This window comes from Marinococcus sp. LNSP9103-4 (genome assembly GCF_056034345.1).
The window spans coordinates 1-57,671 of record NZ_JBQLIA010000015.1 but is presented as its reverse complement, the minus strand read 5'-3'; the positions used below and the strand labels follow the sequence as shown (position 1 = coordinate 57,671).

The 57,671-nt window shown below is 46.0% G+C and carries 55 protein-coding genes (1 of these 55 running past the window's edge); 21 read left to right on the top strand and 34 right to left on the bottom strand.

Annotated elements, in window-relative coordinates; all coding sequences use genetic code 11:
• From ACTRXG_RS11115 to ACTRXG_RS11095, 5 genes are all read right to left on the bottom strand, one after another.
• Positions 1–163: the 5' end (the start) of a glycoside hydrolase family 32 protein gene (locus ACTRXG_RS11115; protein ID WP_474284983.1), read on the bottom strand. It extends 1,358 nt beyond the left edge of the window; the window shows 163 of its 1,521 coding nt (coding positions 1–163); it begins with the start codon at positions 161–163; its stop codon lies off the left edge, out of view.
• Positions 160–1,839 carry a glycoside hydrolase family 13 protein gene (locus ACTRXG_RS11110; protein ID WP_474284982.1) on the bottom strand — a complete coding sequence of 560 codons (1,680 nt, stop codon included), beginning with the start codon at positions 1,837–1,839 and terminating at the stop codon, positions 160–162. Before ACTRXG_RS11110 ends, ACTRXG_RS11115 begins: the two co-directional genes overlap by 4 nt.
• Positions 1,840–1,884: 45 nt before the next feature.
• Entirely contained in the window at positions 1,885–2,706 is an 822-nt protein-coding gene (locus ACTRXG_RS11105; RefSeq protein ID WP_474262586.1) for a carbohydrate ABC transporter permease, read from the bottom strand.
• Positions 2,707–2,711: 5 nt separating this feature from the next.
• Positions 2,712–3,572, bottom strand: a complete 861-nt coding sequence (locus ACTRXG_RS11100) for a carbohydrate ABC transporter permease (protein ID WP_474262488.1) — start codon at positions 3,570–3,572, stop codon at positions 2,712–2,714.
• 71 nt (positions 3,573–3,643) lie between these two features.
• A complete protein-coding gene (locus ACTRXG_RS11095; protein ID WP_474284981.1) occupies positions 3,644–4,918 on the bottom strand; it encodes an ABC transporter substrate-binding protein in 1,275 nt (424 codons plus the stop codon).
• A gap of 267 nt (positions 4,919–5,185) precedes the next feature.
• Here ACTRXG_RS11095 and ACTRXG_RS11090 point away from each other — a divergent pair, with 267 nt between their 5' ends.
• From ACTRXG_RS11090 to ACTRXG_RS11075, 4 genes are all read left to right on the top strand, one after another.
• A complete protein-coding gene (locus ACTRXG_RS11090) occupies positions 5,186–6,178 on the top strand; it encodes a LacI family DNA-binding transcriptional regulator (RefSeq protein ID WP_474284980.1) in 993 nt (330 codons plus the stop codon).
• Positions 6,179–6,341: 163 nt separating this feature from the next.
• Positions 6,342–7,382, top strand: coding sequence for a FecCD family ABC transporter permease (locus tag ACTRXG_RS11085; RefSeq protein ID WP_474284979.1), 1,041 nt, complete (start codon positions 6,342–6,344; stop codon positions 7,380–7,382).
• A complete protein-coding gene (locus tag ACTRXG_RS11080) occupies positions 7,383–8,417 on the top strand; it encodes a FecCD family ABC transporter permease (RefSeq protein ID WP_474262492.1) in 1,035 nt (344 codons plus the stop codon). It abuts the gene before it with no gap.
• Between the two features lie 29 nt (positions 8,418–8,446).
• Positions 8,447–9,256, top strand: coding sequence for an ABC transporter ATP-binding protein (locus ACTRXG_RS11075; protein WP_474284977.1), 810 nt, complete (start codon positions 8,447–8,449; stop codon positions 9,254–9,256).
• Between the two features lie 37 nt (positions 9,257–9,293).
• Here the strand turns inward: ACTRXG_RS11075 and ACTRXG_RS11070 are convergent, their stop codons facing one another.
• The 4 genes from ACTRXG_RS11070 to ACTRXG_RS11055 all read right to left on the bottom strand — a co-directional run bounded on the left by ACTRXG_RS11070 (position 9,294) and on the right by ACTRXG_RS11055 (position 11,532).
• Positions 9,294–9,767 (bottom strand): GNAT family N-acetyltransferase, encoded by a 474-nt coding sequence (locus ACTRXG_RS11070; RefSeq protein WP_474262494.1) that lies wholly within the window; start codon positions 9,765–9,767, stop codon positions 9,294–9,296.
• Complete coding sequence (locus ACTRXG_RS11065; protein ID WP_474284976.1) at positions 9,764–10,612, bottom strand: phosphotransferase family protein; 849 nt, start codon at positions 10,610–10,612, stop codon at positions 9,764–9,766. The genes ACTRXG_RS11070 and ACTRXG_RS11065 overlap by 4 nt, the downstream gene beginning before the upstream one ends.
• Before the next feature lie 124 nt (positions 10,613–10,736).
• On the bottom strand, positions 10,737–11,045 hold the full coding sequence (locus ACTRXG_RS11060) for a hypothetical protein (RefSeq protein ID WP_322526122.1): 309 nt from the start codon (positions 11,043–11,045) through the stop codon (positions 10,737–10,739).
• A 175-nt stretch (positions 11,046–11,220) separates the two neighbouring features.
• Positions 11,221–11,532 carry a hypothetical protein gene (locus ACTRXG_RS11055; RefSeq protein ID WP_474284975.1) on the bottom strand — a complete coding sequence of 104 codons (312 nt, stop codon included), beginning with the start codon at positions 11,530–11,532 and terminating at the stop codon, positions 11,221–11,223.
• Between the two features lie 213 nt (positions 11,533–11,745).
• Here ACTRXG_RS11055 and ACTRXG_RS11050 point away from each other — a divergent pair, with 213 nt between their 5' ends.
• Complete coding sequence (locus ACTRXG_RS11050; RefSeq protein WP_474284974.1) at positions 11,746–12,750, top strand: acyltransferase family protein; 1,005 nt, start codon at positions 11,746–11,748, stop codon at positions 12,748–12,750.
• Positions 12,751–12,853: 103 nt separating this feature from the next.
• Positions 12,854–13,840 carry an alpha/beta hydrolase fold domain-containing protein gene (locus ACTRXG_RS11045; RefSeq protein ID WP_474284973.1) on the top strand — a complete coding sequence of 329 codons (987 nt, stop codon included), beginning with the start codon at positions 12,854–12,856 and terminating at the stop codon, positions 13,838–13,840.
• 72 nt (positions 13,841–13,912) lie between these two features.
• Here the strand turns inward: ACTRXG_RS11045 and ACTRXG_RS11040 are convergent, their stop codons facing one another.
• Together ACTRXG_RS11040 and ACTRXG_RS11035 are read right to left on the bottom strand one after the other, a co-directional pair.
• Complete coding sequence (locus ACTRXG_RS11040) at positions 13,913–14,614, bottom strand: SDR family NAD(P)-dependent oxidoreductase (protein ID WP_474284972.1); 702 nt, start codon at positions 14,612–14,614, stop codon at positions 13,913–13,915.
• Positions 14,615–14,738: 124 nt separating this feature from the next.
• Positions 14,739–15,038 carry a hypothetical protein gene (locus ACTRXG_RS11035; RefSeq protein WP_474284971.1) on the bottom strand — a complete coding sequence of 100 codons (300 nt, stop codon included), beginning with the start codon at positions 15,036–15,038 and terminating at the stop codon, positions 14,739–14,741.
• A 545-nt stretch (positions 15,039–15,583) separates the two neighbouring features.
• On the opposite strand from ACTRXG_RS11035, the gene ACTRXG_RS11030 reads away from it, so the two are divergent.
• Positions 15,584–15,883 carry a hypothetical protein gene (locus ACTRXG_RS11030; RefSeq protein WP_474284970.1) on the top strand — a complete coding sequence of 100 codons (300 nt, stop codon included), beginning with the start codon at positions 15,584–15,586 and terminating at the stop codon, positions 15,881–15,883.
• A 66-nt stretch (positions 15,884–15,949) separates the two neighbouring features.
• Here ACTRXG_RS11030 and ACTRXG_RS11025 read toward each other — a convergent pair whose 3' ends face one another.
• The 11 genes from ACTRXG_RS11025 to ACTRXG_RS10975 form a co-directional block, all read right to left on the bottom strand.
• Complete coding sequence (locus ACTRXG_RS11025; RefSeq protein WP_474284969.1) at positions 15,950–18,829, bottom strand: DEAD/DEAH box helicase; 2,880 nt, start codon at positions 18,827–18,829, stop codon at positions 15,950–15,952.
• Positions 18,830–18,858: 29 nt separating this feature from the next.
• Entirely contained in the window at positions 18,859–19,245 is a 387-nt protein-coding gene (locus ACTRXG_RS11020) for a (deoxy)nucleoside triphosphate pyrophosphohydrolase (protein WP_474284968.1), read from the bottom strand.
• A 125-nt stretch (positions 19,246–19,370) separates the two neighbouring features.
• Positions 19,371–20,357, bottom strand: a complete 987-nt coding sequence (locus tag ACTRXG_RS11015) for a ring-cleaving dioxygenase (RefSeq protein WP_474284967.1) — start codon at positions 20,355–20,357, stop codon at positions 19,371–19,373.
• 71 nt (positions 20,358–20,428) lie between these two features.
• Positions 20,429–21,046: an NAD(P)H:quinone oxidoreductase gene (wrbA, locus tag ACTRXG_RS11010; protein WP_474262504.1), complete on the bottom strand. Its 618-nt coding sequence runs from the start codon at positions 21,044–21,046 to the stop codon at positions 20,429–20,431.
• Between the two features lie 132 nt (positions 21,047–21,178).
• Positions 21,179–21,787, bottom strand: coding sequence for an alpha/beta hydrolase (locus tag ACTRXG_RS11005; protein ID WP_474262505.1), 609 nt, complete (start codon positions 21,785–21,787; stop codon positions 21,179–21,181).
• A gap of 12 nt (positions 21,788–21,799) precedes the next feature.
• Positions 21,800–22,723 (bottom strand): ring-cleaving dioxygenase, encoded by a 924-nt coding sequence (locus ACTRXG_RS11000; RefSeq protein ID WP_474284966.1) that lies wholly within the window; start codon positions 22,721–22,723, stop codon positions 21,800–21,802.
• A gap of 68 nt (positions 22,724–22,791) precedes the next feature.
• A complete protein-coding gene (locus ACTRXG_RS10995; RefSeq protein WP_474284965.1) occupies positions 22,792–23,244 on the bottom strand; it encodes a MarR family winged helix-turn-helix transcriptional regulator in 453 nt (150 codons plus the stop codon).
• 193 nt (positions 23,245–23,437) lie between these two features.
• A complete protein-coding gene (locus ACTRXG_RS10990) occupies positions 23,438–23,689 on the bottom strand; it encodes a hypothetical protein (RefSeq protein ID WP_462865091.1) in 252 nt (83 codons plus the stop codon).
• Positions 23,690–23,757: 68 nt separating this feature from the next.
• Positions 23,758–24,963, bottom strand: a complete 1,206-nt coding sequence (locus tag ACTRXG_RS10985) for a LysM peptidoglycan-binding domain-containing protein (RefSeq protein ID WP_474281816.1) — start codon at positions 24,961–24,963, stop codon at positions 23,758–23,760.
• A 228-nt stretch (positions 24,964–25,191) separates the two neighbouring features.
• Entirely contained in the window at positions 25,192–26,205 is a 1,014-nt protein-coding gene (gene galE, locus ACTRXG_RS10980; protein ID WP_474284964.1) for a UDP-glucose 4-epimerase GalE, read from the bottom strand.
• A gap of 110 nt (positions 26,206–26,315) precedes the next feature.
• Positions 26,316–27,002 carry a glycoside hydrolase family 191 protein gene (locus ACTRXG_RS10975; RefSeq protein WP_474284963.1) on the bottom strand — a complete coding sequence of 229 codons (687 nt, stop codon included), beginning with the start codon at positions 27,000–27,002 and terminating at the stop codon, positions 26,316–26,318.
• Positions 27,003–27,384: 382 nt separating this feature from the next.
• Here ACTRXG_RS10975 and ACTRXG_RS10970 point away from each other — a divergent pair, with 382 nt between their 5' ends.
• From ACTRXG_RS10970 to pelG, 5 genes are read left to right on the top strand one after another with little or no spacing between them, the layout of a single operon-like run.
• Positions 27,385–28,620 carry a hypothetical protein gene (locus ACTRXG_RS10970; RefSeq protein ID WP_474284962.1) on the top strand — a complete coding sequence of 412 codons (1,236 nt, stop codon included), beginning with the start codon at positions 27,385–27,387 and terminating at the stop codon, positions 28,618–28,620.
• Complete coding sequence (locus ACTRXG_RS10965; RefSeq protein WP_474284961.1) at positions 28,610–29,545, top strand: tetratricopeptide repeat protein; 936 nt, start codon at positions 28,610–28,612, stop codon at positions 29,543–29,545. The genes ACTRXG_RS10970 and ACTRXG_RS10965 overlap by 11 nt, the downstream gene beginning before the upstream one ends.
• The gene (locus tag ACTRXG_RS10960) at positions 29,542–31,380 is read left to right on the top strand and encodes a DUF2194 domain-containing protein (RefSeq protein WP_474284960.1); all 1,839 of its coding nucleotides are present in this window, start codon (positions 29,542–29,544) and stop codon (positions 31,378–31,380) included. Before ACTRXG_RS10965 ends, ACTRXG_RS10960 begins: the two co-directional genes overlap by 4 nt.
• Entirely contained in the window at positions 31,377–32,798 is a 1,422-nt protein-coding gene (gene pelF / locus ACTRXG_RS10955) for a GT4 family glycosyltransferase PelF (RefSeq protein WP_474284959.1), read from the top strand. Before ACTRXG_RS10960 ends, pelF begins: the two co-directional genes overlap by 4 nt.
• A complete protein-coding gene (pelG, locus tag ACTRXG_RS10950) occupies positions 32,779–34,251 on the top strand; it encodes an exopolysaccharide Pel transporter PelG (RefSeq protein WP_474278863.1) in 1,473 nt (490 codons plus the stop codon). The genes pelF and pelG overlap by 20 nt, the downstream gene beginning before the upstream one ends.
• 47 nt (positions 34,252–34,298) lie before the next feature.
• On the opposite strand, the gene ACTRXG_RS10945 is transcribed toward pelG, so the two are convergent.
• From ACTRXG_RS10945 to ACTRXG_RS10920, 6 genes are all read right to left on the bottom strand, one after another.
• Positions 34,299–35,714, bottom strand: a complete 1,416-nt coding sequence (locus ACTRXG_RS10945) for a right-handed parallel beta-helix repeat-containing protein (RefSeq protein ID WP_474284958.1) — start codon at positions 35,712–35,714, stop codon at positions 34,299–34,301.
• Positions 35,715–35,805: 91 nt separating this feature from the next.
• Complete coding sequence (locus ACTRXG_RS10940; protein WP_474284957.1) at positions 35,806–36,234, bottom strand: hypothetical protein; 429 nt, start codon at positions 36,232–36,234, stop codon at positions 35,806–35,808.
• 24 nt (positions 36,235–36,258) lie between these two features.
• Positions 36,259–36,741: a DUF4188 domain-containing protein gene (locus ACTRXG_RS10935; protein ID WP_474284956.1), complete on the bottom strand. Its 483-nt coding sequence runs from the start codon at positions 36,739–36,741 to the stop codon at positions 36,259–36,261.
• Positions 36,731–36,898: a hypothetical protein gene (locus ACTRXG_RS10930; protein ID WP_474284955.1), complete on the bottom strand. Its 168-nt coding sequence runs from the start codon at positions 36,896–36,898 to the stop codon at positions 36,731–36,733. Before ACTRXG_RS10930 ends, ACTRXG_RS10935 begins: the two co-directional genes overlap by 11 nt.
• Positions 36,879–37,925, bottom strand: a complete 1,047-nt coding sequence (locus ACTRXG_RS10925) for a GGDEF domain-containing protein (RefSeq protein ID WP_474284954.1) — start codon at positions 37,923–37,925, stop codon at positions 36,879–36,881. Before ACTRXG_RS10925 ends, ACTRXG_RS10930 begins: the two co-directional genes overlap by 20 nt.
• A gap of 217 nt (positions 37,926–38,142) precedes the next feature.
• Positions 38,143–39,222 carry a citrate synthase gene (locus tag ACTRXG_RS10920; RefSeq protein WP_474284953.1) on the bottom strand — a complete coding sequence of 360 codons (1,080 nt, stop codon included), beginning with the start codon at positions 39,220–39,222 and terminating at the stop codon, positions 38,143–38,145.
• A gap of 114 nt (positions 39,223–39,336) precedes the next feature.
• On the opposite strand from ACTRXG_RS10920, the gene ACTRXG_RS10915 reads away from it, so the two are divergent.
• A complete protein-coding gene (locus tag ACTRXG_RS10915) occupies positions 39,337–40,200 on the top strand; it encodes a LysR family transcriptional regulator (protein WP_474284952.1) in 864 nt (287 codons plus the stop codon).
• Between the two features lie 42 nt (positions 40,201–40,242).
• Here ACTRXG_RS10915 and ACTRXG_RS10910 read toward each other — a convergent pair whose 3' ends face one another.
• Positions 40,243–41,568 carry a DUF2252 domain-containing protein gene (locus ACTRXG_RS10910; RefSeq protein ID WP_474284951.1) on the bottom strand — a complete coding sequence of 442 codons (1,326 nt, stop codon included), beginning with the start codon at positions 41,566–41,568 and terminating at the stop codon, positions 40,243–40,245.
• 153 nt (positions 41,569–41,721) lie between these two features.
• Between ACTRXG_RS10910 and ACTRXG_RS10905 the strand changes: the two genes are divergently transcribed.
• Positions 41,722–42,825 (top strand): AbrB family transcriptional regulator, encoded by a 1,104-nt coding sequence (locus ACTRXG_RS10905; protein WP_474284950.1) that lies wholly within the window; start codon positions 41,722–41,724, stop codon positions 42,823–42,825.
• 46 nt (positions 42,826–42,871) lie between these two features.
• Here ACTRXG_RS10905 and ACTRXG_RS10900 read toward each other — a convergent pair whose 3' ends face one another.
• On the bottom strand, positions 42,872–44,818 hold the full coding sequence (locus ACTRXG_RS10900; protein WP_474284949.1) for a DNA/RNA helicase domain-containing protein: 1,947 nt from the start codon (positions 44,816–44,818) through the stop codon (positions 42,872–42,874).
• 136 nt (positions 44,819–44,954) lie between these two features.
• Here ACTRXG_RS10900 and ACTRXG_RS10895 point away from each other — a divergent pair, with 136 nt between their 5' ends.
• Positions 44,955–46,682: a plasmid pRiA4b ORF-3 family protein gene (locus tag ACTRXG_RS10895; protein WP_474284948.1), complete on the top strand. Its 1,728-nt coding sequence runs from the start codon at positions 44,955–44,957 to the stop codon at positions 46,680–46,682.
• A 28-nt stretch (positions 46,683–46,710) separates the two neighbouring features.
• On the opposite strand, the gene ACTRXG_RS10890 is transcribed toward ACTRXG_RS10895, so the two are convergent.
• Positions 46,711–47,307, bottom strand: a complete 597-nt coding sequence (locus ACTRXG_RS10890; protein WP_474284947.1) for a TetR/AcrR family transcriptional regulator — start codon at positions 47,305–47,307, stop codon at positions 46,711–46,713.
• A gap of 203 nt (positions 47,308–47,510) precedes the next feature.
• Between ACTRXG_RS10890 and ACTRXG_RS10885 the strand changes: the two genes are divergently transcribed.
• Positions 47,511–48,272: an SDR family oxidoreductase gene (locus ACTRXG_RS10885; RefSeq protein ID WP_474284946.1), complete on the top strand. Its 762-nt coding sequence runs from the start codon at positions 47,511–47,513 to the stop codon at positions 48,270–48,272.
• Between the two features lie 66 nt (positions 48,273–48,338).
• Here the strand turns inward: ACTRXG_RS10885 and ACTRXG_RS10880 are convergent, their stop codons facing one another.
• The gene (locus tag ACTRXG_RS10880; RefSeq protein WP_474284945.1) at positions 48,339–49,211 is read right to left on the bottom strand and encodes a YihY/virulence factor BrkB family protein; all 873 of its coding nucleotides are present in this window, start codon (positions 49,209–49,211) and stop codon (positions 48,339–48,341) included.
• A 752-nt stretch (positions 49,212–49,963) separates the two neighbouring features.
• Here ACTRXG_RS10880 and ACTRXG_RS10875 point away from each other — a divergent pair.
• From ACTRXG_RS10875 to ACTRXG_RS10865, 3 genes are all read left to right on the top strand, one after another.
• Positions 49,964–50,662, top strand: a complete 699-nt coding sequence (locus tag ACTRXG_RS10875) for a Na-translocating system protein MpsC family protein (protein WP_474284944.1) — start codon at positions 49,964–49,966, stop codon at positions 50,660–50,662.
• Positions 50,663–50,955: 293 nt separating this feature from the next.
• Complete coding sequence (locus ACTRXG_RS10870; protein ID WP_474284943.1) at positions 50,956–52,023, top strand: ATP-grasp domain-containing protein; 1,068 nt, start codon at positions 50,956–50,958, stop codon at positions 52,021–52,023.
• A gap of 52 nt (positions 52,024–52,075) precedes the next feature.
• Complete coding sequence (locus ACTRXG_RS10865) at positions 52,076–53,173, top strand: M20 family metallopeptidase (RefSeq protein WP_474284942.1); 1,098 nt, start codon at positions 52,076–52,078, stop codon at positions 53,171–53,173.
• 34 nt (positions 53,174–53,207) lie between these two features.
• Here the strand turns inward: ACTRXG_RS10865 and ACTRXG_RS10860 are convergent, their stop codons facing one another.
• Both ACTRXG_RS10860 and ACTRXG_RS10855 read right to left on the bottom strand, forming a co-directional pair.
• Positions 53,208–54,290 carry an alpha/beta hydrolase gene (locus ACTRXG_RS10860; RefSeq protein ID WP_474284941.1) on the bottom strand — a complete coding sequence of 361 codons (1,083 nt, stop codon included), beginning with the start codon at positions 54,288–54,290 and terminating at the stop codon, positions 53,208–53,210.
• Between the two features lie 230 nt (positions 54,291–54,520).
• Positions 54,521–55,102, bottom strand: a complete 582-nt coding sequence (locus tag ACTRXG_RS10855) for a hypothetical protein (protein WP_474284939.1) — start codon at positions 55,100–55,102, stop codon at positions 54,521–54,523.
• Positions 55,103–55,569: 467 nt separating this feature from the next.
• On the opposite strand from ACTRXG_RS10855, the gene ACTRXG_RS10850 reads away from it, so the two are divergent.
• Together ACTRXG_RS10850 and ACTRXG_RS10845 are read left to right on the top strand one after the other, a co-directional pair.
• On the top strand, positions 55,570–56,046 hold the full coding sequence (locus ACTRXG_RS10850; RefSeq protein WP_474284938.1) for a universal stress protein: 477 nt from the start codon (positions 55,570–55,572) through the stop codon (positions 56,044–56,046).
• 39 nt (positions 56,047–56,085) lie between these two features.
• Positions 56,086–57,543, top strand: a complete 1,458-nt coding sequence (locus tag ACTRXG_RS10845; protein WP_474284937.1) for a DUF2254 domain-containing protein — start codon at positions 56,086–56,088, stop codon at positions 57,541–57,543.
• The last annotated feature ends 128 nt before the right edge of the window (positions 57,544–57,671 follow it).

Below are 57,671 nucleotides of genomic sequence, written 5' to 3'. Positions count from 1 at the left end.
ACAAATGATATTCACCCTTAAACATACTGAAGCCGTTAGGATCGTTCATCCAAGATACAGGCGCCGTAATATGAAAGGCGGGACGCCAGTACTTCTTTTTGTTTTTCTTTTGTATGGATGCAATGCCTTTCACTGCTTCGTTTATTTGCTGCTGATGATTCATGTACCGGCACCCCCTAAAGCGTAAACGACAGCTTCAAACGGCCGCAGGGTGGTTTCCTTTATCCCCTCTGCCCGGGCATCTCCGTAATTATTTAATATCAGGTCCGGAGCCTGGACTGCAAATTCCCCGGGGAGCTCACAGCTTGTTTTAGTATCGTAAAGATTCACCATAATAAGCATTCTAGTACCCTCAAGAGTTCTTATATACGCCATAACCTGCGGGTGGTCCGGAAGCGCAAGGTCAAATGAGCCGTATACAAGCGTTTTCCATTTCTGACGCAGCCGTATTAATGTTTGATAGTAAGTAAATACAGACGGAGATCTCTTTTTTTCCTGTTCGACGTTAATCGTAGAATAATTCGGATTAACCTTCAGCCAGGGCGTGCCTGTCGTAAAGCCGGCGGACGGACTGCTGTCCCACTGCATCGGAGTGCGGGAGTTGTCACGGCCGGTCTTCCAGATCGTTTTCATAATATTTTCGTGCGGCGTTCCTGCCTGACGTTCCTTATGGTAAAGGTTCCGAATGGCAATATCATTATAATCTTCAATGGACGGGAATTCGACGTTGGTCATACCGATCTCCTGCCCCTGATAAATAAACGGGGTTCCCTGCATGAAAAAGTACATCGTTGCAAGCCCCGTGGCCGTTTCATACCAATAGTTATCTGCGTCCCCCCATGTAGATACTGAACGCGGCAGGTCATGATTCTCTAAAAACAAAGCGTTCCAGCCGATACCGTCCAGCCCCTTCTGCCACTTAGCAAAAATTTCTTTCAACGCAAAAATGTCCGGCCGGCTGTCGCCTCCTTTTCCCCATAAATCAACGTGGTCAAATTGAAAGATCATATTAAATTTGCCGTTTGTCTCCCCAACCCATGCGTCCGCTTCTTCAATTGTTACTCCGTTGGCTTCTCCGACGGTCATAATATCGTAATGGTCGAACGTTTCTTTCTTCAGCTCCTCAAGGTATGCCTGAATGCCTGGCTGGTTTAAATGACCGTCGAATGAAGGCGGATAGTCTTCATTATTCGGATTTGGTACGTCCGGAAGGCCGGGTTTCTTTTTAATATGGGAAATAGCATCTATGCGGAATCCATCAATTCCTTTATCGAGCCACCAGTTGACCATATCGTACAGATCACGGCGGACATCCGGATTTTCCCAGTTCAGGTCCGGCTGCTTACGGGAGAAGATGTGCAGAAAATACTCTTTGGTACCCTCGTCCCATTCCCAGGCCGACCCTTCAAAAATGGACCCCCAATTATTTGGCTCCGCGCCATTTTCCGGCTGCCGCCAGATGTAGTAGTTCCGGTATTCACTCTCTTTGGAAGAACGAGACTCCACAAACCATGGATGCTCATCGGACGTATGGTTAATGACCAGATCCATGATCAGGCGCATTCCCCGCTGATGCACTTCCCCGAGCAGCCTGTCAAAATCCTCCATCGTCCCAAACTCCGGCATAATCGCCTGATAATCACTAATGTCGTATCCATTGTCGTCATTAGGCGAGGCATATACCGGACATACCCATATCACCCCGATACCAAGCTCCTGCAGATAGTCGAGCTTCGAAATAATTCCAGCGATATCGCCAATTCCGTCCCCGTCTAAATCCATAAAGCTTCTCGGGTAAATTTGGTAGACGACCGTTTCCTTCCACCATGTCTGCTCCATTGTTTATACGCCCCTCTGTAAATAAAATGGTAGTATTGCGGCTTTTTATTTCACCGCGCCTTCCGAAACTCCTTCGATAATTTGTTTTTGAGCTATAAAGTAGAAAATAATAACTGGAACCACTGCAAGCACAAGACCGGCGAGTGCCAAATGCCACTGAGTCGTATACTGGCCGAAGAAATAGAACATTTTCAGCGGAATTGTTGCATTGTCCTGGCCGAGCACCAGTGACGGCAGCAAATAATCGTTCCAGATCCAGATAACATTTAAAATGGCAACAGTTACTGTGATCGGTTTTAACAGCGGAAAGATAACAAACCAAAACATTTGAAAACGATTGGCTCCGTCAATAATTGCTGCTTCATCCATCGATTTTGGAATGCTTTTGAGCGCCCCATGGTATAAAAATATAGCCAGACTCGAACCAAAACCAAGATACATAAAAATCAGGCCGGCTCCGTTCAGCAGGTTCACCTGACCGAAGATCGATGTAAGAGGAATCATTACGGACTGAAACGGAATAAGCATAGCGGCCACGAATACAAACAGCAGCGTCGTGCTGAGCCTGCTCGGATTCCGGGCGAGCGCATAGGCTGCCATCGAGGAAAATATAACAATCACGGCGATGCTCACACCGGTAATCATAACAGAATTAAATAAGGATTTTAGAAACTCGAGCTCCTGAAAGGCCGTAATGAAATTCTGCCATACAAAGGTGCCAGGCAGAGCCATAACGCTTTCAAAAATTCCGTCCGGTGTTTTAAAAGCGTTGGTAAGCATCAGATAAAAAGGAATTAACCATAGCACTCCAAGGACTATTCCCACAATTTCAAGCGGCACCAGTCTGCGTTTTTCGGCTTTGGTCATACTCATTACATTTCAACCTCCCGGCGTTTGTTGTAGTAAACCTGGGCGAGTGCAATCGCCGTTACGATAATAAAGAAAATCACAGCTTTACCCTGGGCATAAGCCATATCGTTTTCGACGAATGCCGTCCGCACGATGTCCATGGCAAGCATCTGGGTGGAGTCGAACGGTCCGCCATTTGTCAGTGACAGATTCTGGTCATAAAGCTTAAAACCAGTCGAAAGCGTTAAAAACATGCTGACCGTAAAGGCTGGGGCGAGCAGCGGAAACAATATACTTTTGAAGCGTTCAAAAGCCCCTGCCCCGTCGATTTTTGATGCTTCAATCAAATCACCGGGAATGCTCTGCAGATAAGCAATATAGATAACCATGATATATCCGGACATCTGCCAGGCGGTAAGAATCACAAGCCCCCAGAATCCGGTGGCGGTCGTAGAAAGCCACCCCTGCATCGCTTCAATATTCAAAGCCGTTCCTATTTCACTGAACACGTTAACGAAAATGAACTGCCAGATGAACCCAAGAATCAGTCCGCCGATCAAGTTCGGCATAAAGAAAACAGTTCTAAGCAGATTGCTGCTTTTTAAGCTTCTGGTCACGAGCAAAGCAAGACCGAGACCAAAAATATTCAGCAATATGACTGTCGCGACGGCAAATAAAAGTGTGAACCAAAAGGCGTTGCGGAACTCACCGTCCTGAAAAAGGCTGATGTAGTTTTCCAGTCCGACGAAGCTGCTGATGGACACCCCATTCCAATTGGTAAATGACAAACCGAATCCGTATAAAAACGGGAGAACAACCACTGCTCCGAGGGCAATGAGTACTGGGGCCAAAAATAACCAATATGCTAAACTGCGATCATTCATCGTACTCCTCCTGACGTTGCTCATAATGTATCTTTTATATACTCTTTATGAAATTACCGGTTTTTATTGCTCTATTCTGTCGAACGTTCTTCTTTCCATTCTTCCTTCGAAGCTTCTATCGCTTCATCCCACGTATAGTCCCCGCTCAAATAGCGCTGCATTTGAGAGCCGAGAAAACCATCCCATGCATTCGGGTAGCTCAGCTTAATCCAGTTCAGTGTTTCTTCGTTCTGAATGCTTTCGTTTACCTGCTGGGATAAGGGATCGGAAATTTGCGATGTATCGTAATCTTCATAGGCCGGTACAAAGTTAAAGTCATTTAAGACAGCATCTTTGCCGGTTTCAGAATTGTTCATCCAGTCCAGAAACGCCTCTGCTTCCTGGATGCTTTGATCATCGTTATCCTTGTTTACTGCCCAATAGTTCGGGACGCCGACCGGTATTTCTCCTTCATGCCCTTCCACCGGAATCGGCATCATGCCTATATCTTCGTTCGCAAACTCTTCATCTGCCTGAGCAAGCGACGGATACACCCAGTTCCCCTGCTGGATAATCGCGGTATCGCCCTGGGCAAAATATTCCTCCACCTGCTGGGCATAGGTCATGCTGAGAACCGGAGTAATCGAATATTCCGCCTGTAAATCAAACATCCGCTGATACTCATCTTCGCGTTCGAAATCTACTGTTTCTGCCTCATATGCTTCTGTACCGCTTTCATTAAATTCAGGCGACAGATAAGCGTTGCCAAGATCGCCGCCAATGACCCAGGATTCTTTTCCTGGAAAAGCGAATACTCCGTCAATACCAAGCTCTTCTTTTTGGCTGTCCATTGTCTGTACCGCTGCTTCTAAATCTTCATATGTCTGAATGTCATCAGCATTAACTCCGGCCTCTTCAAAAATACGTTTATTATAAATCAGTCCATAGCCTTCGTAGTTGAACGGCAGTCCGTACACTTCGTTTCCTTCACTCACCTGCTCCAGAGTGCCATCAAGAGCTGTTTCGGCTGACTCGGTGTCCGATAAATCCTTCACATACTGATCAAACTGCTGCAGTTCCTTTGGGCCTCCAACACTAAATACATCCGGGGCATCTCCCGAAGAAAAACGCGATTTCAGCGTGCCCAGATAGTCTGACCCTCCGCCTACGCTCGTAATTTGAATATTCACATCCGGATTTTCTTCTTCGTATTCCCTGGCCAGTTCTTCAAAGGCATCGTTAATTTCTACTTTTCCCGTCATGATTTCTACTTCTGTACGGTCATCATCTGCTCCAAACGATTCAAACGAGCAGCCGCTAAGTCCTAAAGCTGAAAAAGCGATTAAACAGAGGGCAGGTTTTTTCACGGTGCACACTCCCTTAGGCGTTCTTTTTTTGTAAGTGCTTTCAAGTTGCATTATACGTATTTAAAATTATATGTCAAACGTTTTCATAAAAATAAGTCATATCATTCTTTCTCCCTGTTCTTATCTTCAATAAAACCTTTACAAATAAGTATTTTTAATAGATTATTTAATTATAAATTATAAGTTAACGTTTTCATAAAAGACGCCCTTGTGAAATAAGTTATAATAGAATTAGAAGAATGTTTGTTTGAGGGAGAGAAGGTGCCTATGTCCAGCATCAAAGATGTCGCAAAATTATCCGGAGTTTCCGTGACCACTGTTTCAAGAGTTATGAACAACCGCGGCTATATTGGAAAAGAAACAAGAAACCGGGTGGAAAAAGCTATGAAGGAGCTTGATTACCAGCCGAACCAGATCGCCCGGTCGCTGCAGCGCAGCCGTTCGGGGTTAATCGGCGTGATTGTGCCGGACCTGGCACATCCATTCTTTTCTGAACTGATTAATGAAATTGAAGCTTACGCAATTGGCCGGCATTACAAAATCATCGTCTGTAATTCTCTGCACGATGCCGAAAAGGAAGCCAATTATATAAATATGCTCCGCCAGAATCGGGCGGACGGTATTATTGTATGCAGTCATACATTGTCTACCGAAAAATATGAACATGAAGAAATGCCGGTCATCTCCTTTGACCGCGTGATTTCCCCTTCTATTCCCTATGTCGCCAGTGATAACTATCAGGGCGGAGAGATTGCCACCAGACACCTCATTGAGAGCGGGTGCAAAAAAATCCTTCATATTTCGGGACCGCTCGAATACGATCTGCTTGCCAACCGGCGCAAGGACGCCTTTGAAATAACAGCTATGAAAGCAGGCGTCGCTTATAGGAGTATCGAAGGTGCCTATATTGAAGCGACCTTTGAAGATAATTATAAATTTATTGAAGAACAGATCAGTACTGTTCTTAAAAATTATGACGGCATCTTCTGCAGTAACGATCTGCTCGCTTACGCGTTATATGTTTATGCCTCAAGACATCATATCCATGTACCTGATGAACTGAAAATTATCGGCTATGACAATCACAGCTTCACCCGTATGCTGCAGACACCCAGGCTGACTACCATTCAGCAGCCACTCGATAAATTGGGAGAATCGCTTGCATTTTCCTTAATCAATAATATTGAACCGCAGGATGACCGAAAGCATAATCAAAACATCGTCCTCGACGTTCAGTTGATTAAAGGTGACACAACCTGAAAAATAATAAAACAACTTCCCTCTTGGAAAAGGCGGAAGTTGTTTTATTTGCTCTGCTTATACAGGAAAACATGGACAGAAAGAAATTCAGCTGATATGATAAATATTGATTGATAATGATTATCACTACTGAATGACTTTTTAATGTTGAAAGAGGATAAAAATGCGTCAACAAACGGAACCCTCCACCTATAAAGACGATATTACTTCACGTCCTGTAACAGCTGTACTAATGTTTATTGCCGGCCTTCCTATACTTGGATTTATTTTTTTGCTTTCGATTTCTGTCGGCGCTGCAGACGTGGAAATTGGTACTGTTTGGAACGCATTGTTTCACTATGACGCTTCCCTGAATGATCACGTCGTGATCCGCGAGCTTCGTCTTCCAAGGGCTATCGCAGATATTATTGTCGGTGCCTGCTTCGCCGTAGCCGGAGCCATTATGCAGGGAATGACAAGAAATCCACTGGCCGAATCCGGGATTCTCGGCATCAACGCAGGTTCAATTTTTATGGTGGCAGTCTGTTTTGCATTTCTGCCGGGTCTTTCTTATAACCTGTTGATTGTTTTTTCTTTTTTAGGCGCGGCGATCAGCATGGGACTGATTTTTGGCATTGCTTCGCTTTCACGCATCGGCCTGACGCCTCTTCGCATGGTACTTGCCGGGGCGGCGATTAACGCCCTGTTCACTGCGTTAAGTGAAGGCATTGCCATTCACTTTGATCTCAGCCAGGATATTGCTTTCTGGTATGCCGGCGGACTGTCCGGCGTCCGGTGGGAACAGCTGCTGCCAGCCCTCCCGTGGATGGGGGGAGCGCTTTTGTTTGCGGTAGTTCTGTCGCGCTCCGTCACTATTTTAAGCCTTGGGGACGATATTGCTTCAGGTCTTGGGCAGCGTGTCGGCCTGATCAAATTACTCTGCACACTTGCCGTTTTGTTTCTCGCCGGCATTGCCGTGTCTATTGCGGGTCCTATTGGATTTGTCGGCCTCGTTATTCCTCACGTTGTCCGGTTTTTCGTAGGAGTCGACTACCGGGCTATCATTCCGTGCTCAATCGTCGTGGGCGGGATTTTTATGTCGCTCGCCGATATCGGTGCCCGGATTATTAATCCGCCGTACGAAACCCCTCTCGGCTCTTTATTCGCGCTTATCGGTGTGCCGTTCTTTTTATACATTGCGCGCCGCGAGAGGAGGGAGCTCTAAATGCATTCTATATTTTCCGGCGAATGGGAACGAAAGCGCCGCCGACGGCGCATTTTCGTATTCAGCTTCCTCGCCATTCTAATATTTATCGTACTGCTGTTCAGCATGAATTCCGGTGTTACCCCGCTGGGACCGTTTGAAGTGTTAAAGACGCTCTTCGGGTTTGGCGACAGCAACCAGAACCTCGTCCTATTTCAGTTCCGTCTTCCCCGGATCGTTATCGCGCTTCTTGTCGGAGCGGCTCTTGCCGTTTCAGGATGCGTACTGCAGGGAATCTCCCGTAACAGTCTGGCCGATCCGGGTATTCTCGGCATTACTACTGGAGCCGGTTTGTTTGTAGTTTTATATATTTCGTTTTTCAGCTCGATTGACGCCGCTTCACCGTATCTACTTCCGGTATTCGCGCTTTTTGGCGGCCTGCTGGCTGCGGCATTAATTTATATTCTTGCCTACGACCGGCAGCTCGGCCTCGTACCGATGAGAATGATACTGACTGGCATCGCAGTAGCTGCCGGGCTGAATGCACTGATGACCGTTCTCATGCTGCGTCTGCAGCCGGAGCAGTTTGACTTTGTCGCTATATGGCTGGCTGGAAGAATTTACGGGTCCACCTGGCCTTATGTATATTCGTTTCTTCCCTGGTTTATTATATTATCGATTTTCATTTACTACCGGTGGCGCGCGCTCGATACTCTCACATTCGGCGAACAGATGGCAAAAGGGCTCGGCCTCCGAGTGGAAAAAGAGCGTCTTTTACTTACCTTCGCGTCAGTGGCGCTTGCGGCATCGGCTGTTTCTGTCAGCGGCGGCATTGGCTTTGTCGGACTGATCGCTCCTCATATAGCACGGAGGCTGATCGGCCCCAATCATGCGCTGGCTCTCCCTGCCTCGGCGCTTCTCGGAGGTCTTCTGCTTTTGTTTGCGGACACACTCGGCCGCACTATCATTCAACCTTCGGAAATTCATGCAGGGATTGTCGTTGCCGTTATTGGCGCTCCTTATTTCCTATACCTGCTTGCCAGAAGCAATGTCTAACTTTATCACCCTGAAAGGATGTTTATGCGATGATCGAAACAGATCAACTCCATATTGGTTATGATCAGCAGACAATCGTAAACGATTTAAATATTGAGATTCCTTCTGGTAAAATTACCGCGCTCGTCGGCGCAAATGGTTCCGGAAAGTCTACCATTCTAAAGGCCCTTTCCAGGCTGATGAAGCCCTCGAAGGGTGTCGTTTACTTAAACGGCAGCTCCATTCACAGCCAAAAAACAAAAGAACTCGCCAAACAGATGGCCATTCTTCCCCAAAACCCTGAAGCGCCGCAGGGCTTAACGGTTACGGAGCTTGTAACGTACGGTCGGGCCCCCCATCAGCGCGGTTTTGGTTCCTTAAAAGCCCATGATAAAGAAATGATCGGCTGGGCAATTGAAATCACCGGCATGCGCGAATTCGCCCACCGCCCAATTGATCATTTATCCGGCGGGCAGCGCCAACGGGCGTGGATTGCCATGGCTCTGGCCCAGGAAACCCACACCCTGTTCCTGGATGAGCCTACCACCTTTCTCGATATGGCCCATCAGATGGAAGTGCTGAACATTCTTGAAAAGCTAAATGTCCAGGAGCACCGGACGATCGTGATGGTCGTGCATGATTTGAATCATGCCAGCCGCTACGCTCACCATATTGTAGCCATCAAACACGGTAATGTTGTAAAGACCGGTACACCTCACGAGGTGATGGAAGCAGGAATTATCGAAAAAGTGTTTGGTATTAAAAGCGATATTATTAAAGACCCCCGTTCCGGAATGCCGCTCTGTCTTCCTTATAATTTATGCGAGGAACAGGGAGCTTCCCCGATATTTGGGTCCTAAAAAGAGAGCCGGCATAATGATGCCTGGCTCTCTTCTGCTATAACCATTTTCTTAGATGCCACTCGTCACGGATAGTTATCCCGTTCACACCGACAAGCGGGATGGAAGGCTTATCCTCCCGCGCTCTTCTGGCGGCATCAACATGTACACTCGCCAGCTGAAAGCCCCGGCGCCGGTAAAAACGAAGCGCGTATTCATTCTCATTTGTAATAACGACCCGCAGGTCTTTCACTCCCGCTTTTTTTAAATACTCTTCTGTATACATAAGCAGGCGGCTCGCATGTCCCTGTTTCTCAATTATACTGTCCAAAGACACAATTAAACCGATGCTGCCTTCGTATGTATAAGTAATCGCTGCGGCAAGTACGCCCTCCTCCTGGACACAGAATCCTTCAAGCTCCGGCAGTACATACGTTTGATTATTAACATGCATTTCATTTGTTTCCCAGCAGGTGGCAAAAAAATCCTTTTTCTTCTGCCAGTCAATTTCTTTCATTGGTTGAATGTTCACAGCGTTTCCCCCTTTTCCCAATTGCTGGTCAATGTCCATTCCAGCCGTTTGATCCATCGGCGCTGAATAGCTTCCGGAGAACGTTTTACCCGGCCAAGCGCCCGGTAAATCACAGCAAGACTATAGGCTTTAATGTTTTCATCTGTAATCTTCATTGTACGAATATTTACGTACGTCTCTAAAAATGCACGACGGAGTTCGCTGTACCTTTCAGGGGCGTGGAATGCTGCGTTCCATAATGCCCAGCTGATGTCTATCATCGGATCGTTCCATCCGGCCCACTCCCAATCGATCAGGACTGCTCTATGGCTTTCGTTCAGAATCATATTGTGCGGCCCCGCATCTCCGTGAACGAACGTAATTTCCCCAGGTGTCCGTGCCTCCCAGGCTTCTACAGCCTGCTGATGCATGCCCCGTGGAGGCAGCGTATCTATACCCAGCTGCAAAGGCTCCGCATTCCGGTCATACTCCCGAACCTTCCCAGAACGGCTGTGTACCTCAGAAGCAAGCACGGCAGCAAGCTTTTTATAGGCTTCAAGCCAGAGGGAAGAGTGAGGCGGCAGTTTAGAGATATTTTCTCCGCGGTGATAGCTTTGCATAAATGAAAAATAGCCCTCTGATTCCAGACAGCCCGCTGGATCCGGGAGAAAGGATCCGCCCTGCAGCTGTTCGAGCACTTCATACTCCCTACGCAGATAACTGCCGCGCCCTTTCTCAATTTTCAATACACGCTGTCTCGACGTCTGGGTAACCAAAAAGGTGTGGTGGCTGAACCCTCCCGTCAAACGTTCGCTCGCGAACGGGCCAATGATTTTTTCCCATTCCTTTTTTATATCTATCAGCATGTGTCATCTTCCATTCTGTCATTCTCTGTGTTCTGCTTTTTTCTTTCCCGTTCAGGCCCTTCCAGAACCATTTTTTACCCAAGGAGCAAAAAAAGACCCGGGACATTTCCCGGGCACCGGCTGTTTAACTTCCTACAAGCTTTAATGCTTCTTCGCCCTTAATACTGACGCTTACCTTCCCGTCGCTTTTTAATACCCTGGTAATGTTCGCTTTGCCGATCCGTGCACTGTTTCGTTCTGTATAAAAAATCATGCTGCGTACATCACAGTTCTCATACATTTCTTCAAACAGCTCGATGTGATGAGGGTTTTCAAGCTCTACATACCACACTTCTGCCGGCTCGTAATCATATACAGTTAAAAGTCCTTTATCGAACGTCAATGGTGTTTGTGCGTGTTCAAACTTCAGTCTCGTTAAGCGATACTCCTTCATCGGTAACGCCCCCCTTAATGAGTTCCAAAGACTTCTACTCCGGGTCTGTGTTTTATTGTTTTCCCTATTTTCACACATTTTAAAAGTGATTTAAAGCGCTTACATTCTTTTCTATCTTTCAGCTGTGTGAAGGGCAGCCGGTATAAGCGCTCATTCAGTCCCACAGGTATTTTTATTACTGTTTGCTTCCCAGGAGCCTCAGTTCTCCACTTCCTTTAAAGCTCACACTCACTCCCGGGCTGCTTTCTGTTACTCTGGTGACTTTAGCGAAGCCGATTCTTGCGCTGTGGCCATCAGTAAAAAAAACCACTTCCTCTTCTGTATCTTTTTTCTTCCATTCATGTAATAATTCCAACTCTGAAGGCTGTTCAATCTCGGCATACCATATACTGGCTTCATCGTCATAAATAGTCAGCGATCCCCGTGAAATATTGATCGTTTTCGCTGAATGTTCGAGCTTTATTTTTGTGAGACGGAATTCCTGCATGAGGTTAGACCCCTTTCTGCGGTTATTTGCGGTATTGCTTCAGTTCGTCGTATACAATGGCAGTATACAGGGTATGTGAGATAGTATATTGTTTTTGATATCAGCTCCTTTTACTTTTTTACATACATTTGCGATAGTTCTCGCTTTTTCTCCGTGATATGCTGTATCTTTCAGCATTTCTGACACTAAAATTAACAGTTGACGCAGGTGATAATGATGAATCAGCACTTTGAATGGGTGAATATTGCCAAAGGTCTCGGCATAATTCTCGTTGTCCTCGGGCACGCTCCTATTGATGATATTCTACGCCAGTATATTTTCGCCTTTCATATGCCTTTGTTCTTTCTTTTATCCGGGGTTACATTTAAAGGCGGTTATACTGATCTTCGGCCGGTCGATTTCGCCAGGAAAAAAGGCCGCTCACTGCTTATACCTTATTTTACCTTCTCCATCATTACATATACATTCTGGTTTTTTCTCGAGCGTCCTCTTCTGGGTAAAGATGACGTTGACGCTATTATTCCCGCTCTTGGTATCTTTTACTCTGCCGGAGACAACTACCTGCTCACCTACAATCCGGCTATATGGTTTTTGACCTGCCTGTTTGTCGTCGAGGTTGGCTTTTACCTGCTGCTCAAATACGTGCCGTGGAACATTGTCCGCGTTTTCAGCATTGTTGCTGTCGCTGCGGCAGGATATTTTTCCACGCGCTGGTTTGACTCCATGCTCCCATGGAGCATTCAAGTAGCTACTGTGGCTGTATTATTTTTTGGACTCGGTTATTTATTAAAGGCCCACACAAAAATATTCGAACACTCCTTCGGCTGGGTGGCGGCGGCCGTAACACTGAGTTTGATTTATCCGCTCATTCAATTTACGAACCGGATCGACATGCGCTCCGGGGAATACGAGTCTATTCCTATCTTCATTTCCACTTCTCTGCTCGGCATTGCGGGTATTTTATTTTTAAGCTTCCGTCTGGCAGGAAAAAGCCGCATCCTCAGTTATTTGGGACAGAACTCACTGATCATTTTTGCTTTACATTTTATGATTTTCGCCATCATTCGTATCACGCTTCAATACGGCTTCGGTATTGAAGGCAATCCTATGCCTATTACTTCTTTATGGGGAATTATGTTTACTGTAGTTACGCTTATCATCAGTGTGCCTTTCGTATATTTAATTAAAAACAAAGCGCCATTTCTTATCGGCAAATAACACCCCGGCCTCCTTCTGGACCGAAAACTGTAAACAATCAAATACCTGTGTTAAGATAATACGTATTGGCTCTTACGAAGCAATTTTTAAGGAAGGTCGATGCATGAAAAGACAAACACCAAAGAAAAAATTACATTACTGGATTTTAAGCCTTTTGGGTCTTTTCGCTGCAGGATTTTCTGCGTTTATCCTTTACACAAGCTGGCACGAGGACCGCTCGGTAATGTCCGTAGTGACAAACCTTGCTGACGGCTCAACCGGCAAAGACGGGCCTTATCCGGACAGGCCGGAGTACCAGCTTCCCGAAGAAACTGAGGCCCGTTACGATTACGAAAAAATGACATTAAACGGCATGGACAACTATGTACTCGATAACGAACAGCCCGCAGAAAAGAAAATCATTTATCTGCACGGGGGCGGCTATGTCAGTCAGCCGAACCCCCGTCATTTTCAGTGGCTTGCAGGAGTGCAGGATCAGACCGATAGCACGGTAATGCTTCCTGTTTATCCAAAAGCCCCGCAGCATCAACATGAAGAGACCTTCGAAAAGCTGGTGCCTCTCTATATGCAGACACTTGAAAACACAGAAGCTGAAAATATTATCATTATGGGGGACTCCGCCGGCGGAGGACTGGCTCTCGCCTTTGCCCAAGAGCTAAACCGCCAGGGCATCGAACAGCCGGGAGATATTATTATGCTTTCTCCGTGGCTTGACGTCAGCATGACAAATCCCGGCATCCAGGATTTAACTTCGGCAGATCCTTTTCTTGATCTGGAATGGCTGCTGAACGCCGGAGCTTCCTATGCCGGAGACGCCGATTTGAGAAATCCGATGGTAAGTCCGATTTATGGAGATATGACCGGACTTGGAGATATGACTTTAATTGTTGGCACTCATGAATTGTTTCTTGCGGATGCCCGGAAGTTTTCTGAGATTACTGACGAGAAAAACATTCCCATCAACTACTATGAGTATCCGGAAATGCCTCATGTGTTTCAGCTCCAGGACACCGACGAAGGCCGCCGGGCCACACAGCAGATAGTTAACATCATTAACGACGATGCAGAGGATACCTCCACCACAGATTAAGGTGGAGGTATTTTTGTGGTTAATGAGAGAATTTTTTCAATAAAAAAACGCACTCCGGGAGGTGCGCCTGCTTTAAAAATCCAGTTCGTCCTTATCACGGAAAAACTTTCCGTTTGGTCCATCTTCGTCAAGCTGGGCAAGCCACAAAATACCTTCCATTGCTTCAGCCGGCTTTCGCTTAGCTTTTTCTCCGCCCAAATCAGTCTGTACCCATCCCGGGCTGACCGAATTCACTTTTACATCTTTTTTCCGCACCGCTCCGGCGAACAGCCGTGTCAGAGCATTTAATCCGTATTTAGAGGATTTATACGCGCCGCCCATCGGGGCATCCATAGTGCCGGAAACTCCGATTTCAGCAGCTATATTTACGATACGTCCATAGCCTGCTTCGAGCATGGAGGGCATAAAGCTCCTCATCGTAAAAAACGGGCCGAAGTAATTTGTTAATTGAATGTCTTCGAACGTCTCTGGTTCAATATCAACGATAGACTGCTTTTGATCCGGAAAAATTCCGGCATTATTTACAAGCACATCAAGTTTTCCGTCTTCATCCAGAATTTGTTTTTTTACCGCCTCCACCATATCAGGGAGACCGACATCGAGTGCAATAAACTGCACGTCGAGGTCTTCATCCTGTAATGCTTTTGCTGCTTCTCTTCCCGCATTCTCGTCTCTTGCTCCAAGCCATACTTTGAAGCCGCTTTGAGCTAACTGCCGGCAGGCTTCCAGTCCAATACCGCGATTCCCGCCAGTCACCAGCGCGTTCTTTTTCATTAAATACTCCTCCTCCCAGTCTACCTGCTCTTCTATACCCTAAGGAAGAGCCGCCTAGTCCGGGAAGCAGAGTAATAAAATAGATATATTCCATGTACGTTAAATCTGAAAAAAGCAAGCTGTTTTACATACTTCCCAGGCCATGAGCCGCCCAGGCGAAGAGGCCATTTAAAACAGCAAGCATCAGCAGCAGCCTTGAAAATCTTTGGTTATTCCTCCACTCCCATGCAGCGCCAATAACACCCACGCCGGCGGAAACCACCCAGGCAGAAATGAATATTTTTTCTGCTGGAGCCTGGGGCAGTATAGTATAAAAACCAGTAAGAAAAAGCACCCACTGCGTAGCAAGTATACCTAACGCTGCAATGCTGAACTTTTTTATTTCTCCGTCTATGTGAATCACCGGCCATGAACTTCCAATCATGATCTCCTCCCCACCAGTAAGCTTAGAATAAAAATGCTTCTTCAAGCTCCCAATCTATTAACATATTTTACCATAATTATTTATGTGCATATGATATGTTTAATAACCAAAGAATATGGCAATATGTGTAGCATATCTTCAAAAAGCCTTAATAGCGGGAATGAATATTTACACTTTCTTCCGAATTTCATATAGGCATCAGTTCAAAAGCTGATCGTCAATTCTGAAACGAAAAGGAACGAATTGCTATCAGCTATCCTGCTTCCGCACTAACTGCATAATTGGCAACAGTGGCCTGGCCAATAACCGGGCCAAAAGCCAGAAAAAGGGTGTGAGCTCTTTTTCTGGCTTTTTGTATTTTTAAGATAAAACAAGTAAGAAAGGACAGACACTAATATGGCCATATTTTTCACACTTCTCTGCGGCGTTTCCTGTTATGGACTGCTGCTTTGGGACCGCCTAAACACAAACAGCCAGAAGAAAAGCGAATAATCAATATCTCTAACATTGTCTGCTGTATTTCAGCTAAAGGAGGGAAAGAATCTATGCTGCGGAGCATTTTCGATTACAAAACAGAAAAAACACTTAAGGAGTTTAACCATTTGGCGGGTGCCCCTGTAGATAGACGACTAAAAAGCAACCAGCCCTTCACTCTTCACCTTACTCCCGCCCAAACAGAACGATTAAAGTCTCATATGGCTTTTCTGCATAATGAAAGGCTTGTGTACGTTTCCCTGATGAGAGAGGAGGCCTCTTTAGAAGCTTATTCAAAAGACGAAATTATTCCTGTACGACTCGTGCCACTTCCAGGGCTGTGGAAGCTCAAGGAACGAAGAGAAGCTTAGTATTATTCAACAGCCTATTAAAGAAGCCAGAAGATTAAGTACTGCATGCTCAGTTTGTTTTGTATTTTAATCACTGTGCAGGTAACGGTACAGATCAGCATCGATTTCTTCATTTAATTGAAGCTTCAACCGCACAACCGGAATTGATTTTCCGTTTTTATCCTGCATGGATGTATCTTCTTCCGTGTGCTTCAGCGGGCGTGCTTCGCCCATGTAATAAAACTCACGGCCTTCATCATCATCTTTTTTCACAAAGATATAAATGCGGTTACCGTGTTTATCTGCATCGATAATTTCCTGAACTTCCCTGGAGGCAGTGGTCCGGTTACTCCTTGTATACCACTGCAGCTCTTTGCGGCTAATAAACTCATCCTCGTAATTAATATTTGCTTCCACGTCTTCCGGCTTATGGTACGTAATAAAAATAGGAGTGGTGCCGTATTTCGTTTTATACCCATATATGGTTGAGCTTTCATCGTTTTCCCAATTCAGCAGCCGGCATACGTCCTTACGGGAATATTTTTGGTACAGCGTAAACGGCGGCCTGCCGTATTGTTCATTCTTCAGTTCCGCACAGGAAAGCACGTCTTCCACGAGCACGCTGAACCAGGGTGAACCGGCGAGCGCTTCTTTCATCGCTGCGTGCCACATGATGGTTCCTTTCGCCTCTTCAATCAACGGGGTTCTGCCGTACCTTTTCTGATAAGGATCTGTGAAAAAATCCGTCGTTAAAAGCCTCTTCACTGAGACGGCCGCTGCCTTTGTTCCAGCGTCCCCTGACGCCTGCACAATATGCTCTATTTCTCCCGTGGTAATGCGGCCATGCTTGAGAAGATGCCGAAGTACTTCCACTTCATGCAGGCGTTTTCCGTTAATAAATTCCGCCGAAATGAGATACAGGAGCTGATCCTCAAGCGGAGACAGCCGGGGGACCTCTTCCTTCAATTTGCCCAGAAAACGGTGATAGCTTCCATATTTAGAAGTGATCACCTCCGGATCCACGGCATTCTGCTGCAGAAAATCCTTTAAAAGCGGCATCCTTCCGATACGCTGCTTCACATTCATATAAGATTCCTTCAGCTTTCGCATTTCCTGCAGGTTCGTCTGATCGATAGCAGCAAACACCTTCTTCTTGGCAACCTCTTCAAAATTAATCGAGGAAACGCCCTGAACAAAGCTGTTGGTCTGCATCCGCCGCCGAATATGATCTTTATTCAGCGAACGGTCGCCGGAGAGCGCCACCGGAATCAGGTAGTTATTTTTATAATTGCCGATAAAATCCACGACGGTTACGAAATCCTTGGCGGGATCCTTGCGGAGACCTCTCCCAAGCTGCTGGGTAAAGATAATGCTCGACTGCGTCTGCCGGAGCATGACAACCTGGTTGACACCCGGTATATCAATGCCTTCATTGAATATGTCCACAGTAATAATATATTCAATCACGCCGTTTTCAAGACGGTTCACCTGCTTCCACCGCTCCTCCTGCGAATGGGCACCCGTCAGCACTACGGTATTCCGCCCTTTTTGGTTCATGAGGGCTGACAGCTCTTCTGCCTCCTTGTTCCGGCTGCAGAAAATCAGTCCACGCACCGTCTCCCCGGAATAACCGTAATAATGGATTTTTTCGAGCAGGTGTTCTACACGCTCCTCCGACACAAGCCGGCTCAAATCTGTCGTCTGATCAATCACTTCTCCGTCCTTCTCATAATCGGTCACCCCAAAATAATGAAAAGGACAGAGCATTTCTTCTTCAAGCGCTTCCTGCAGCCGTATTTCATAAGCCACCTGATAGTCAAACAGAGCGAAGATATTTACATCATCGCTTCGCTCCGGTGTCGCTGTCATACCAAGTAAAAATGATGGCTGAAAATAATCGATAACCTTTTGATACGATGCAGCCCCTGCTTTATGTACTTCATCGATTAAAATATAATCAAACGCTTCAAGGTCAAACTGCTGCAGGTGAATATCCCTTGAAATTGTTTGTATCGTTGCAAACACGTAGCGGGCCTCCGTGTCCTGGCCGGCGCCGGTATATAACCCAAAATTCTCTGTGCGGCCGCCGAGAACTTCGGCGAAGTCGTCCTTTGCTTTCCGGAGAATCTGCTCCCGGTGTACGATAAACAGCATCTTTCGGGGCCGGTACTTTCGTACATCGAATGCGGCTAAATACGTTTTTCCGGTACCTGTTGCTGAGATGACGAGCCCCTTTTGCTGCCCGGCTGTTCTCAAGTCCTCCAATTCCTTCAAAGCTGCCTGCTGCATTTTATTCGGCTTGATTTCCAGTGCTTCCTTCATTGCGTTCCGGTCAATCCAGGCTGGAGAAAGCTCGGCAATCTTCTCCTGGGCCTGCGGGCGATACAGCTGCTGATACTTTTCTATCCATTCCTTTGTCAACGGTATGGCCTGCGACCAGGTATCCTCAAACTGCTCCCGGAAGTGATGAATCACCTCTCCGTTTTCATGAGAATGCAGCTTAATGTTCCATTCGTAGTTCACCTTCAGCGCATGCACCGTCAGGTTCGAGCTCCCGACCATCAGCGAATAGTGGTCGTTATGCTTAAATACATACCCTTTGGAATGAAACCCGTCAATTTCCGCTAAGCGCACTTCCACATTCGTAATTTTCAGCAGCTCCTGAAAGACCTTCGGCTGATTAAACTGCAGAAAGGTGGACGTAAGTATTCTCCCATGCACACCGCGTTCCTTCAGCTCCAGCAGGTGTGTTTTCAGGGTGGCCAGGCCGCTTTCTGTAATAAAGGCGACGGAAAAGAAAAAAGATTCACACCGTTGCAATTCATGAACAAGTGTAGCGAGCACCTCCTCATGCTTTTTTTTATCATTCATCAAAAGCTTTGGTGCATAAGGGCTGCGCTCGTAGCTGCTCTGGTCAATAAAGCCGCGGTATAACGATTCCTGTAATTGACGTACTGTATCCATCATCAATCTCCTGCCTATGTTTGTAATAAAAACTACTGAGTAATTTTATGAATGGCAGGAATATCTGCCGGCGCCCAGTCCAATTCATGCAGACTTTCTTTATGTACCCATTTGATTGCACGGTGTTCCGTAAGTGTCGGTTCTTCTCCAGTAAGCCTGCAATAAAACGTGGTTAAGTGCACAATCCCGAAATCGTATTCATGCGTTGTTTCCTCAATTTTGCCTTCAATACTGATACCGCATTTCATTTCTTCCCTGATTTCTCTTTGCAGCGCCTGCTCCGGCGTTTCCCCTGCTTCAATTTTCCCGCCCGGGAATTCCCATTTCAGTGGAAGAGTTTTCGTCTGCCCGCGCTGAGCGCAAAGAATCCACTCTTTGTCGTAAATGACTGCTCCCACCACATAGATGTCTTTTTTCATTTTACCTCTGCCCTTCTGAATGGAGATGCGTTCTGACTTCTCTTTACCAGCTTACTATACTTTCCATTTTTCAGGCAAAGATGATTCATAAAAAAACCTCCAGCCCGGAGGCCGAAGGCGTTGACTTAGTCATTGTATTCTTTTTCAAATGTTTTCGTGCTTCTTACTGTATCAATCGGCCGCACAGACGCCTCGATCTGTTCGCGCTGCGGCTCGAGCATCGGCGGCAGGGCGAGATTTTCTCCGAGGGTCTCATATGGTTCATCTCCCATGAATCCCGGTCCATCCGTCGCAAATTCAAATAAAATCTGTGGTGCCACCTGAGAGTAAAGTGATTCAAAATAATGCCGGTTCACGTACCCAGATGTACGGAAGCGGAAATCCGCCATTCGCTGGATCCAGGCGTCGAGTTCCTCGCGATCCTTCACCCGGAATGCCGAGTGATGCACAGTGCCGTAGCCCTGACGTGCCGGCGGAAGAACCGCATTGTATTCGACGATCACCTGGGCGCCGTTTCCTCCTTCTCCGACCTCAAATAAACGAAATGAGCCGTCATGTCCGATTTCTTTAAACATGAGCACTCGCTCCATCATTTCTTTAAAATAGTCAATGTTATCGATACGGACATAAATGGGCCCAAGCCCCGTAATCGCGTACTCATCTGGGACAGGACCGCTTTTCCACGGCTTTCCTGCCGGCACTCCTTCATTATTTTCATCAGAAACAAGTTCATACTGCTGTTCATCAAAATCAACGAATGGGAGACGTTTTTTGCCAAAGCGTTCGTAAATGCCCTGGTGCTTAACATCTTTTCGGTCAAATCGTTTTTCCCAATATGCCAGAGCCTCATCACTTGGCACCCGGAACGATGTTCGCGCGATCTCGTTTGTGCCATGTGTGCCTTTAGGGATACCTGGAAAATCAAAAAAAGTCATATCTGTGCCGGCATTTCCTTCATCATCAGCAAAAAACAAATGATACGTCTGAATATCGTCCTGATTGACGGTTTTTTTGATAAGTCTCATGCCTAATACGTACGTAAAGAACTCATAATTTTTTTCTGCACTGCTCGTAATAGCTGTTACGTGGTGCAGTCCTCTGATTCCTTCCACCCTGCGTTCCTCCTTTGTTCCTAATGCTTTATTAAATTCCATATAAAAGGGGCGCGTGCGCCCCTTTTTGACTACTGCTGCTCCATACCTTTTTTCACCCATGAAGCTACTGTCACTGTACGCTTCGCCTGATGCTTGACGGCTTCTTCAATGTCTTCCTGCATGTTGCCCTCCTGGTCGACCGTTACACTCGTCCCATAAGGGTTGCCGCCGGAAGCGAACGTGACTGGATCTGTGTAGCCCGGAGAAGCGATAATGGCTCCCCAGTGCATCATCGTCGTATATAGGTTTTTCACTGTGGCTTCCTGTCCGCCATGTGGGTTCTGGGCGGAGGACATGCCACTTACAACTTTATTGACCAACTGACCATTCATCCACAGGCCGCCGGTAGTATCAATAAACTGCTTCATCTGCGCCGGCAGGTTGCCAAAACGCGTCGGCATACTGAAAATAAAGGCATCTGCCCATTCCAGATCAGCAAGTGTGGCCTCAGGAATGTGGGAGGTATCTTCGAGATGCTGCTTCCACGCCGGGTTTGCATGTACCGCTTCGTCAGGAGCAAGCTCCGGAACACGGACGAGCTTCGCTTCCGCCCCGGCTGCTTCTGTACCTTCCACGGCCCATTGTCCCATTGTATAGTTTGTGCCTGTTGCGCTGTAATAAATGACTGCTACTTTTACGTTTTCCATTGCTTCATCGCTCCTTGTATTTTGTTTCAAAAAATCAAATAGTCCCACTTTCGTGCACCACCATTTCTTTTATTCCTGCATGCTTTCTGGTATAAGGATGCGTGCTCCATTCACACACGAGAGTCAATTAAGTTAAAGTACCGAGCGTTTATACCAGGCAGCCGCCTGCTCCACTTCTTCTCTTGTCAGCTGATGGCCGCCGGCCTCCCAATGCAGGGTGACTTCAGCACCAGCTGCTTCAAGCATTTTCGCCAGTTCCTCTGTTTCTTCCGGGCGGCAGATCGGGTCATTTTTTCCCGCTCCTATAAACACAGGCAGGCCTGTTAAATCCGGAAGCTGTATGCCTCGGCGGGGCACCATCGGATGAAAAAGAGCCGCCCCTTTTACCGGCTCTTCGTAATGAAAGAGCAGGTTCGCAGCAATGTTGGCGCCATTGGAATACCCAACAGCCACCACGTTCTTCCGGTCAAAGGAATGCTCTGCAGAAGCGGTATCTATAAATCCATAAAGCTCCTCCGTCTGTTTCATTAAATCTTCTTCATCAAACACGCCTTCGGCCAATCGTTTAAAGAATCTTGGCATGCCATTTTCCGTAATATTTCCGCGCACCCCAAGCACTGAAGCGGAATCATCTATCATTCCCGCCACCGGTAATAGATCGTTTTCTGTTCCCCCTGTCCCGTGAAGAAGCATGAATGTTGGTTTGCTCTGGTCAGTTCCCTGCTGAAAAATGTGTTTCACTATAATCCTCCTTTATTCTGATGCATGCACCGGTTCCAGTGACGCTTCAATCTGCTCCCGCCTTAGCTCCAGCCAGACCGGCAGCTTCAATTCCTGTCCCAGCTGTTCGAACGGCTCGTCCCGGGTAAATCCCGGGGGATCGGTCGCAATCTCAAACAACAGACCACCATGCTCCCGGAAATAGATGGCTTTGAAATAATCACGGTCCTTCACTTCCGTAGTTGCGTAGCCATGGGCCGTCATGTGCTGCTGCCATTCGAGCTGGTCCGCGTCGTCCTGAGCCCGGAAAGCTATATGGTGCACAGTACCTGTCCCGAGTTCTCCCCTTGGAACGGGTGCTGTACTGATCTCAATGGTATTCCCGAAAGGAGCTTCGGTCTGGAAACGGAGATACGTCCCCTCCTGTCCCACATACTTCATACCCATCACCTGCCCGAGAAGATCAGCTGTCTGGTGAGGTGCCCCGGAATTCAGTACCGCCCCGGCAAATCCCTGTATAGCGTAACCATCAGGCACCCTGGAAGAACTGTTCCCCGCCGGCGGACGTTCCGTCAGCTCCAGATGAAGGCCGTGTGGGTCCTGAAAGCGAAGGTACGTCTCGTTATATCTTCCGAATTGTTCGACTTTCACCCCGAGAGCGGTGAGGCGTTCCTTCCAGAAGGCAAGACTCCCTTTAGGAACAGCAAACACCGTGGTATCCACCTGGCCGCTGCCCGTCCGGCCTCTACGTGCCTGATTCCACGGGAAAAACGTCATAATGGTGCCCGGCGAACCTTCACTGTCACCAAAATACAGATGATACGTGCCGGGATCATCAAAATTCACAGTTTTCTTAACAAGCCTTAAACCAAGGATTTCTAAATAAAAGGCGACATTTTCTTTTGGATTTTCTACGATAGCCGTAATGTGATGAATACCAACGGTTTTTTTCCTCATATTCACTCTCCCTTCACTATTATTTCGAAACCATATATCTTTAATTCAAGATATTAACGCAAAAAAATTTATTTTTCGAGAGAGAGACCTAATTTTTTCAGCAGAGCTATAAATGTTTCTTTTTCCTGGTCATCAAGCACGCTGAACATCTCCTGAATAGCTGCCTGGTGACGGGGGAATATCTCATCCATCAAGGCAGAGCCTTCTTCTGTAATACGTACATTAATAATTCTCCGGTCTTCCGGACACCGTGTCCGGAAAAGATATTTTTTCTTTTCGAGTTTATCAATAACGTAGGTCATGCTTCCACTCGACAGTAGAATTTTTTCTCCGATGCGCTGAATGGCCTGCTCTCCTTTGTGATACAAAAGCTCAAGCACAGCAAATTCGGTAGGATTCAAACCATGTGCACGTATATCCTCCCTTATTTTTTCTTCTACTGCATGATTGGCTCTTGATAACACGACTAATGATTTTAAAGCGAGGTCCTGCCCGCTCATAGGATTGCTCATGCTCATCATATCCTTAATTCAATTATCTTTAATTGAAGATAATATTACGCTTTGTTTTTTTATGTGTCAAGAAGGAAACGAGTATTTTAAGAAAAAGCTCGTTTGTTTAAGGACCAGCATAGCTTTGCTGATTAAAGAACGCCCTTAGTTGTAATCATTTTTCCTTTTAAATAAATAAAACCGGCTGAAAAAGTCAGCCGGTTTATTCGTTTTCTCCTTTTTCAAGCGTACCATCTAAATTAAAAACCACTCCACGCTGCTCTATCGTTGTTTGTCCCATTTCAAATAGTACTGTTCCAGCCTGCGGTGTAAGCCGGTCCTTCGTTTCGTAATTCACGTGTACAGCCCGTTCGTTATTTTTTTCCACGAAATTGATCGTGTACTGAATGTTATGACCATCGCTGCTTTTCGTAGTGTGTGTGCCTTTTTCTGGTTTGAACGTAATTTCGGTCATTAGAAAACCTCCCTTTTCTTACGGTCTGCTTCTCTTTTACCCGTACAGGGCTTACGTTCAACCTTTTATTACGAAGCGATTTTTAATTTCTGACCGATACTGATTACACCAGTATTGGAGATGTTATTGTCCGCAGCGATTTTTTGGACAGTAGTATTGTATCTTCCTGCGATGCTGTACAACGTATCACCTGACTTTACGGTGTACGTAGTAGATGAGGCTGGCGGAGAGACTGTGCCTTTACCCGGGATTTTCAACACCTGGCCGACCCGGATAACGTTCGAGCTTGTCGGAATGCCGTTCGCTTTTTTCAGCTCTGTCACGCTCACATCGTTGCGGTTTGCGATGCTGTACAGCGTGTCCCCGGATTTCACGGTATACGAGCCGGATTCAGCAGGAGGTGGAGTAGTAGTCCCTTTGCCCGGGATTTTCAATACCTGGCCAACCCGGATAACGTTCGAGCTTGTCGGAATGCCGTTCGCTTTTTTCAGCTCTGTCACGCTCACATCATTGCGGTTCGCGATGCTGTATAGCGTATCTCCCGATTTCACAGTATAAGAAGCTCCCCCGGTCGATGGCGAACCCTGGATTTGCAGAAGCTCAGAGACCGTTACAAATTTGTATCCCTGCGCTTTTAGTTTGGTAATCATTTCCGGCAGTGCAGCTGGCGTGCCAGGCGCTCCTGCCCCGGTGTGCATTAATACGATGGAACCTGGTTCAATATTATTGACTACTTTATTCAACACCTGTGTTTTTGAAAGTCCTCTCCAGTCAATCGTATCAATATTCCAGTGAAGAGTATGCGTATAGCCTGCATCTCCCACTGTTTTAAGAACTGTAGAGTTAGTGGCGCCAAACGGAGCCCGAAAGATTGGCTTGGTTGATTTACCGGTAGTGCTTTTTACCAGGGCTTCAGTATCTGCTAACTCCTTTTTCATTTTCGTTGTGGAAATGGTAGTGAAATCAGGATGGGAATATGAATGATTACCGAGCTGGTGCCCAGCAGCTGCGATATTTCGAATAGACTGCGGGTGATCTTTCGTACCAGTACCAGTTAAGAAAAACGTAGCTTTTACATTGTGGGTCGACAGTGTCTGAAGAATTCTGGAAATATTCGTGCCATCCGCACCGTCATCAAAAGTCAGCGCCACCACTTTACTCGAAGTGTTGCCTTTCACTACGTACTTTGAGCTCGCAGCATCCGCCTGAACCGGGAACGAGAAACAGGTAACAAGCAAAAATACCAGAATGACAGCGGCTTTAAACCACTTCATAACCATCCTGCTCACCCCATTTATTTAGTTATGCCGGTCCCCCGGCATATGTATGAGTGAACATCCATTCATTATTTCCTTTATTATACTGCAAATCCAGCAATAAGTACCGTGCTTAAAGAACTATATTTTATACATATAAAGTACATTTTTTTAGAAATTTATCTTAAATTTAGAAATATAAGCAAAAAAGCCTGGCATACCAGGCTTTTTTTAAGTCATTACTATTTACACAGACGGATAACCCTCTGGATTATTTTTAATCCAGCGCCAGGAATCCTCACACATATCCTCGACTCCTTTTTGAGCGGTCCATCCCAGTTCATTACGGGCCTTGGCCGGGTCGGCATAGCAGACAGCAATATCACCCGGACGCCGATCCCGTATTTCATACGGCACGTTCTTGCCGGATGCTTTTTCGAAGGCCTCCACCAATTCCAGCACACTGTAACCCTGGCCGGTGCCAAGATTAAACTCTCCAATACCCGGCCCTTCCATCGATTTATGCAGGGCGCTTAAATGACCCTTCGCAAGGTCTACAACATGAATGTAGTCCCGCACTCCTGTACCGTCTTTTGTTGGGTAATCATCGCCGAACACATTCAGCTGCGGAAGCTTTCCTACTGCCACCTGCGTTATATACGGCATCAGGTTGTTTGGTATACCGCTTGGAGATTCTCCGATGCGTCCACTTGGATGTGCGCCGATAGGATTAAAATACCGTAGAATGGAAATACTCCATTCGTGATCGGACACGTAAAGATCCCGGAGAATATCTTCAATCATCAGTTTTGAATTGCCATAGGGATTCGTCGCCTGCAGCTCAAAGTTTTCCGTAATTGGATTTGTTTTCGGTGTGCCATACACAGTAGCCGAAGACGAAAAAATCATCTTTTTCACATCATATTTTTTCATCGTTTCTAATAAAATAATGCTGCCCGTAATATTGTTATGATAGTATTTGAGCGGGATCTCCACAGACTCCCCGACCGCCTTCAGCCCTGCCAGGTGAATGACTGCTTCAATATTAAATTTTTCAAATATGCTCTCCATTCCTTTGCGGTCCAGCAGATCCACATCGAAATATTCAAGAGTTTTTCCTGTGATTTCCTCCACCCGTTCCAGCGAAACGGAGCGGCTGTTGGAAAAATTATCAATAACTACTACTTCGTGACCTTCCTCCAATAGCTCTACACAAATATGGCTTCCTATATATCCCGCACCGCCGGTTACCAGAATCATTGCTGATCTCCCCCCAAAATTTGGTTATTTATTATTTTCAAACTACATCATTTTCTTGTTAATAACAATACTATTATCTGTAAAACTCTTTACTGCTTTGATTTTCTGCTCTACTCCCAGACATTATATCCACGCGGGGAATGAAAATGGCAGAACCCTTTAGATTCTGCGTACTGCCGGCTTTCTTTCTCTTCACGCCCCGACACCGTCATTACTTGAATTTTGTGTTTTTTCCGCAGCTTTTTTAATTTGGCAATTTTCTGCTGCGCCCATTCATCCCCTACAATTGCTGAATACTCAAACCCTTCCCACATGACGGCGTTTACAAACGGATACGTGACAGCACTGAGCGTATCAAATCCCCAGTTTTGAATGAGGGCGAGGTGCGGATGCTTATCTTTAATGCTTTGCATAAACACAGCCATCGCGGCACGCTGTGTACGCAGTATTTCAGATTCGTTTTCATGCTCGTCATCGATATTTCCCACCGTGTCTAAAAATACACCGTCACACCCTTTGGCGTGAACCTGCTTTGTGACTTCATTCAAAAGAACTTGCCGGTAATGCTCTTCGTCCATATTCATAAGGTAGGAATCCCACTGTTTATAATATACGCGGCTTCCATGGCGGTGAAAAAAATCTTTTTCCTCCATCTGTGTATACAAAGCCTCATTCCATCGATCCGCTTCCATTGCATTAATATAACCGTAAACTTTCGTTCCCGCCTGTTGAATGGCTTTTACCTGCTGTCTGGAATAATACACCGGTTCAATGATTACCACATCATAATTTTTCATTTCCCTGATTATATTTTTGTTTGGGGAATCGTAAAAAATTTTGTAATTTTTCATTTTCGTCAGCGGGAAAGTACCGCTAGAAGCGGGTTTTATTTTAGTTAGAAAAGACTCATAAAAAAATAGAGAAAAATTTGTAACAAAAATCATTTTTTGTGAGATAATACCCATAATGCTCCTCCTTATAGATAATAATCAAGCTTTGAAGCACAGAATTAGGACCGGTCCTTTTTAAGTGCAGGGATTTATGAACCATGTCATTGAACCCTTATCATCACAGTTTCAATTCTTTTGTAAGTACAAAGTTTCATTAATCTTACTCTGATGGTGCGGTAATGGCAATATGGTACATAAATCTAATATAACTTTTTGAAGAGGTGATGGGATGATTTACACGCAGAAAAATGTGTGGAGAAAAGTTGTGGAGCTGCTCGTTGTCGTTCTTGTACTGGGGATCATCGACCAGGTATTCCAGCTGGGAATGCTTGATTGGACACTTAACCCATTTTTGTTTGTTATTTTGTTTTTCTCTCTGCGGTACGGCATTAATATTGCCATCCTGAGTTTTTTCACTATTCTTGTGTATCACGTTATTGCCACATTTACAGCAGGGGATGATCTGTTCCTTCTGTTTTATGATACCGGGGACTACCTTTATTTATTGTTTTCCCTGCTTCTCGCTGTTATATGCGGCCTCTACAGCTCGTCCTACCGGGAGCGCTATGAAAGTCTTACGTACACCCAGGATGAATTAAGGGATGATAATAAAGAACTGACCAAAACCATTAAAGAACTCGAGGATTCCCAACGGGTTATGCAGGAAAAAGTACTGGACTCCGAGCATACTCTTGCTCAGATTTACCAGGTCGGCATTAAGCTCGACCAGCCTACGCCGGAGCTTGTGCGAAATGAAGCGATCGCGATTATCGCAGATTTATTTAAAGCTAATGATATTGCGATTTATCATGTGGATTCGTCGAAAAGATCCCTTCGGCTGAGAGTGCGTCAGGGAAGCTCCCAGATACTGCCGCAAACTGTATTTTTAAGCGAAGAATCATCCTTTTACCAACGCTTGTTTACGGAAAAGGCAATCACGCTGCGAAACGTCAAAGACGAAAAAAATGCCCCGGTAATTGCAGGGCCAATCGTTTATAACGAAGAAATCCAGGAAGTACTGATTATCGACCAGCTCGATTTCTCCCGTCTTACTACTCATGAAATCCAAATCATGTCCTTTGTGCTTGACTGGATTTCCAACCGTATTGAAAAAGCACGTGAATGGCAGGCCAAGGACGAAGAGAAACAAATGCTTCCCGGAACAAATGTCTACTATAAAGATGCCTTTGATGCTCATGTGGCCCAGCAGGAGGTGCGCCAGGAAGAGTACGGCGTTCCTTACAGCACAGTAGCCATTCAGTTTGACCGCTTCGAGAGAATGTCTGTTGCTGAAGCTGAAGTTATTTTGCGGACCTACCTGCGTGAAATAGATATTATCGGCTTTGATGCCAGACAGAGTATTCTCTACTTCCTCCTGCCCGGCACCGATGCTGAAAACGCTCAAGTGGTTGAAAAACGAATCAAAAAAGCCTTAAAAGAAAAAGGAGGCACTCATGCTGGGTAACCTTATACAGCCAACGATACTCGTGATTCTTTTTTACATCGTTCACGCCTGTATTTTATTTGCTGCGGCGAAGGCTGCGAAAAAAAGACTCCAGCCGGATCAGTACGGAGCTGTTATATGGATTGTGCTGATCAGCTGCTTTCTTCCTTTGCTCGGGGAGGCTTTCGGTCTTCTTGCCTGGTGGGCTTCGAGGCGGGTGGATTCAAACAAAATTGTCTCTGATTATACAGAATACGTGAAGTTTCAGCCGATTAACCTGGAGCATCTTCGCTATGAAGCCAAAGACAATAAAAACCTCACTCCCTTGATGGAGGCATTTACAAACGATAACCAGCCGGACCGCAAAAGCTTAATGCTGAAGCTGATTAACTCCAACATCTCGGATAAAGGAAAGTATTTGAATCTCGGACTCAACAACGATGATTCAGAGACCGTCCATTATGCTGCGACGACAATGAATCTGCTTGTCGACCGCTATGAAAAAAGTCTTGATACAGCAAAAACGAAGCATGAACACCTTCACAGCGAAGAGACTCTCAGCAGATTGATGGGAGTGTATCGCGGCTACCTCGACAGCCGCCTGCTTGACGATCATTCGCAGGAGCACCTCCGCTATGTGTATCTTCAGTTTTTAGAACAGGCGGCCAAAGACTTTTCGGATCATATGGAGGTTTTCAACCAGCTTGGAGACATCTATCTGCAGCAAGGTTCTCCAACACAGGCCGTCAATACGTACATGTATATGCTTCAGGCTTTCCCGCATGAAGCCGATGGTTATTTAAACTTAATCGAATACTACTATAATCAAAAAGACTGGGCCGGGATAGAGCAAGTTCTCTCTCAAATGAATGAACATGTAGCTGCAGAAAAAATACCGGAAAACCGCCAGTATATTGTCCGGCAGATGGGAGGGATCGTTTCATGAAAAAACAGATGATGAAGTCAACGATCGGGCTCTTCGTCGTTATTTTAAGTATTCTTCTTATTCTCCAGTTTATCCGGCTCGAGCGTTTTCAGCTGTGGCTCCCCCATCAAGCCTCAAACACAGCGGAAGAAACAGAAACGATGGATGCCGGCAACGCGGAAACGGCGGGTGAAGAAATGAATGTCTACATTCACAAAAACGACAGTGACCTTTCTGAAAATACGTTAAATAACTTTGAGCATGCCCTCGATTATGCTAAAGTGCCGCATACCGAAATTTCCCGGGACGAAATTGCAGATCTCGAGCCTTCTCCTTACAATGTGCTTGTTCTCGCCGGCGAGCATGCTGAAGAATGGCCGTTTGAAGAAATAGAATCCTTCGTCGAAGAGGGCGGCCGTCTCTACATTGGCGCTCGTTTTATTGATACAAGATATAATGAAATGCTCGGCATTGACGACGTGAATGATTTTAGCAACCGGCAGGGCCTTACCTTTGAGCAGGAGCTTTTTCCGGGCTATACCGATCTTGGTTCAGATTCTACCCTGTTTTCCCACAGCATCGCCAACATAACACTGCGTGAAGGAGCGGAGCCTTATTTATCCACCGAAGGCGACCCACTGATGTGGACAAATGAATACGGGGACGGAAAAACGCTTTTCTGGAACACAACTTCCATGGAAATAAAAAACTCACGGGGGATGATGCTGCAGTCACTATCTATTCTGCCTCCTGCTTTTGCAAGCAGTCAGGCTGACATTAAAATGGCCCATATTGACGACTTCCCTGCTCCCGCTCCGACAGAGGAGAACGAACAAATTGCCAGTCAATACAATATGTCTGTGGAGGATTTTTACGCTGATGTCTGGTGGGAGGATATGAAACAAATAGGCATGGACCATGACCTGACGTATACTGGATTAATCATCGGGACATATGAAGATAGAATGGATGCTACGGCCGAAGAGCTTATTGAAAATGACCGCTTTCCACTGCTTTTCTTCGGCAGAAATGTCTACCGCCACGACGGAGAGATCGGACTGCACGGGTACAATCACCAGCCGCTCGTAACCGAAGACGAACCGATGGATCCCGAGCTTTTATACCGACCTTGGGAAAGCCAGGAGAAAATGGAGGAGTCACTGACACGGGTAGAGGAAGTCTTTCAGCATTACTATCCTGAAGAGGAATTTAAAACGTACGTGCCTCCTTCCAACGTACTGAACAGAACCGGAATTGAAGCGATTCATGAAGCTCTCCCAAGCATTAACACAATTGCTTCTCTCTATACCGGCGAAGGCGAAGGAAGCTTCATTCAGGAGTTTGAAGAAGATGAAGAATATCCGTCGATTTACCATTTCCCGCGTGTCTCCAGCGGGTATTGGGAAAGTCCCGACTCTCAGTTCATTCAGGCAGACGCAATTGCAAACTTCGGTGTCTTCTCCCACTTTATTCACCCGGATGATGTGCTTGACCCGGACCGGGCTTACGGGGGAGGCTGGGAAGATATGAAAGCCCAGTTTGAAGATATGGCAGTTTTTGTCGAAGACACTTATCCGTACCTCGACAGCATGACCCAGGCACAGGCAACCGAACGAATGAAAAGCTATCAGGCTTCAAGCGTTGACGTTATGTATGAGGAAAACCGGATCGTAATTCAGGGAGAAGATCTGCTTGAACCTTCCACCATGATGCTTCGTGTTGAAAAGGGGACCTCCATTGAAACAGGGAGCTTTGACTTCGGCTCCATTGAAGCCTACGGTGATTCCGGCACATTGTACCGGCTGACCCTCGAAGACCCGCAGGCTGAAATTCCACTAAAGGATGATGCGTCATGAAAATAGGCATGGTTGTAGAAGGAAGCTATCCGTACGTCAGCGGCGGGGTGGCCAGTTGGGTGCAGATGCTCGTAAAGCAGATGCCTGAGCATGAATTCGTCATCATCGCTATCACTCCAGAGCCGATCTCCCCGGAAGATTACCGTTATGAGCTGCCGGGCAACATTTCGCAGGTCCTGAATCTTCCGCTTAATATGCAGCAGCCGAGACGGCAGCGGAATTTCCATTTAACGCCGGAGGATGAAGAAGCGATTACCGAATGGATGATGTTTGAGTCAGTCCGTTCGGACGCTCTTCTTGCTCTCGGACAAAAGCTCGGGGGCACAGAAAACTTTTTCTCAAGCAGCCTGTTCTGGGAAATAGTGCAGCAGAGCTACGATAAAGAAAAGCAGTCCGGTTCGTTTATCGATTATTTCTGGATGTGGCGCGGCATGTTTGCGCCCGTGATCGAACTGCTTCAATTTTCGTTTCCTGAGCTTGATATTGTGCATTCAGCCTCGACAGGCTATGCCGGTATGGTAGCTGCAGCTATTAAAAAACAGCAGGAAATTCCCTATCTTCTGACCGAGCATGGCATTTATTCCCGGGAGCGTGAGGAAGAAATTCTTCAGGCTGACTGGATACCGGATTACTACAAACAGCGCTGGATCACGTTTTTCCACCACCTTTCCCGTCAGGCATACAAAGAGGCGGATGATGTAATCACCCTGTTTGCCCGCAACGGCGAATTGCAGGAGGATATTGGGGCTGATCCGGCTAAGATTGAAATCATTCCGAACGGCATTGACTATGCCCGCTTATCGCTTGTAGAAAAAGATAAGCATCATCGATCCTATGTTCATATCGGCGCTATTGTACGTGTTGTTCCTATTAAAGACATTAAGACGATGATTCATGCCGGTAACATTTTAAAAAGCCGGTCTGTCCCTTTTAAACTCACTATTATGGGGCCTCTGGATGAAGATCTCGAGTATGCCGGTGAGTGCCGTCGGCTCGTCGACCAGCTTGGGCTCCAGGACCACGTCTTTCTAGTCGGAAAAGTAAACATTACCGATTACCTGCCAACGTTTGATGTATGTCTGCTGACAAGTATTTCTGAAGGACAGCCACTGGCCGTTCTTGAAGGGATGGCAGCAGGCCTCCCTTTTATCGCTACAAATGTAGGCTCCTGCTCCGAGCTGATTCACGGCCGGGAAGGCGATCCATATGGGCCGGCCGGCTTTGTAGTGCCTCCGGTGAACCCGGAGCAGGTCGCCCAGCGCTGTGAATGGATTTATCAGCACCCGGAAGAGGCCGAAAAGTTCGGCCGCAACGGGCAGAGCCGGGTCGAAGCGTATTACCAGATTCATCAGTTTATTCAGGAGTACACAGAACGTTATCATCAAAGGGGGCTCGAATATGGCCGGCATAGGGTTTAAACTCCAGCAGTTGTTTCAGGAAGATTACTTTTCCTCCAGAATGAAAGCCTATGCTTTTGCCGGCCTCGTAACCGCCGGGCCATGGATTGTAGTTATCGCCACGATTGCGATGATCCAATGGTTTTCCATGGTTTTTCTGCCTGTAACGCTGCAGGAACGGGAGCTTTTCAACTTATCGATTTCCTATTCGTTTATATTTTCTCAGGTGCTGTTTGGTATCCAGCAGCTGGTGGTTACGCGATATGTCGCGGATCTATTTTATGAGAAAAAGACAAATAAAGTCTTTCCAACCTTTCTCGGAATGACAAAAGTAACTCTGCTTCTCGCAGTTACTGCCTGGCTCATCTTTATATGGATCAGCTCTCTTCCATTTTTGTATGAGCTTTTGCTCCTCGTATTGTTTGTAACCATTAACTTAATCTGGGTGCTGTTTTTATTCTTAAGTGCCGCAAAGTTTTATCAGGCTGTCGCCTACAGCTTTTTATCCGGGGCAGTGGTTGCGGTGGGCATGGTATTTCTCCTCGGCCGCTCTGCAGAAGCTTTTGCGTTCATTCCACACGCTACAAGCTTTATGCTTGTACTCGGATTTACGAGCGGCATGGTTATCACCTTGTTCGGGCTGCTGTTTTCGATGCTGCTCACGTTTCCTCTTCATACATCTGACAGCCAGTTTCAATACATCAGCTATTTCGACAAATACCCGACCTTGTTCTGGACCGGATTTTTGTACAATGTCGGTATCTGGGTGTGTAACTGGATTATCTGGTTCGGGGAAGGAAGGTCGATTCTTCTCGACTCGTTCGTCTATAACCGGGTGTATGATACCGCGATCTTCTGGTCGTATCTGACTATTATTCCTACCCTGATTATCTTTGTCGTATCGGTGGAGACCCGCTTTTACGAGCGGTATCGTTCATTTTACGGCTATATCAACCAGGGAGGGACGCTTCAGCAGATCAAAACATCGAAGGAATCTATGCAGTACGTCTTGAAGCAGGAGCTTGAACGACTCGTTCGCAGCCAGGGCCTGATTTCGATTGTAATCATTTTATCGATTGGCTACGTTACCTCCTTCGTGGCAATTGAGGACGATATCATTTCGATTTTCCGTTTTACGACGGTCGGAGCCTTTTCAAACGCGATGGTTCTTGTGCTGACGCTGATCCTTCTCTATTTTGAAGACCGGCGCGGTGCGATGATTACTTCCATCCTGTTTTTCTCTTTAAATGCGGTACTCACCTTCCTGCTTCTTCCTTTTGGATTTAACGGCTACGGATTAAGCTTTGCTCTTGGATCGAGCGGGGCCCTGCTGTTTGCTCTGCTCCGTCTCACGTACTTTATCGAAAAAGTCGATTACTTTGCTTTTTGCAATCCGAATAATCTTGAACGTCCAAATCCTCCGACCCTATTTACTAAATTGAGTCAGTGGATGAACAAACGCACCATTCTTTAAAAGCATAAAAGAGCCGGACGGATAAACTCCTATCCGTCCGGCCTTTTTTATTCAATGACATCACGTGCGGGGGAATCCTGCGACAATTCAAAGTTGTAATTAGCGGCGTTTTTATACTGCGGATTCACGTAACGGGAATCGTTATTACTGCCAATCAGGGACTGAAATTCATTAAGCGTCGATACCTGCTCGTTTTCCCAAATCCAGATGCCTTCCTTGCCCTTCTCCCGGTGGTACACATTCTGGTCAAATTCGTTATTCGTGTTATCTTCAAAGTAATTAGCCACAAACACCCGGGAGCTTCCTGCTGTTAATATATTGTTTTCAATCCTGTTGTTTTCCGTATCATTCTGCAGCAGCAGCTGTCCTCCGTCCAAATCGTTTGTATCATTACGGTATATAATGTTTTCTGTAATCGTGCTGTCTTTTGTCCCGCCTCTTTTTTCGTCATACCCGCCGATGGAGATACCGGTAAAGTTGTTTTCATAGACGGTGTTCCCGGTAATCCGGATATTGTCCGCCTGTTCCCCGTCCTGCTCTGAGGTTGCTTCAATACCCAGGTCATTCCTGTATACCGTATTGTTCTGAATATCAATGTCGCTGCCGCCGTCTACATAAATGCCTCCTGCGGCATAAACATCCCCCTCGCCATACGCAGGATTGCCATACGAAGAGTTGTCGTAGACGGTGTTGTTTTCCACTATTCCATTCCGTGTGTAATCAAGATCCGGGTCGTCTCCGACCTCCTCGTAGCCGATCATGTCAATTCCAATGTTGTCGTTATGGCGTACTGTATTCGAAGCAATCGTAAAATCTTCTACATTTCCATTTAGCACAACCGCTTCGCTTGAGCCGAGTATAAGATTTTCCACTGTATTGTTAATAATTTCGACATCGGTTATTGATTCCCGGCCGTATACTGCAATACCGTGAGCGTTTCCGCTGTCTGCGTTTGTTTCGATACCGCGAATATGATTGTTATCGAGCGTAATTCCTTCGGCGCTGTCATGAACGAAAATGCCTACTGGGGTGTCGTTGCTAAGTTCTGTCGATAAATTCTGGATGGTGAATCCACGAATGGTGATATGATTCTGGTTTTCTATACGGATCATTGCTGTTATACCTGCTTCATCTTCCATTTCTTCACCGCTTAAAATTACTTCTTCGTCTTCATATGCCTCAAACGTAACCGGATTCGAGGCGCTGCCGCTTTGTGATACCTCCAGCGGTTCTTCGTACGTGCCCCCTCTGACATATACGATTGTTCCAGGCTCCGCCTGTTCAGAAGCTGCGTTCAACGTCTGCAGCGGTGCCGATCTGCTGCCGTCATTACTGTCGTCCCCGTCGGTCGCTACATAAAGACAGGAGCTCGCGGCTGCCTGGGTGCATTCCGAAAAAATTAATACTCCGGCAGTAATACCCGCTGCAATAAGAAGCGTCAGGGCTATCCATAGTTTTTTCATTTAATCTGCTCACTTTTTGTCAAAGTTACCCTGAGTGTTCTGCACAGGGATGATACTGTTATTTATTATACGTCATAACAAGAGTTTAGTCCTAGTCCCTGCCTGGAATTTTATTTTTTATTAAGCCGATTCCAAGCAATATTAGCCCGAGGGCAAGGAGTACTGCCCCGACGTAAGCAGCATATATAAATGCGTTTGGCTCTGTAGCTTGTGGGTCCAATACTGAAAAGAAAAAACCGGCTGGCAGCAGTATGGCTGACATCGGGATACTGTGGCGTACAAAGCGTTTCGTTTTTGGCCCATAGGAAGTATAGTCCACATATAAAAGTATGACCAGTGAAAGGATAAGAAGCACTCCTGCGTGCGCATGTCCGGCACGAAAGAAATCCTGCCGGAGCGTATTCTCTACATAACCCGCATCCTTAGAAACAATCATTTGAAGCAGACTAACGCCTCCGTAAATAACTGCAGGTAATACTATCACCAACCATCCTGCTGTTCTGCGGCTCTCTTCTTCCACTTTTTCTCCTCCTTGTGCACCTGGTTATTTTCCGGCTGTCCGGTTCAATCGTTCTTTGGCTGTACCGGTCGCTTTGGTTACTGGCTCAGTGCTAAGAGCTTTGCCGAGCCCAAAGGACGGCATGTTTACATAAATCGATTCGTATGCCCCTTTTGGCACTATATACGTTTCGTGGTAAATCCCTACTGCGTCATTTCCTTTAGTTCTTTTATTAAACGTCCGCCACGCCTTCAGATGCTTCGGCGCCTTTGCGTATGCCAGCAATTGTTCTTCGGAATTCCAGTACTGGATCATCATCGTTGCTGGCAACTGAATATAGCTTTGTAAGCCCATGCAGCCAAGTTCTTTGTTTATTGATAATTCCTTGATCATTGGGGGCATTGCGAGCAGTACCGGCAGCCATTTATGCACCGCCCGCCATCTGTTGATTCTCATTCCTATTACAAACACAGTCACTTCCTGGTCCCCTGTCGTGGTATACCTGCCGGTCATAATTTCACTGGTCATTCTTTTCTCCCCTTTCGCTGTAGTTCTCCCGAAAATGACAATCTTTGCTCATCTTTTCTTTATCATACCCTCTTTTTTTTGATGCGGCTTCCTTTTCATAAAAAAACTCTTCAGCTGTTTTAGCCGAAGAGCTATTATTAGATTTCCACCACTTCATGTATCGTTGTCCGGTTCCGCCCTTTTTGTTTCGCATTATATAACGCACGGTCCGCCTCGTTAATCACCTCTTCAGTATCCCGGCCTCTTTCCCATTTAGCTATCCCGATTGATACCGTTACCGGCACCGGTTCTCCGCAGTGGTGCAGGGCTTTTATATTCATCTCCTCTTTTACCGTCTCTGCCAGCTTTTCTGCTTCTTCATCACCTGAAACGTCTGCCGCTGCCAAAAACTCCTCCCCGCCCCAGCGGGAGACAAAGCCTGTATTCTTGAGGTTTGCCGTAATAACTTCCGAGACATGTATGATAGCTGCATCTCCTACCGCATGCCCGTATTGGTCATTTATTGATTTAAAACAATCAATGTCGATCATCATGATATAAAAGGAATCGTTCTTTTCCATTTTTCCAGACATTAGTTCATACATCTTCCGCCTCGTAAAAAGCCCTGTGAGTGCGTCAGTTGCGGCCATATGTTCAAGCTGCCGGTTCATTTGATATAAGTTCTGGATCATTTGATCAAAATTATTACGGAAAATCGAGCCGAGCAGCGCTATAATACAAAGCGCACCCACTATATTTGCTTCCGGCAAAACGAAAGCCACAATATCATTTTCCACAGGAGGCATGCCTGCAGTAATTCTGTATAATCCCATATACAAAATTATAATAATTACAAAAGCCATAGGCTTTACCCCGCGAATCTGCGGAAAAAAGAACAGAACATAGGCAGTAACAATCATGTAATAATGAAAGCCCGTTCCCCAGCCAAGTACCAGCGTAGCCACAACAGCATGGGCCATGACTTCTGTAAGTACGAGGAAAAAACATGTTACATATTTTCTTTTTTTCATTAAATAATAGGCAATTACATATGCAAGGCAGCTGATTACATTCACAGCAGCCATCGTCTCAAATTGCAGCCACCAAAAGCCTAAGAGCCACACCATATGAATAGTAAAGGCAACGTACACACCGTACTTGATCGTTGTATGATATAACTGCACTTCTTTATTTTGTCCACTCAAGAGCCAGCCCTCCCCTCAGCCACAAACTGCGAACGGTACAATTCTTTTCTTAACAATAAAAAAATATACTTAGTACTTTATTATAAATTATATAGTTCTTTAGTCTTATAATATCATTATTATTACCCATTGTCTTCTAATTCAAACGTTTCTCATGAAAATTTTTTCATACTCAACCATATAAAAAACCGCTTTTCAGCGGCTTTTTACCTTTTATTTATTTGCCAACATACACAGACTGAGGCCGGATGATCCGGTTATCTTTTCGCTGCTCTTCAATATGGGCACTCCAGCCGACACTTCGTGAAAGGGCGAACGTTGGAGTGAATAAACTTTTAGGAAGCTTGACGGCTTTTAAAACAGCGGCTGCATAGAATTCTACATTAGTATAAAGCTTTCTTCCCGGCTTGTATTCCTCCAGCAGCTGTACCGCCTTTTGTTCCACATAATACGCAGTATCAAGCCAGTCATTTTCACCTGCAATGTTTTCACATATCTTCTTTAACGCTTCTGCTCTCGGATCTGTTGTTTTATATACCCGGTGGCCGAACCCCATCAGCCGCTCCCCGGACTCTATTTTCGCCCGCAGCCACACTTCTGCGTTTTCTTTCTCTCCTATAGCTTCAAGCATATCAATGACCCCTCCCGGTGCTCCTCCGTGAAGCGGGCCTTGCAGGGCGCCAATTGCTCCGGCAGCAGCTGAAAAGAAATCGGACTCTGTAGAAGCAATCACCCGAGAAGTAAAGGTGGAAGCATTCATGCCGTGCTCCATCGTTAAAATTAAATACGCTTCGAGCGCCCGGATCTCTGCTTCTGCTGGCTTTTGCCCGTGGAGCATATATAAATAATTCGCCGTATGGGAAAGGTCGGGGTCCTCCTGCACAATTTCTTTTTGCTGAAGCGAACGATGTCGATAGGCGATAATGACTGGCAGCACAGCAATCAGCCTTTCAGCCTGATCACGCAGTGGTTCTTCCAATGAAGGCTTTTCTGCCAGCGCAGACACTGCAGCCTCGAGAACACTCATCATGTTCAGGTCATGAGGAAATTGCTCAATCATCTTACAAATATGCTCCGGCAGCTTTCGTTTTTTCTTCAGCGAGTCTGTAAATACTTGCAGCTGCTCTTCATCAGGCTTTTCTCCTTCAAGCAGCAAATAAGCGGCTTCTTCAAACGAAGATTCAAGTGCTATGTCTCCCGCGGGGCGACCCCTGTAAATGAGCCTCCCCTTTTCCCCGTCGACCATACTTACAGCAGTTTCGGCAGCAACTACATTTTCCAGTCCTTTTCCTTCCATTATATTTTCCTCCTTTATGATTGTTACATTAAGTCTAGCGCAAGTATATAATAATAAACATTAAATAAATTCTTCATTATTAATAATATTATGTTATTAAAAAAGGAGGCTATCATGAAAATAGAGTGGCTGGAGACGTTCACTACCGCAGCTCTATATGAGAATTTCCGTGAGGCGGCGGAAATTCTTTTTATTACTCAGCCGGCGGTAACTATCCATATCCAAAATCTCGAAAAGCAGCTGGGATTTAAATTATTTGTCTCCAAAGGCCGCCGGGTCACACTGAGTCCGGACGGACGCCGGTTTCTTCCGCATGCCCAGGCTATTCTTAAAAGTTATCATTCCGGACTCGAGGACATGGAGCAGTGGCAGCAGGGTAAGACACGCACACTGACAATCGCCGTTTCCCCGCTCTTTGCGGTATCGATGCTTCCCCGGGTTATACGCAGGTTTATAAAAACCTATCCGCACATTGACGTAGTCATCGACGTTCAGGAATCAGCTCTCATTGAACGCCGTCTCCATGATGGCTCTGCCGACATCGGCCTTTCGCTGCTCCCGGCTTCTGGAGGCGATACGAACCAGAAACTGCTGCATCAGGAACCAGTGCTTTTAATCGCCCCTCATGACGGAGGTGATGCTGAAACAGCTCCACCCCTCGACAGCACAGACGTCCTGACGAAAAATGTCGTTTTCACCTACAATCACCCCGGTTATTGGGAAATACTGCTTCGAAAGCTGCGGGCACGCTTCCCCGCTCTGCAGACGATGGAGGTTTCCCAGAGCCACGTAACGAAACGGTTTATCGAAGAAGGTCTTGGCGTGTCTTTTCTCCCTCGTTCTGCAGTAAGAAGGGAACTTGCCGAAGGAAGGGTCCTTCATGTGGACGCCCCGGAATTCGACCTTCCGCAGGCTTCAACCTACCTTTTGTATAAGTACACAAGCGAAGAGGTCCTTCAGTTTCTTGATTATATATAGAAAAAGGTGCCGGCTTCCCGCCAGCACCTACTGCTTCCAGTATTAAAAGCTTTCCTTCAGCCATTCAAGAAAGAGCTCGTAATCCTCCTCTACCTGCTCTTTGTAAAACCTCGACCATGTAACCATTTCCTCAACAAAAATTTCTTCGTTGTCTCCAATGGCTTTTAAAATTTCATCTTCGCTGTGATAATCAAGTAGCCCCTGGGCAATATCAATATCTGCCCGGGCATGAACTTTTGCTGATATTTTCCCCATGGTTTTCACCGTACGGTGCATCCGTTTCGGCTTCTCCAAATGCTTGCTTTTTAAATCTTTGTCGTACGGTGACCGTTCCCGTACGTAGTAGTCGCGGTGCTGCAGCGTGAAGTAGCCTAAATAAGGGTCAGCCAGATGGTGCATTGCCCGCTGGGTTTTGATTACCCGTTTACCCTGATGCTTATTTGTGGTCCAAAACGTTTCTTCATACGGAAAAAAGTAAGCTGGAATCGGCGTCCGTGCTTCTTTTGCTTCCAAAATAACATGGTCCTCTCCGCCTTCAATTAAAATGTAAAAACGCTTCAGGCCGGTGGAACCAATGCCGGCTCCGGTCTTTTTCACTATATCCTTGATTTCATAATGCTCTTCGCTCCGGTAGCTTTCCTCTGCCAGACTGCCTAAATATTGATCCCAGATTTTAACTATTTCCTCATACTCTTTGTCGGTTACCGAATCCAGTTTTGACTTTTCTCTCTCAAATACATGGTCGCCGCTGTCATTAATGAAAGTCTGCTTTTCGAGCTCATGGGTGGCTTTTCGGTCCTCAAGCTTTTCGAGCGTCTTTTTTATTGGCTGCTTTGTGTTTTTTGAAGTAAACTGCGTTTTCACAGGATCTTTTTTGCCTTTTTTAAACTTTTTCAGACGTTTATGATAGGCTTTTAAATACGTCCGCACAAAAGCGTCCCGCTCCTCATCATCAAATTCCTGCTGCATCGCAAACAGCCGGATGCTGACCACCATACGGAGTACATCATACAGATAAGAACCAAGATATCCCTCATCAAAATCATCCACATCAAAAACAATTTCTCCGTTTTCATTTTGAAAGCTACTGAAATTCTCCATATGCATGTCACCCATAATCCAGGTTGGCTTATCTTCTGGTGTATGATGCCGGAACGGGATATTTACTACATCGTAGTAAAACAAATACGCACTTCCCCGAAAGAAGCTGTAGGGATCCTGCTTCATCTTGACATATTTCGCCTTGCGGCGCGTTTTGTTCAGGTTCATCAGCCGGTCATCGAATTGATCAAGAATGGTTGCCAGCGTCTGCTTACGCAGATATTTTTTTGTCGTGTAAAAATCCAGTTCTTTATTTTGTTCTGACACCAAATTTCTCCTTTTTTATGAATTCCATTATTTTCTATCATACCATGTCAAATCGCAGGTATCACTTACCCTCTTTTTCCCTTTCCTATCCTCTCTGCTTTTGTGCTACAATCACTTTAATCTACGCTACTAATCAATAAAGAAGGTCTTTGTATGTTTAATGACTTTAAACGTGTGCAGCCGGCGTGGCTGCGCCTTTTTGTTACTGCAGCAGCTGCCTGCGTTGGCGGCTTCTTCTTTTCCGTGCTGACTATTCCTGTGCCCTGGCTGCTCGGGCCTATGGCAGTTGTATTACTTCTTTCAAAGCTGCCGCAAATGCAGATGTATTGGCCACAGCCCCTTCGGAATACCGGATTAATCATTGTCGGCTATACGATCGGCCTGGCTTTTACGATGGAGACCTTTTATCAGATCGGCTCCCAGCTGCCGATGATGATCGGACTGACCATGCTGCTTCTTTTGTTTTCCGGATTAATGGCCTTCGGGTTTGCCTCTCTTTCCGGGGTTTCCCTGCCTACGGCATTGACCGGGAGCATTCCGGGAGGTCTTTCCCAGATGGTCACTCTCGCGGAAGAAGAAAAGCAGATTGATATTACGGTCGTAACGTTCATGCAGGTGACCCGGATTATTTTAATAATGTTTTTAGTTCCTGTACTTGCAGTGAGCCCGCTATTTACAGATGGAAGCGCGACGTCCCGAGGAAACTCCGTTCAAACAGCGGCCTCCTGGGACAACCTTTTTCCTTCTGCTCTTCTGTTTCTTGGCCTCTGCCTCGCCGCTGCCTGGACCGGCCAGAAGCTACGGCTGCCCACCTCCTATATGCTCGCTCCTATGCTTGTAATGATCGGTGTTACGCTTATCGGCCTACAGGCGCCGGCTCTCCCGGTTGTCGTAACGAACGGGGCACAGCTGTTGATTGGTACTTACTTCGGTCTGCTGCTCCGGCCCGAACAGCTTCAGCATAAAGCAAGGATAGGAGCCTTGACCATAGCCGGCGGGGTCGTTCTAATCGCCGGGGCGTTCAGTCTCAGTCTGATTTTGGAGCATATGCACCATGTTTCTCCCGCTACTGCCCTATTAAGCCTTGCTCCCGGCGGCATGGACCAGATGGGCATTATCGGCCGGGAAGTGAACGCGGACATTTCAATTGTCATCTGCTATCAGCTGTTTCGCATTCTGTTCATTTTTATAGCCGTACCCCCAATACTTCGGTGGCTATTTAAATGGATTAGAAAGCGCGGGTCATTGAAAGTATAAAAATATTCCCTTGCCTTTTATCAGGGCGAAGGGATATTTTTTAATGTTATTCATAATTTGAATAATTTTCAGCTACCTCCAGGTCCTTTTTGAAAAAGCTGCCCGGCGTGTATTCAAGCTCCGTGAGCGCAAGCCTTTCTTTAAAATACTGCTCGAGCTCTTTATCCGTGCAGTAGATAAAGCATCCTTTCTGCCCTCTCGTCATTAACGTCCGGTAGGTGTTCCGGATGATTTCATCGGCAAGGTTCCCGGCTTTTTCGGGCTCTTCCTTCATCATTTTTTTGATTCCGCGCAGCGACTGATCCGTTTTGGCCCGTTTCGTATAATCGGTCTGTACTTCTCCGTCCCGATACACGAGATCGTCCCCGATAATGACCCCCACATAATCGAATTCGAGTCCCTGACATGTGTGAATGCAGCCCGCTTCTGTAACTGATCCTTCATCAATGGCCCACGTATTGGAGGTATCGAGGTTCCAGCTAATGCCAAAGCCGTGCTCCGGAAGTGTAATGTCGTGCGAGTCCGAAGAAGACCTCTCCTTTTTTGGCCATTCCCAGCAGTAGCCTGCCACGAGCCTCGCCTTGTTGTTTTGTTCATTTAATGCAGCAATCGTTTCGTACAATTCATTTGGCTCGCTGAACACCCTGAAATCGTAATCCTTTCCCATGAAATGCTCATTGGCTGTTTCCCGGATGCCGAGCGTATCGTCCACCCAGGCCAGGTAGCCGTCGGAGCCGTTGCAGCGAAACTGGGAGGCAAGCTTCATCCGATGCAGGACGCCTCCTGCCTGCTCGGTGAATGCTTCGATTTCCTTCGTCGTTCCCGCATCCTTTAAAGTAACCCGCTGGTGTTCATCCATAAAAAATACCGCCAGCTTCGACGTATGAATGATTTCTTTCATCTGATTTTCACCGAGATTTTGAAACAAGCCGGACTTTTCATTTAAGCGGTGAGCTTCGTCTACGACAAGCACGTCCAGTTCATCCTTCGGCCGGTCCACATAGCTGCCTGAGCCCTTGAACAAGTTATCGATATGAGTTTTGCGGTAGTCCTGCTTTAGTTTATTGGCATACACATTTCTTGGCGCTGAATTTTTTGTCACATACTGAACAGTTTGATTTCTATTCGTCAACTCCACCAGCAGATTCACCGCAAGTACTGATTTCCCCGTGCCTGGCCCGCCTTCGACTACTAGCACCTGCTTGGTATCCGTACGTTTCGCTTTTTCTGCGAGCTGGAGGGCTGTTTCGTATACGACCTTCTGGTCATCAATCATCAGAAATTCATCATTTCCTGCGAGCATGCTGTTCAACGTATCCTGCAGCGATTTCGACGGCCGGATTTTCCCTTTTTCGATTTTATAAATATTTTCTTTGTTGTCCCCGTGCGTCAGATATTGTTTAATAAATGCGCGGAGCTCGCCGGCCCCTCCCTTTGCAAATACAGGAGCCTGCTCTACATAATAGGTATAGACGTCGTCGGTGAGCGGTTCATTTTCCGGCTGTAACAGATAGTTATGTAAATACGCGCACGGATGCAGCTCAATATGTTCTTTTTGGACATTTTCATTATAATCTTTAATAAGAGAGGCGTACGACCAGGCCTGATAGGAAGGATGAGTTGTTTCCACAAGCCCTCCGCCCATCGCCGTTTTAACGATCGCTTCTTTTCCCTCAATTTTTTCCGCCCTGCTCCACTGCTTCAGCTCGACAATAACGATAGAGGGGTCATTGTTATTTTTGCCTGATATTAAAAAATCCACCCGCTTCGATGTATATGGAATTTTAAATTCAATCGCGACACCGGCATTGTCCGGGATCCTGTCATCCATCAGCACCCGGTACATGTACTGCATCGAATTATCCCAGGACCGCACCTCTGCTTCGTTGATTTTACCTACCTTGGACGTGTAGTTGCTGCATATATTGGTAACGAGTTCATCGTGAAAAACATCTTCCAGAAATTCATGTTTATTTGCTTCGTAGACGATCAAGGCTAAAGCTCCTTTCAGCTTGCAAAATGCGTGCAGAGTGATTCTATTTTTTCTATCGTATCACGCGTGAAAAGCTTTTTCTTATCTACAATTATTTCTGCTAATCTAGAGATACAACCTTTAGGAGGTGCTTGTATTGAAACTACAGTTAAAGGTACGGCTTTTGGACACCAAACCTCCCGTCTGGAGAAGATTTGAACTTCCTTCTTCGTTTTCATTTTTCGACCTGCACAATTTAATTCAGACAGCTTTTTTATGGGAGCAAAGTCACCTGCATAGTTTTCGTCTGAAGAAAAGCAGTGATATTAAGCGCAAGGAATACAGGGACAAAATAAAACGTTTTGAAAAAGAGGTTCTTGAACCAATGAAAAGTGCGCGCTCCATGGACCAGGAGGCATACCAGCAGGTTAAGCAGCGAATGGCGCCGGAGCGGCCTGCAGTATATGAAATTACGAGTATGGACTTTCCGGATATCGAAGAAAAGCCAGGCGTGTTCGATGAACGAAACGAAACGATCTTCGACTGGCTCTGGAAAGAGGGGCAGAGGATTACCTATTTATACGATTTCGGAGAGGGCCACGAGCACGAGGTTCTGCTCGAGCAAATCATAAACGACGAATCTGACTCCCCTTCCCCTGTATGTTTAAACGTGACAAAGTCCAATCCCCGTGCCGAAGTTTCTGACGAGGTGTGGCGGACGCCAAAGGGGAATTTCAGTGAAACACGGTTCCGCCATTACTTAAACGACCTGCTTTACTTCGTTGAAAATTTCGGCACTTCGGATGAATCGGATTGGGACAAGTTTGTTCCTCTTCCCGGCGTAAAGGAGAACGACCTTGCCACGTTAGGAGAATGGGCAGACCTGTTTGATGAAGCAAGGGAATTCTATTGGGAAGCTCCATGGAGAAATATTGCCTCCGCCGATCTCTTCGGTTTCACCCTGCCGGAGACCGGGGAACGCTTTATTGCCAGTGTGCTCGGAGATGAACAGGAGGTCTACGGGTTGGCATTGTACACCGGAGATACAGGAGAACGGGCTTTATACAGACAGTTTTTCGATCCTTCGTTGACTGCCGATGATTTGGAAGCACTGTTTCTTTCATTTGACTATATAGAGGAATTGGAGCCTCCCGATCACCAGTTGATCATTCAGACCGGCTACGCCTTCCACGACCATGATCGCTGGCCGACATTCAGACAGTTGACGCCTGGAAAGAGTTCCCAGTTTTTACAAGCGCCCCACCTTTTTGTCTTTTTGCATGCACTTCCGCTCGTTCCGATGGTGCTCGACTATTTTGAATCAAATCCACGTGCCTTGAACGGAGCAGAAACGAATGTGATTCCTGTTTTCGACGAGGGAGAACTCCGAAATTCCTACGAGAAAGTTCATAATGTGCGACTGGAGCCATTGTTTTCTGACGAGACCGTCGGTCAAGGTCCACCCGCTGCCGGATATTTCGAGATTCCGGATAACTCTTCCTTAGAGAAGCTTCCTATGCGGAATACTCATTTATATGGGGGGATATTCAAGGTGGATTCCTTTACCCTCGGTAATTCTCCGGCCGGCACTCCAATTCATCCGTGGATCTGTATGTTTGTCGATAAAAAATCAGAAATAGTGCTCTCGCACGACATTGCGACCAGCCAGGAAGAAGCTTCACAAAAGTTTCTGCAAAAGTTTAATCAATTATGTATGAACACCTTCCAGGGAGTGCCTAAATCGGTAACCGTTACCGGTTCTAAAGCGGCCACTTCATTAAAAACGGCGATTTCACATGTGCCGACCGTCATGCATACGAAAAAACGGATCGCTGTGCTCGAAAATCTCGTCAATGATTTAATCCGGCAGCTATCGCGCTATTAACATAGCCACAGGAACTTCAGGGCTCGGTTTAAGCTTTAAAAACGATGTCAGCCGGACGACTTCTGAGTATTAATAACAGCTGCTCAGACATGTAATCCGGCTGGTGCTCAAATCCGCCGCGGACCCATTCGACAATCATTCCGAAAATGGCGTGAGAATGATAGCCGGCCTGCAATGCCCGGTCGATCCCGTCATCTTCTGCCTCGTGTAAAAGGTCCCCAAGAACCAGCTCCTGGAGAACGGAGGCTAATTTATGCTGGAAACCCGCAAGTGTATTTGATGTAAGGACGAGAGTGTAAAAGCGCCTATGCTTCAGTACATGCTCGAATATTTTCACTGAAGACACCGTTAATTTTGGCAGCTCGAGCATTGCTTTATTTTTGTAAGGCTTCCGGAACGCTTCTTTTAAATCATCGGTGACCTCGTCCATGATTTCTTCGAGGAGCTGTTCTTTGTAGTCGTAGTGTTTATAGAACGTTCCCCGGTTAACATCAGCCCTTTCCACAACATTTGTAACCGTAATGGATGCAAAGGCCTTTTCCTCCATCCATTCCAGAAGAGACTGCTGCATTGCTTTTTTTGATTTTTTCACTCTTCGGTCTGTAGTCTCAGAGAATGATTTCATAAGCCACCTCCTCCCTTCTTTTATTTTAAATTTATTAACAAAAAAACCGTCATTTGTTTACTAATCAACATTACATGCTTGTTTTGACGATTGTAGTTAAAGACCTGCATCTATTATACTACAAACAGAGTCAAGTTATTGAACAGATGTTGAATAAACAATCAATTTGTAAGCGAATACATTAATATTGGGGGGGTAAAGTCATGAAATTACAGGCAAAAACGGCAATAGTAACTGGCGCCGCATCGGGAATGGGAAAAGCAATCGCTGAGCGCTTCGCTGCTGAAGGGGCAAAGGTGATTGTAGCAGACGTGAATAAGCAGGGAGCCGAGGAGGTGGCGGCATCGATTACTTCAAACGGCGGTACCGCCCAGGCAGTGGAAGTGGATGTAACCAGTACTGAGGATATTCAAAATATGATTGATACAGCCGTCAGCGTTTACGACACTCTGGATATTCTGGTCAACAACGCAGGTATTATGGACGGCATGGAGGCTGCCGGAGATATCAGTGACGAAAAGTGGGACCTGCTGTTTGATATTAATACGAAAAGCGTCATGCGTGCTATTCGTTACGCGCTTCCTATCTTCCTGGAAAAAGAACGGGGTGTTATTATTAATACCGCCTCGACCGGCGGATTGAACGGCGCTCATGCCGGAGCAGCCTATACAGCTTCAAAGCATGCCGTCGTCGGTCTGACTAAAAATACGGGCTTTATGTATGCAGACAAAGGCATTCGCTGCAACGCCATCGCCCCAGGGGCAGTACAAACCAACATTGGCTCTACAATGAAGGATATGAATGAATTCGGCGCTTCCCGGACCCAGAAAACCCAGTCCCTTATTCCGCGTGTCGGTCAGGCCGAAGAAATTGCGAACGCAGCATTGTTTTTAGCTTCTGATGATGCAGGTTTTATCAACGGCACAGTATTGACCGCAGACGGCGGCTGGACAGCAGGATTTTAAAGTAAATGCAGTCTCATACTAAAAAACGACCCCGATTGGGATCGTTTTTTTAGTATTCATTTGCAATCATGAGCTGGTTTCCCTGCTTGGGGCAGTTTTTTGCTCTCTGCTTTTTCGTACCGTACCATTTTTTCTGCGGTGAAAAATCACGTTCAACTCCGCTCCGATCATGAGTACGAGACCAGTCAGGAAAAACCAGAGCAGCAGAATAATAACACCACCGAGGCTGCCGTAGGTAGCCGAATAGTTTCCAAAGTTGCTGACGTAAAAGGAAAAGCCGAGTGATACGATCTGCCACAAAAGCGCAGCGGTTATGGATCCTACCAGTATTTCCTTCCACTTTAAAGTTTGATTCGGCGCGAACCGGTACAACAGCAAAAGCATGAGTGTCATAACGGTCACAGCAATCACCCAACGGAGCACCTGAAATAAAATCTCTGTCTGCGCCGGGAGACCAAGAACAGAGCTGATCATCGAAATCAGGACATCCCCGAATATCGGAAGCACCAGGGCCACTACGATGGTCAGGATCATACAGATCGTGAGCGCAATGGCAATCAAACGTACCTTGATAAAGGAGCGTGTCTCCTCTACGTCGTAAGCTTCATTGGAGGATTTAATAAACGCATTTATGCCATTGGAGGCGGACCAGAGTGCGCCGAGCAGACTGACTACAAATAAAATACCACGCGGCTCCTGTACCAGGGTTGTAATATTTTCCTCAAACAACGAAGCAGTATCCGACGGTGCGACAGTGCCTATAAAGCTGACTACGGAGTTAGGATTCAAATTTAATAACGGCAGAATCGTCAACGCGAAAATAAGCAGCGGAAAAATGGAAAGAATATAATAATACGCCTGGGCGGCGGCAAGTAAAGGCACATTATCTTCTTTAAATTCGGTCATCAAATCCGAGATGTATGGCTTTATTTTTTTCACATGTGTACGTCCTTTCTCTAAATACGATAGCTTTCATAAGCACTGGATGCCTGATAAATAATAAAAATTCCTGAAACAGGTTTCTGGCGCTATGCTCCCTCTCCTTTCGTTTATTAATTGATCGCCACGGGGCCGCTTCTGCTTTTTAAGCAATAAAAAAGCCAGAAAAAGAGCATATCTTTTCCTGGCTTACAGAACAGCTGTAACTGTCTGTTACTGCCGATGCTATTTAGTTATTGCCTGTGTTATGTTTACCTTTCCAGACGACAATCAAAACGTATTATTTTCAGCATATCAAATAAGAAGCAGCGTCTTTTATAAATGGTCCCGGAAATCATTCTCTTCAGTCCCCCATAAAACATAAAAAACCCTTCCTGCCGGCGTAGGAAGAGCTTTTTCTATGGAGAAGCCACCATTCTATGTGCCTTCCATCTATTATGATACGCTCCTCCCCCTTCAAAGTAAAAGAGAACGATTAAAACCGTGGCCCTGTGGATTAAAATGAATCAATTTAACGATTTTTTTGGAACTAACCTGCTCCTCATACAAATTTTACACTTTTCAATTTTTTTGTTTAACAAAATGATAATTAACGGGTAAACAAAGGTATTTTCTTACATACAAAATTTTAAAAGGCCTCTGGTTGTAGCCTTTTAGTCTCAATAAATAGAAACTCTGTATATAAAAAGCTCATTTGATAGTATAATAGTAATCAGTTAAGAAAAACCCCGCTTCTTAAAAAAGGAGACTTTATGGAATATCAACAAACTGAAGCCCAAATGATTGCAGCCTACACCGGCAAAGCGTTGAGGGATCATTTTGGAAAAGGCCCAATCAATATTCATGTTTCATTTAAGCGGCCATTTTTAATTATGTATGTGAAAGATTTTTTAGGACCTATGGAAAATATTTTATTGCAGCAAAATGAAGAACAGCGTATTGCGAAATCAAGAGAATTTATTATGTCTGAATTTTGTCCCCGAATTCAGACAGATATTGAAGATATGATAAATGGAACAATTAAAGAATGGTACTTTGACTGGAATTTAAAAGAACACAGCGGTATGATCTGGGCCATAATGGATGAAGAACCGCCAAAAAAGATGCCGTGGCCGGGAGAACTCAGTCAAAAGGCCTTTGAAAGAAAGATCGTGAATCTGAGTATTAAAGGCCAAAAAGAGCCCGACTACACGAAGGCTTATTGGATTGATGAACGCTCAGTTATCGTTTACCGCTCTGGTGTGTTCGTCGAAATTGAGAAAGAACTCATTCACGCGGGCTTTGAAGAGCAGCTGAAAATTGCCAAACGGCCAATGGAACGGCGGCTGTTTCAGGAAGAACATATGGAGCCCGTGCTGCAGAGAAAAATCACAGACGTTTTCACCGATTGGAATTTTCGTGCAGATAAAGGCTATATGGTACTGGCATTGGAGCCGGAAAAAAAGAGATAGTCCGCAGGTATATTGGTTCTTCAGTCCGGTTTATGAGCTCTTCTATAAAACGAAACGTTTAGGGCGGAAATGAATAAGGTATAAGTGACATTAGTCAAACACTCATTATTGGTGGCAGCAATGTTTTGAAATAAAGCAAAACATGAGCCGGAAAGGTACCAGTGCCTTTTCGGCTCTTTTTTATGCTTATGGAAAAAGTTAGAAAAACAATAATTTTTCTTTACACGCTGCCGGCAGAAATTTTATTAGCTGTTAAGGCTGTAAACTATATATCTAAAAATGGAGGTTCCGCCATGAATATATTATTAACCTCGGCAGCACGCCGAATAGATTTTGTTCAGTTTTTCCAGGAGGCGATGAACGGCTTAAATATTGAAGGGACAGTCATTGTCACTGATCCGGACCCTGGAGCCCCAGCGATCCAGCAGGCAGACAGATCCTATGTTACGCCGCACCAGACGGATGAAAACTACCTGGACACGATCCTTTCGATCTGTGAAGATGAAGGAATTAAAATGCTCATTCCATTAAACGACTGGGAAATCACCAAATTTGCCCAATCCCGTCATGAACTTGAGCAGTTGGGAGTAAGAGTTTTTACACCCGAAGTTTCCACCGTACAGGCGATGAGAGACAAGCATCAATATCGGGAACTCCTTGGCAGATTCGGTGTCGCGGCGCCAATTTCCTACCTGACGGTGGAGGAAGCAGCGAAAGGAATTGAAAACCAGAAGGTGACCTGGCCGCTGATTGTTAAACCGCGCAACGGCTCGGCTTCGGTCGGCATTAACATTGTATCCTCTGTTGAAGATATGCAGTTTGCCTACAAGCAGGCGGTAGATGCGGTCAAAAACAGTCCGATCGCTGATGATTCCATTCATGACCCCGAAGACAACATCGTGATTCAGCAGGTCGTGGATGGAGAAAAATACAGTGTTGACATCGTTAATGACTTGGAAGGAAATTATTTAACCACTCTGGCCCTGAAACAGCTCGAAATGCGCGGAGGCGACGTGGATAAAGCGATATCAGTAAAAGACGAAGCACTGATGGAAGTAGGCAGAAAGATTGGAGAAAACTTGAAGCATATCGGCTACATTAATACTGATGTGTTTTATGATGGCCACGACTACTATGTGATTGATATTAATCCAAGATTTGGAGGCGGATACGCCCTCTCCCACGCTGCCGGAGCAAATATTCCTTCAGCCTACATCGCGTTGGCCGCAGGCAAAGAGCTTCATCCGGAATGGCTGAATGACAAAGAAAACATCGAGCTTGCACGGTTTGACCGGGTCGTAAAAATTGATAAAAACAAAGGAATTCATACAGCACCGGATGAGACCTCATCTACCGTGTGAACAATCCCACCTTTTTTCAATATAATAACAAATTTTCGCGAGGAGGCTCAGAGTGAATGAAACGATTCCTCTTTTAAAAGCATTAATCAGCTATAATACGTCGAGTCTGTCCGGCGTTAATGAAGCAATGGAATTTTGCAAAAAGTGGATGGAAGACCGGGGCCTTGCGGTCCAAAAGCATGAAAATAACGGGCATTCCATGCTCGTATGCGAAGTCGGAAGCGGAAGTCAAACCCTGATTTTTAACGGGCACCTGGACGTCGTCAAAGGCAAAGAAGAGCAGTTTGCTCCCTACGAAAAAGACGCGAAGCTTTACGGCCGCGGTTCGGCAGACATGAAAGCCGGGCTTGCGGCTATGATGTCTGCGATGGTACGCCTGAAAAAAATTCCGGCGGGCTGCAAAGTACAGCTGCAAATTGTTCCCGATGAGGAAACCGGCGGCCGTAACGGTACCGGTTATTTAGTTGATACCGGCCATAAGGGAGACTTTGTTATCTGCGGAGAGCCTACCGGCCTGGGGATCGCTATTCAGTCCAAAGGTGTTCTGCAGCTGGATATTACTGTCACCGGCTCCTCCACACATGGAAGCCGTCCCTGGGAAGGAGAGAACGCGATCGAAAAAGCATTTGCGCTCTATGAGCGCATTAAGCAGCTCCCTTTTTCCAAGGAGCGCTCAGAGTTATACGCCCAGCCTTCTATTAACCTGGCCAAAATCCAGGCCGGCACCGTTTACAACAAGGTTCCGTCCAAATGCGAATTTTCGCTTGATATCCGTTACCTGCCGGACCAGCTGCCGGAGGATATTTTACAGCAGATTAACAGTCTATCCGATGATGAAGTGTCTGTGCATATCTGCAACGACCCCGTAAATACGGAAGTTGATAATCCTTATGTTAAAGCGTTATCCGATTCCATCACCCGCCATACCCAGCTCGAGAAGGTGAATATTTTCGGTCAGCACGGATCATCGGATGGACAGTACTTTACGGTTTACGGCATTCCGGCTGTTGAATTCGGGCCTGTCGGCTACAACTGGCATGGAGACAATGAACTTGTTTACACGAGCTCCATCCCTGAATACGAGAATATTTTAGTGGATTTTGCCGCAAGTTTTTCCACAGTCCCGCTGCCCGTAGTCAATAACGATTAAAAAATAGGGCCGGCTTGGCTGCCGGCCCTATTTTTTAATTGCTTTGCGTATTGTTTTGAAGCATTTCCCGGAAGTGAACAGCCGTTTCCCGAATGGAATCGGCAGCCTGTGGGTAATAGCCCAGCTTCTTTAAAAACGTATGAGCCATCCCTTTATATTCAATATAGCGTACTGAGCTCTCCTGTTTCTGGAGCTTTCTCATGAATTCCTCTCCCTGCGTCCGAAGAAAATCAAATTCAGCCGTCACAATCATCATCGGAGGATAAGTAACATTTTCTTTATTACGCAACGGGGATACAAGTGGCTGATCGAGCTCTTCAAGGTCTGTGACATACAGCGACTGAATAAATGAAAGCGACTCCCGCATGGTCACAAGCTCCTGGCGTACAAGCTCTCTATCTGCGCCTGGATTGTACTGTTCCATTTTCCGGGTTCCGCCGGACACATCGGATAAATCCAATAAAGGAGCCAATAAGCTCATATAGCAAATCTTCCAGGATTTTTCACGACTTAAATGATAGACGCCAAGCGCCAGATTCGCTCCGACACTGTCGCCCACCAGACCAACACGCTCCGTATCTGCACCGAATTCATCACGATGGTCACATATATAGCGCACGCTGTCGAAGCAGTCATTCAGCCCTTCTGCATATTTGTGCTCCGGTGCGAGCCGGTATTCGACTGCGACTACTACAGCCTCCGCCTTTTCAGCCAGCAGTTTGCATATATTGTCCATTACTCTCTCGTCACGTTCAAAGAAGCCTCCGCCGTGAAAATAAACGAGCATCGGTTTCGTGTTATTTGACCGGTTATATACTTTCAGCTCTAAGTCACGGCCTTCTAAAGAAACAAGCTTTGTTTCTGTACGAATATTCGAGCTCAAGTCCCGATTCTCTTTTTCTTTGCGGCTTCGAATAATTTCAAGGTCATCGTGCGTCATTGGACGTCTCAGTCCTGGCTCAGATTCCTGCTCCAGAAATTGTTTCACTCTTGGATCAAGACCTTCTTTATCTTCTAAAAATGGTATACCTTTTGCGACTAATTCTGCGCTTCCCTCATTCACAAGAGATGCTTTTTCTTCTAAACGATGCACAAGCTCTTCATGGCTGTAATCCATACGCGTAAAATCCTCCTAAGTGAGAATAAAAACAAACTATATTATTATACATTTCATTCTTAAATACTGTACCCAAAAATTTATTTATGCCTTTAGTGACAATTTCCGAATTTAGATAAATGCCCATTGAAAAAATTTTCCCCGCGAATGGACCAATCGAAACCTGAATTAAACTCCTTTTCCGATAAGCAAAAAGAAGGACGCCTGACACGGCATCCTTCTTTTTGTCTTCAATCTTCGGAAATACGGTTCACCTGTTCAAGTACTTTATCGCTTTCGGAAATGCTTCCATTGTCAAAATGAGTAGCGCCGAACAACGGGGCCTCGTCATAATCGTTAACGTATTCATCCAGGTCATGATAAATGCGGTGCGTCCAGCGGGCTGCCTCCTGAACGCTTTCCTTTTCAGGGTTTTCTTCAATCACCCGCTGCCAGCGAATAGCATTATTGAAATCCTTACGCAGCTCCGGGTCTTCGATTTTGTTTAGTACTTCCTCAGTATCTTCAATTCGAATGCTGATATCACCGAAGTCGTCCGCCGTCGCATTATCAATGGCTCCGTAGCCGGTACGTTCGTTCCAATACCTGTGAGACTGCTGTATATGGGTGCTTACTTCTGTATGTATACCGGAAACATCTTCTGTCGCTTCCTTTGGCTCTTTCAGTACAATGCCGTCCTCCGTCGTGTTCTTTCCCAGGCTGAACGGCGTAAAGAAGTGCAGCAGCGCGAGCACGCCTGGTATAATGAGAAGGCTCGTTCCTGCAATTATTCCTGCTTTTTTCCAAGATAGTTTTATGATAAACTCCCCCAACCGTGATCTCTTCTTTGACAGTGTACCTGCTCGACGCATTTATCTGCAAGCAATACCACTGTCTAAAAAGATGTTTTAACCTTTCCACTTCCGGTTATATTAATATTATGATAAGATCTTATTTGGTTATTTCATTAAAATAAATCGATACGGCAGTAATGCTTAGATATAAAGCTAAAGCATAAGCCACAAAAGAGGGTTTCCTCCTTTGTGGTTTTTTTATGAGACGGTTTTCTTTTCCCAAGAGGTTCTGATTTCTATAAAAGCAGAGCCTTTTCTACCGCCGCCGACTCCCGCTTTGCTTTTCTTTCTTTCCGAAATACCAAAAACAATATTGATTCACCAAATATTCGATGATGGCAGCAATGTTGGGATAATAAAGCCCTTGAACATAAGCCAGAAAAAGAGACTTTTCTTTTTCTGGCTTTTTTTATTGTCAAAATTCGTCTATAGAAAGGAAGAATGCTATGAGCCGTTACAAGCGGATACTGGTTGGTCTGGATATCCTGGAAACCCCTTCCTACGATGCTTTTGAGGAAGCCTGCGCTATGGCTCTTGAACACAAAGCATCTTTAGTACTTGCTTTTGTTTTCGACGAACACCGGTATGCGAACCTGGAGCGCATCGACCCTAAAGGCGTCCGCCACTTAAAAGAAAAGGCCGCTTATCATCTTCAAACTTACAAAGAAGAGGCGGAGCTTAAAGGCGTTACGGATGTGGAGACAGTGGTTGATGCCGGCGTTCCGGAAAAACGACTGGCCCGTCACCTCTGTCTTACGTACAGCGCCGATTTGATTCTCATAGGAGAAACCGGAGGGCCTGCTTTCGAGCGCCTCTTGCGCGGCAGGAGATCGCGGACCGTAGCTGCCAGGGCAGCCTGTGAAGTTCGGGTTGTCCGGAACAGCCAGCTGGCCGCATTAAATGCCTACCCACGGACCGAATAGCTTTAAATTTCACTACGACTGAAAAGAAAGGAGGCAGCCATGCAACGCTTCACGCCTAAATTCATCAAAAAAATACAAAGCATGTCCAAAAATCAGCGGTGGTATGAACTCCGTTCAAGCTTATGGCCGCTGCCAATGATCTACATTTTGCTTGCAGTAGTGGCAGCTTTTGCTGCCTACGGTATTGAGTTCGGTCTTCAGCCGGCACTGCCTATGGGTTCTTTTTTCACCGCCGATTACGCATTAACAGAAATGATTTACAGTACGCTTGCCTACGGCGTGTTAATGATCCATGCATTTACATTTAATATGATTTTAATCGTTTTAACCAGCTTTTCCGGCCAGTTCACGCCACGCATTTTGTTTAGCTTTATTGCGGACCGCCGGACGCTGCACGCCATTGGTATTTTTACTTTATCTTATTTTTATATTCTTATAGGCTTTTTTATGCTGAATTCTTCTATTAATGAATATGTTATTTTTCCGGTGCTCGGGATTACTGCCGCTTCAATATCTGCAATCAATTTTATTTTATTTATTAATCATGCTGCCAAATGGATGCAGGTCGCTAATCTCACCAATAATCTGAATGAACGCTCGCAGAAAACCATTACTGCTACAAATGAACAGGATTTACAAGAACACCGCCCGTTTCCGGAAAAGGAATACCGTCTCCCTCAGGATTCACCGGTTTATTCCATTGTCAGTTCCTCTGGAGGATTTTTGCAGCTCGTCGATTTTAAAGGGCTGATCACGCAGGCGGAGAAGGACGGTCTGGTCGTGTATCTTGAACGAAGGGTCGGCGATTACCTGCTAGAAGGTGATACGCTGTTTTCCTATCAGCGTTACGACGAGACGCCGGACACTCCTGTAAATGAACAGACGTATCTGCAGTTTTTGTTTATCGGCCATAAAAAAACAGAGATGCAGGATATGAATTTCAGTGTACGGAAATTAACGGAAATTGCCTTAAAAGCTATCGGAAACAATGAGCCCTCCACCGCGGAGGATGCTATTTATCAGCTCGCTGATTTAATCAGAGCCATTTCCGGTACTGCCGTCCACAGACCGTATCTCGTTGATGCTAAGGACGAGGTAAGGGTCGTGATGAAGGAAAGTACTTTCGCCTATTATGTGTACGCTGCCTTTTCTCCTATTGCAGAGGCCGCTAAAAAGGATATTAAAATTACCAATCGCGTGCTTGAGTCTCTTCATCTGTTAGCGGATTCTCTTGAGGGCGAAGCAGCAGGCGTGTGCTGGCATTATGCCGAAAGCATCGCCCGGAACTTTGAAGGCAAGATGACGTTCGATTATGACCAGAACCAGTGCTTCAGCTACCTCCGTGCTATCTCCGAAACGGCCGGGCAGCGTGGTGCCTTCAACACCCTTATGGAAGAGCTCGAAGAAGACGGGCACATGGAAAAAGAGACAGCTCCAGCTTCCCCGTCTTTATACAAGCATGAACAAAAACGCGAAAAAGCCTTCAGCGACGCTTAAGGGTGTTTTTCTGCACGAAACCCGGGTATAAAAATAAAAAGCTGCATCGTTCTGAACTGACCCAGCGAAATGAGACAAGAAAAAACACCTATGCGGCCACCGTCCGGAATTCCACCGGGCTGTGGTCG

Coding starts and splice junctions, on each gene's coding strand:
- ACTRXG_RS11110 (WP_474284982.1), bottom strand. CDS start 1,839: ATGGAGCAGACATGGTGGAAGGAAACGGTCGTCTACCAAATTTACCCG.
- ACTRXG_RS11105 (WP_474262586.1), bottom strand. CDS start 2,706: ATGACCAAAGCCGAAAAACGCAGACTGGTGCCGCTTGAAATTGTGGGA.
- ACTRXG_RS11100 (WP_474262488.1), bottom strand. CDS start 3,572: ATGAATGATCGCAGTTTAGCATATTGGTTATTTTTGGCCCCAGTACTC.
- ACTRXG_RS11090 (WP_474284980.1), top strand. CDS start 5,186: ATGTCCAGCATCAAAGATGTCGCAAAATTATCCGGAGTTTCCGTGACC.
- ACTRXG_RS11085 (WP_474284979.1), top strand. CDS start 6,342: ATGCGTCAACAAACGGAACCCTCCACCTATAAAGACGATATTACTTCA.
- ACTRXG_RS11080 (WP_474262492.1), top strand. CDS start 7,383: ATGCATTCTATATTTTCCGGCGAATGGGAACGAAAGCGCCGCCGACGG.
- ACTRXG_RS11075 (WP_474284977.1), top strand. CDS start 8,447: ATGATCGAAACAGATCAACTCCATATTGGTTATGATCAGCAGACAATC.
- ACTRXG_RS11065 (WP_474284976.1), bottom strand. CDS start 10,612: ATGCTGATAGATATAAAAAAGGAATGGGAAAAAATCATTGGCCCGTTC.
- ACTRXG_RS11060 (WP_322526122.1), bottom strand. CDS start 11,045: ATGAAGGAGTATCGCTTAACGAGACTGAAGTTTGAACACGCACAAACA.
- ACTRXG_RS11055 (WP_474284975.1), bottom strand. CDS start 11,532: ATGCAGGAATTCCGTCTCACAAAAATAAAGCTCGAACATTCAGCGAAA.
- ACTRXG_RS11050 (WP_474284974.1), top strand. CDS start 11,746: ATGATGAATCAGCACTTTGAATGGGTGAATATTGCCAAAGGTCTCGGC.
- ACTRXG_RS11045 (WP_474284973.1), top strand. CDS start 12,854: ATGAAAAGACAAACACCAAAGAAAAAATTACATTACTGGATTTTAAGC.
- ACTRXG_RS11040 (WP_474284972.1), bottom strand. CDS start 14,614: ATGAAAAAGAACGCGCTGGTGACTGGCGGGAATCGCGGTATTGGACTG.
- ACTRXG_RS11035 (WP_474284971.1), bottom strand. CDS start 15,038: ATGATTGGAAGTTCATGGCCGGTGATTCACATAGACGGAGAAATAAAA.
- ACTRXG_RS11030 (WP_474284970.1), top strand. CDS start 15,584: ATGCTGCGGAGCATTTTCGATTACAAAACAGAAAAAACACTTAAGGAG.
- ACTRXG_RS11025 (WP_474284969.1), bottom strand. CDS start 18,829: ATGATGGATACAGTACGTCAATTACAGGAATCGTTATACCGCGGCTTT.
- ACTRXG_RS11020 (WP_474284968.1), bottom strand. CDS start 19,245: ATGAAAAAAGACATCTATGTGGTGGGAGCAGTCATTTACGACAAAGAG.
- wrbA (WP_474262504.1), bottom strand. CDS start 21,046: ATGGAAAACGTAAAAGTAGCAGTCATTTATTACAGCGCAACAGGCACA.
- ACTRXG_RS11000 (WP_474284966.1), bottom strand. CDS start 22,723: ATGAGGAAAAAAACCGTTGGTATTCATCACATTACGGCTATCGTAGAA.
- ACTRXG_RS10995 (WP_474284965.1), bottom strand. CDS start 23,244: ATGATGAGCATGAGCAATCCTATGAGCGGGCAGGACCTCGCTTTAAAA.
- ACTRXG_RS10990 (WP_462865091.1), bottom strand. CDS start 23,689: ATGACCGAAATTACGTTCAAACCAGAAAAAGGCACACACACTACGAAA.
- ACTRXG_RS10985 (WP_474281816.1), bottom strand. CDS start 24,963: ATGAAGTGGTTTAAAGCCGCTGTCATTCTGGTATTTTTGCTTGTTACC.
- galE (WP_474284964.1), bottom strand. CDS start 26,205: ATGATTCTGGTAACCGGCGGTGCGGGATATATAGGAAGCCATATTTGT.
- ACTRXG_RS10975 (WP_474284963.1), bottom strand. CDS start 27,002: ATGAAAAATTATGATGTGGTAATCATTGAACCGGTGTATTATTCCAGA.
- ACTRXG_RS10970 (WP_474284962.1), top strand. CDS start 27,385: ATGATTTACACGCAGAAAAATGTGTGGAGAAAAGTTGTGGAGCTGCTC.
- ACTRXG_RS10965 (WP_474284961.1), top strand. CDS start 28,610: ATGCTGGGTAACCTTATACAGCCAACGATACTCGTGATTCTTTTTTAC.
- ACTRXG_RS10960 (WP_474284960.1), top strand. CDS start 29,542: ATGAAAAAACAGATGATGAAGTCAACGATCGGGCTCTTCGTCGTTATT.
- pelF (WP_474284959.1), top strand. CDS start 31,377: ATGAAAATAGGCATGGTTGTAGAAGGAAGCTATCCGTACGTCAGCGGC.
- pelG (WP_474278863.1), top strand. CDS start 32,779: ATGGCCGGCATAGGGTTTAAACTCCAGCAGTTGTTTCAGGAAGATTAC.
- ACTRXG_RS10945 (WP_474284958.1), bottom strand. CDS start 35,714: ATGAAAAAACTATGGATAGCCCTGACGCTTCTTATTGCAGCGGGTATT.
- ACTRXG_RS10935 (WP_474284956.1), bottom strand. CDS start 36,741: ATGACCAGTGAAATTATGACCGGCAGGTATACCACGACAGGGGACCAG.
- ACTRXG_RS10930 (WP_474284955.1), bottom strand. CDS start 36,898: ATGAAGTGGTGGAAATCTAATAATAGCTCTTCGGCTAAAACAGCTGAA.
- ACTRXG_RS10920 (WP_474284953.1), bottom strand. CDS start 39,222: ATGGAAGGAAAAGGACTGGAAAATGTAGTTGCTGCCGAAACTGCTGTA.
- ACTRXG_RS10915 (WP_474284952.1), top strand. CDS start 39,337: ATGAAAATAGAGTGGCTGGAGACGTTCACTACCGCAGCTCTATATGAG.
- ACTRXG_RS10905 (WP_474284950.1), top strand. CDS start 41,722: ATGTTTAATGACTTTAAACGTGTGCAGCCGGCGTGGCTGCGCCTTTTT.
- ACTRXG_RS10890 (WP_474284947.1), bottom strand. CDS start 47,307: ATGAAATCATTCTCTGAGACTACAGACCGAAGAGTGAAAAAATCAAAA.
- ACTRXG_RS10885 (WP_474284946.1), top strand. CDS start 47,511: ATGAAATTACAGGCAAAAACGGCAATAGTAACTGGCGCCGCATCGGGA.
- ACTRXG_RS10875 (WP_474284944.1), top strand. CDS start 49,964: ATGGAATATCAACAAACTGAAGCCCAAATGATTGCAGCCTACACCGGC.
- ACTRXG_RS10870 (WP_474284943.1), top strand. CDS start 50,956: ATGAATATATTATTAACCTCGGCAGCACGCCGAATAGATTTTGTTCAG.
- ACTRXG_RS10860 (WP_474284941.1), bottom strand. CDS start 54,290: ATGGATTACAGCCATGAAGAGCTTGTGCATCGTTTAGAAGAAAAAGCA.
- ACTRXG_RS10850 (WP_474284938.1), top strand. CDS start 55,570: ATGAGCCGTTACAAGCGGATACTGGTTGGTCTGGATATCCTGGAAACC.
- ACTRXG_RS10845 (WP_474284937.1), top strand. CDS start 56,086: ATGCAACGCTTCACGCCTAAATTCATCAAAAAAATACAAAGCATGTCC.